The following is a 57671-nucleotide window of genomic DNA, read 5'->3' as shown; positions in this document are numbered from 1 at the left end:
GCTGTCGCTGAGGTAGTGGACCAGCATCTGCACCAGCACGGCCGCCGTGAGGCCAAGACCCACATAGAGGCAGGTCTGTCCGGTCAATGTTCCGGCGGCAAAGCCGCTCAACACCACAAAGGCCAGGAAGATCGGCATTTTAGACAGGATCGACTCCACAAACGCGCAGGCAAAAGCGCCCTGAATACGCCCTTTATATGGACCAGCAAGTTTCAAAATCCTTGAAAACAGTGCAAACATTTAGTTCCCCTCCTTTGCGGTATGTATGTTCCATTCGGCGCTGTCCTGGGCCGCCTTCCACAGCTTTTGATATTCCGGGCAGGACTGGATCAGGTCCTGATGCTTTCCTGCCGCAACCAGTTTGCCGTGGTCTACGACGCAGATTTGGTCGGCGTTCATAATAGCAGGCAGCTTATGGGCGATAACAACCAGAGTCTTGTCCTTCACCAGTTCCGCAATCGCCGCCTCCATCTTCTCCTCGTTCTCGGGGTCAGCGTAGGCGGTGGCCTCATCAAGCACCACAATAGGGGCGTCCTTCAGGATGGCACGGGCCAGAGAAATACGCTGGCGCTGACCGCCGGAGAGCATCTTGCCCGCATCCCCCGCCATGGAGTGGATACCTTGGGGCAGCTTTTCCAGAAACTCCATACACTGGGCTTTTCGCGCTGCCTCCAGGACCTCCTCATCGGTAGCGTTCAACCGTCCCATGCGGATATTCTCCAGCAGAGAGGTGTTGAACAGGTATTGATCCTGCGCTACATAGGAAATACGGCTGTTCAGCGCCTCCAGGCTCATGTCACACAGTTTCTGTCCGCCAATGGAGATGCTGCCTTTCTGCGCGTCATAGTAGTGGATCAACAGCTTTGCCAGAGTGCTCTTGCCCGAGCCGGACTCTCCCACCAGGGCCGTTTTCTGTCCGGCCTTGGCCGTAAAGCTGATGTCGTGGAGCACTTCATCCTCCACCACCATGGGCTTTCCGTCCGGGCCGGGCTGTGTCTTGGTGTAGCCAAAGGAAACATGGTCATAAACGATGGTATCATCCTTGCCGTGGAAGCTGTCCGGCGTCTGCTGAAGCTCCGGCGCATCCAAAACCTGCTCCAGCGCAGAAATCTTGTAGTTGAGCTGGGGCATGGTGGGCAGGAAGCCCAGGGATTTGAGGAGCGGCATCCCGATGCTCAGGGAGAGGCACAGCACCAAAATCAGGTCTGGCAGAGCCGACCAGCCGGCGAAGACAAACCACGCCCCCAGCGGCAGAGTCAAAATCACAGTGCAGGGAAGGAGGCTGCTGTAAATTGCCATCCAGGGCCATGCCGCCTTGTACCAAGCCAAGGTGTAATCCCGGTAATCCGAAACATCCTTGCGAAACCGCTCATAGGAGTCCGCGTCCTTGTTGAATACCTTGACGACCTCCATGCCGTTGATGTACTCAATGATGGTGTTGTTCATCTTCTGGCCGGCCATATAGTAGGGGCCCATTTTCTTCATGCCCACCGAGTACATGGTCATCATGGCGATCAGGCTGATGGGGATGGAGGCCAGAGACAGCAACGCCAGCTTCCAGTCCACGAAAAACATAGCCACATAGACCGCGATGGGGACCATCAGGTTTGCGATTCCCTCTGGCATGGAGTGGGCCAACAGGACCTCCAGACTGTCCACATCATCGACAAACAGCTTTTTGACCGTGCCGGTGCCCTTGTCCTGGATCACGCCCAGAGGCAGTTTCTCAAACCGCTTTTGCAGGGCAGTCCGCAGCCGGAGCAGCGTGTCATAGGCGGCCTTGTGCGAAAGATTGAGCCCCCAGCCATAGAGAACAGCCTGCAAGACCAGGCACACCAGCACCAAAGCCACCCGCAGGATAAGAAACGAAGCGTCAAGTTCCGCTCCCATCACCAGCGGAGCAATTACCTGGTAGGCCAGCACAAAGGGCAGGACGCCCATCAAAACGCTGACCAGCACCACCGCTGTGGCCGCATAGAGGCCCTTTTTATGCGGCCCCGCGTATTCAAATACCTTTTGAAACATGATTTCAACCTCCCATCAATGAAAATACTGTTCCGACAGAGCTTTCAACATCTGCGGCGTGAGCCGGTGGTTTTGAACGGCCCCCTGGTCGTCCAGCTGGACCACCTCCGTACAGGTCCGGACGATAAACTCAAAGTCGTGAGAGACCACAAACACGATCACGCCGGAAGCGGACAACTGCTCAATCAGGCGGCTGACCCGCACCATGGAGTCATAGTCCAGGCCGCTGGTGGGCTCGTCAAAATAGATCACTGGGCTGTCCTTGACGATGGCCGCGCCAATGGTGACCCGCTGTTTCTGCCCGCCGGAGAGGGCCGCCGGGTGCTGTTCCCGGTATTCGGACAGCTCCAGCGCCTCCAGCGCGGCGTCCACCTTCTCTTTGCAGTCCTCCCGAATCCCAAGAGAGAGTTCTTCCTCCACACTGCTGGCAAAGAGCTGGTAATCCGTGTCCTGCATGACCAAATAGGACAGCGCCCGGCGCTGGCGTGGGGTGAGCTTTCTGCCGTCAAAGGTGATCTCGCCGTTCCGCTGCTTCAAGAGGCCGGTCAGGATGGACAAGAGGGTGGTCTTGCCCGCTCCGTTGTGGCCCAGGATGCCGATCACATCCCCGGCGTGGGCTTCAAAGCTGACATTCCGAAAGACCTCCTGCTCTTTCGGATAAGCAAAGGAAAGGCCCTGCACACTCAGCAGGTGTTTCCCCATTGGGCGGCGTTCTTTTTCCTGATAATGCTCCGCATCCCGCTCCGGATATGCAGTCCGCAGCCCATAGGATATGCGCGTTCCCTCCGGTAAGGAGCAAAACTGCTCCCTTGTAAATTCCTGTTCGATTTTTCCGTTTTGTATGAGAAATACCCGGTCGATTAAATCACGCAGATAGTAAAAGCGATGCTCCACCACAAAGATGGTGTATCCGTCCCGCTTCAATTTTCCCATAATCTCCGCAAGCCGTTTGGTGGCCGCATAATCCAGGTTTGCGGAGGGCTCATCGAAGATATAGACCTTCGGTGAAAGCGCGTAGACCGAGCCCACGGCGATCTGCTGCTTCTCTCCGCTGGACAGGGCAAAGATACTCCGGTTTAGGTAGTCCGCCAGTTCCAGATCCTTTGCGGCTTTTGCGATGCGGTCAATGGTTTCCTCACGGGGGAGGCCCATATTTTCGCAGCCAAAGGCCAGTTCCCGCGTAGTGTCCGTCATGAAGAACTGGGAGCGCGGGTCCTGAAATACCGTCCCCACCTGCCCGGCCAGCTGTGCGGGCTTCATTTCCAGCAGGGAGCGCCCATCCATCACAAGGTCGCCCTGTATCTCACCGGGATAAAAGTGCGGGATCAGGCCGTTGAGTGAGCGGATCAGCGTGGTCTTGCCACAGCCGCTTCGCCCGGTCAGGAGGATAAATTCGCCGGTCTGCACCGTCATATCAATGCCACGGAGGGTAAAGTCCTTGCTCTCTTCATAGCGAAAGCTGAAATTCTGAAACGAGATCATGTCACACCCTCCACAAGATGATTTCCCCGATTCGGGTCTGGTCCAGGAACAGCAGCGCCGCCAGAAAGACAACGCCCAGCAGGGACACCAGGACCTCCGGCCAGGAGAAGCGAATGGGGCGCAGGGCGTACCGTTTGCACTCCAGCTCCAGCCCCCGGGTGGTGCCGGAGGCCGCCAGCTCGTCCGTGACCTTCAGGCACCGCATCAGCAGGGGAATTAAAATATACTCAATGGTGGCAAGAGGATGAGATACCCGTTTCCACAAGGTGTCGCTGATCCCCCGGATGTCCATGGTGCTGCGGATCTGCCTGTATTCAATCCGCAGGGTGGGGATATAGCGGAACATGACCACCAGCGGGATCGTCACCGCCTGGGGAAGCCGCATCCGCTGGAGCGCCACCATCAGGTCGTCCATATAGGTGGTCCGCAAAATCCAAAGGCCCATCATCACAATGGGAATCAGCTTCAAAAGCGTCACGCCGAACACGCTCATAATCACGCTCAGTACCGGCACCTGCACATAGCGGAGCAGGGCGTTGAGATAGGCAACGATGATGTAGACCACAATCATCTTCAAGGCCCACTTTCCGCCGTTCCCCACGGCAATAAACAGGCCATACACCAGCATGAGCGCAAGGCTGACCACCTCCCCAGCCAAAAAGTAACTGACAAACCCGATACAGACCAGAAGTAAAATCTTGCAGCGGGGATCTAACAGTGCCGATCCATGAAGGGGCTGCTGTTCAATGATTTGTTTGATTTGTGATTCTTCCATTCCAATGCCTCCCTATCCAAATCAAAGCGCGGGGCCATTTTCAGCCCCGCGCCCTGAGATCAGGCAGCCCGCTTGCCTGCGCTTGTCTGATTGACTGCCGAGGGGCTGTGCCTTGTTATTTGACTGAAACGAGCCCTGCCTTTATAAAGTGCTTCTTCAAAGCCTTCTGCCCAATCACGGCGCCAATCAGTCCACCTACCAAGCCGGCCGCAACGATGACCACCAGCATGGGGACGGAGGTGATATTCAGCATCCCGTCTATGTATTCCTGGGCAATATTGTTCTTCTCCATGGCTCCCACAAAGGCGCTCTGGAGGAACTTGATGGGGCAGATGGCGCTGAAGGCAAAAATGGCGCTGAACAGGGCGTAGGCCACGGTCATGGACTTCATGGTGATTTCTTTCCGGCCCATGACCAGGAAATCGCAGATCACACCGCCAATCACCAAGCCGATGGGGATAAACCAGAAAGCGCCCACCAGCAGGAACAGGATAGCCTGGATTGCGGAGCAGATGGTGAAAACGCCCTTTTTCGGTACCTTTGCCAGTAAGAGCATCATCACGATGCCATTGGGGATCGCGACAACGGATGGATAGAACACATTGGTCACTGGGCCGGCCACACTCATAATGGTGCTGATAATCATGCAGATGATCCACATGAGGGCGGTCAGGACGCCAATCAGGATAAAATCTTTCGCATTCAACTTCTGTTTCATGCTTTGCCTCCTCTAAACAACAATATGCGTTGAGGTTAGCACTTACTAACCTCAACGCATATTGTATCAGTTATGCCTTTCTAATTCGACCCAAAACCTGCCCATTTTCACCCAAAAGCAGTTAAAGGTCACTGCTTTGTGTGGTTGAAGCGTGTCTCCCTGTAATGTTTGGGTGCAACACCGTATTTTTTCTTGAAGGCCGCCGCAAAGTTGCTCGGTTTTCCATACCCTACAATCGCAGCGACCTCCCCCACATTCCAGTCTCCGTCCAACAGCAGTTGCGCCGCCTGTGTCAACCGCTGCTCAATAACATATTGATGGATCGGCATACCGTAGAAGGAAGAAAATCCCCGTGTCAGCTTGGTCAGACTCAGATGTACCTGTTGAGACAGTTCTTCACAAGAGGGGGCAAAGGCGAGCTGGCTGTCGATGATCCGTTTTGCTTCCATGATGGCAGTCCGCTCCGTCCGGGACATGGAAATATTTTTGCCCATCAGAATGTCCAATTCCAAAACTTCTCCCAGATAGATGGACAGCAGCTCCAACAGTTTGCCGTCCAAATAGAGATAGCCCAGCCCCCCGCGGTATTGAGAAAATTTGCTTGTTTCCGACAGTATTTGCTCCATAATTGGTGTGACAGAGACTTTGGCAATACCATTCAGGAGCTTCTTTTCATAGACTGTAATTTCCTGTCCGTCAAAGTAATCAGCAAGGAGTTGTGAAAAGTAGGGAATTGGGATTTTAATGCTTTTGAATGAGAAGTTACTGTCTTTTTTGTAGCAGATATATTCTGTGCCATCATGTCCAGCATAGATACAAGACTCATTTTTCTGTATAGTAATAGAACGATTCTCATTCATTATCCCCCATGAAATTCCATCATTCAGGCAGAAAATGATTTGCATATATTCTCCACTAACAGGACCCTGCACATTCATATCGGATTGATAGCACATTTTCCAGTCTGAGAGGATAACGCCGTGCTTGATTTTTGTTTGAGAAATTTGGCCTTGCCCGACTTCTGAAGGAATGTCCATAGTGATTGTCTGAGGGGTATTGGTTATCAAATCGTTATAAAGATTGGTAAGATATAGACTGCTATGTGACATAACCCACCTCTTTCTAACTCGTTCAAGTTAGCTATCGCTAATCAGATGATACCCGATTTTTCCTCGACAGTCAAGGTGGCTTCGTATTACCAAAACCGCACACCTTTTTAGTTTTTTGGAGAAACAGTAACATATTTTGCCTAATCCGTATGCCTCTCTCTGTAATGATCTACTATGTTTATAATTCCTGTGTCTGGATGAATCAACACTATTGACAAGTTTCTTTTTTCAGCGATCCCTATCGCTGTCTCCACTCCGCTGTAATGTTTCGGATCATTATCATAAACAGCTACAACATAGTCGGCCTGCCCCATCATATATTCCGTGCGTTTTTTATACCCTTCGGCTCCTGGGTGTTCTGATCCCATCAGCACCTTGGCACAGCCCTCTCGGAGTTTTCGCTGCCGTGCCTGGCTCTTTGGGTCCCATCGGACATCATGGCCGGGGAAGGGGCAGACCATCACAACATCCAATTCCCGATATTCTACCTGGCGCTGCATATCCAACAGGATTTCGCCTGCCCACATGTCTACTCCCAGAGCTCCCCCAACGAAAAAGCAGCGCACACCGCTCTGGTAAAGTGACACAAATACATCATGCATCCGCTTTTTTATGCGCTTGCATGAGGTCATATATTCATTGTATTTGAATTTGAAGCGGGTAGGGTGTTGACCAATCACCGCACACGAACATATTTTCACTTGTTTTTCCTCCAAATTTTTCATCTTACGATCATTATATATGCTATGGTTGATTAAACTCAACTATAGTCGCTTAATTTTTCATGCTATAGTGGATAAAATGTAACTATAGTATGGAGGATTGCGAATGAGTGAGCTTTTGAAAGAAATGGGCCAGCGGATTCTGGAGCGAAGAAAACAATTAAATATGACACAGGAGACTTTGGCAAATTTGACGCATCTCACATCGCAAACCATCTCGTATGCGGAAATGGGGCAAAAAGCGATGCGCCCGGAAACCATGCTGAAGATCTGTGAAGCACTTGGCATCAGCGCAGACTATTTACTGCGTGGTAAAATTCTTGAAGCAGACACTTCGTTGCTCCAGCAGAAGATTTCCACATTGACACCCAGCCAATACCGCCACTTGGAACAGATTATCGATCACTTTATTGCTGCCATACAGGAAAAGGAAGAGGTATGAGAGTCGGCACAGCTTCGCTCCCATACCTCTTTTTTAGCCATTTCTACGGAAAGCCGCCATGGTGCTGGCGATCAGATTGCGGGTCATATCATCAACTTCGGATGCTCCCTCTGATGGCTCTGTCGTCTGTTCCTGCGGCGGCAGGGCTATTTTATTTTTCTTTGGAGGAGAGGATTCCCCGGTCGAAACTGCCTTATCCGAAGCCTGCTCATCCTGACGCATAATTTCTCGCACTATCGCTTCAATGGCCGCACGGTCAATGGCTGGCACTTTTAACGGCTGCGGATCGTCAGAAAAATGAGTGTTATAGTACACAAGCGCATTTGCAATATACTGGGCTTTACTGTGGGGCGGTTGTAGTTCCAGCAGTTCAACTGCGGCCCGCTGCACTGGGTCACCGATATTGAACCGCAGGGAGAAGCGCCCCCTTTCTTTTTTGGCCGTCATGATTGTCACCTGCCCACTGTTTCAAGCCGGTACAGGTATTCAAATCCAGCTGCATTGGCGTTGATGTTCGTGACGAACAGAGGCGTTCCCACCTTGCCGGAATCCTCGATCTGCCGGCGCAACAGAATAGCGCCGCCGCCCACAAACACCACTTTGCAATAGCGCAAATCCAACATCCGCTCTCGTAGAGTGCTGAACAAGTCGTTGACAAACTCCTGCGCCAGTCGTTCCACAAGCTGTATAGCCTCGGCCGGATACTGTGTCCGTCTGCCCATGAGGATGGCATCCACATCGCCCTCATCCAACAGCAAATCCAACTCTGCATTTCCTCTGGACCTGATTTTATTGTATAACAGGATAACGCCGTTTTCCAGCGAATCGCAGGAAGCGAGGTCGGCTTTTCCGTTTTTCAACAACAGATAATCCGCTGTAAAGCCTCCAATATCCAATACGACTGCCTTTGGGTCATCCAACAGGGCGTGCAGCATTGTGGCCGCAGCTGCGTATGCCTGGGGATAGCAGGCCACATCCTCAATGCTGATGGTGTAGTGTTTGTCTCCATACATAAACTCAACAAGCCCGCGGCCTTGAAAGTAGGCGGTGAATTTCTCTGCTTGAGAGCCAAAATGTGCCGGGGGCAGACCAACAGCCAACTGGATGTGCTGCTGTTCTTTTTCACCAATTCCCCGGGCGGTTATCTCTTCTGCAATAGCAATCAGTGTAAGGACAAAAAATCGGTCATCCTCCGTCTTATCCTTGTGGAACGGAATACGCTCATTGGACAGTGTGTAATAAGTACCACAGTATTGCAGGCTCTGGCCGAACGGCCGGGTCAGACTCTGCTGCAGTCCAGACACAAAGGGCTCGCCATGAACGGTTTTGATTTGTTTGTTGCCATGATCGACACCAATTAACATAGATAATTGCCTCCTTTTTTGCTTTATACATATCCTTTACGCCTGTATGACGCCTTTCTCAACAAAAAAGCAGGAAAGTTTTTATCTACAACGGTATCATCGAAAAATCAGGGGCGTGGAATAGTCGGCCTGCACCATAAAAAGCAGCATCGTCCTGATACATTCGAGGCGATGCTGCTTTTCTATCAAAACTGTTTAGCTTTCAACTTCCACATGGAGCTGGCTGGCGACTTCCTCTACCGACATACCATTTTTCATTGCCAGCTTCACAATCTCTTGAATTTTCTGCTTTTTCGTCTTACGGGGCTTTCGGGGAGCCTTGGGAGCAAGGATCTCCTGCTTTTTTGCCTCCAGAGATTTGATGCGTTCCTTTGCTGCGGTGATCTTCGCATCGTACTCTTCTACAACAGTTTTCTTTTTCTCCTCCAGCTCATTGATGGACTGATTTATCTTCGTGATTTTTTCATCCAGTTCATTCGCTCTCTCTTGCGGGGTACGGCGCTGACGCTTGCTCTCGGCTTCTGCCATTTTAAGATCACCTTTCTTTTGTGCTTAATTGAGATGTGCTTATGGTAAAAGAGTATCATATTGTATGTCAAAACACAAGAAGATGAAGTCGAAGCATAGTAGAAAATTGGGTTCAAAAGGACATACAGTTATCAGATTATAAAATACTGTAAAATGATTCCGATTGATTTAACACGGGCCATGTCAGCCCCAAAAAGAAGGGCCGGGTAGAGGAATATTCCTCTGCCCGGCCCTGTTATGAATTTACACAGATTCTGCCCTATGCTTTTGATAAGGGCAGACAAAGCACTTTTTCAGTCATCCGTCTTAATCAGGAGATAAAAACTGTCGCCGGCGTCGCGGGCTTCTTCTCTGCGCCAGTCCTCTCTATAGGGAAGACTATAGAAGCCGCATATATAGCGAACATCATCGTTATTCACTCCCGTTTGGCCCAAAGAGCCGAAACAGTGGATCACACAATCTCCATCCTCATTTCGACGCTCCAGAAGCCTGAAGCGGCCAGCGAGTTTCCTGTGGACTTTGCTCCAATCCATTGTTAAACCTCCCATTGGCCGCGGCCGATAAGCACCGCTTTCTTTCCTGCCTTTTCCGGGATCGGAAGTTCAATGCGCATATTTGCGCCGTCACCTTCGACTTTCCCCTTCGGCAGAACATATCGCGCAAAACACTCCCACTGGGGTTGTCTATAACGGCCAGTCAGTCCGCAGAGCCCGCTGGCAGCCGACCACTGGTTGCACTCGCTGCACGGGAAGCAGACTTTCCTCTCGTCCTGGTATGCCTGTGTGGCCTTGTTGTCCGCCACCAGGCGCTCAAAACGCTGGATCAGTTCTTCCTCATCGGTGACGATATAGAAAAAGTTCCCATAATGCAGAAACCGCCCCGAAATTACCGTGCAGCCCTGATAAGCCTGACGCTCTTCTGACCGCTGCCACTCCGGCTTCCGATTTACAAAATTCCCGTACCACTCATAGATCGGGTCCAATGTGTACTGCTCAAACAGCGGATAAAGCCGTTCCAGCGTCTCTATTGGCTCCCATCCCCAGAAGCCGCCATTTATTTTAATGATCGTCATGGTATGTACCTCCCTGCTATAATTAGGTGTGGACGCTGTACTGGGCTTTCTGCAGGTTATCCGCACCATGCAGGATGATGCCGCCGCAGATTCCCGTGCCCCGGGGCGTGACCTCTTCAAAGAAGAAGCTGTACGGCGCACCGTCATCATAAATGAGGATCTTCTCCGCATCCCGCCACTGGAAATGGTGTTCCAGAGTTTTCCCCAGCTTGTGCCGCAGGAGCGGTCGCTGGGCGATTTGATGGAGATTCTGCCTGCTGTGAAATTCAAAGCGGCGGGTCACCTTCTCCGGCACGGAGAGCTGGCTCCAGTTCCATCCGGCCATATCCGTCCCGGCCTCCACACACTCGTGGAAGCGGCGGTAGGGCAGCCGCACCCACTCCTCATAGCCGCGCAGGCTGTCCGCACCGGCGCTTTGCAGCCAGGAAAAGCGGATCACCAGCATCTCGCCGTCCAGTGCCCGTGTGAGCCGAAGGGCGGCATAGCAGCCGCAGTCAGCCACGATAATCTGACGCCCCGGCTCCCGCTCCAACTGCTCCAGCGTATCACGCAGGATTGCAAAGCGGTACGGGGATTTATGCCTCCGGGATATGGTGTGGAGATACAGCAGTTCTTCACTGCAGGATACTTTTACCAAAATACTGTCAAACATCATAAAGAAACCTCCTGTCATGCCGCATGGGCTCGGTCCAGTGCGGCCCGTTCTACAAAAAACGATTCTTGCTTATACTGTTCCTCTGCCAAAGTCACTGCAGCGCCTCCCAGAGAATCAAGATACTGGCGCCCATTTTTGGACTTTGAGATGTAGATATAGATTGGGGCGCTGACATACCGCCCACTGGGATAGCATCCGCGATACTGATTTGACAGCACCGCAACTGCGTCGAGTTCTTCCGCTTTCTGCGTTGCCAGTGCCACTACCATTTCTTTTGCCGCCGTCTCTTCACTTTTCTTCAATCCAGAGGTATAAATGTGTTCCAGAAACAGCACCAGCTTCTCACTGTATGCGTGACTGCCTGTGGGAACATCTTCTTTGGACAGATCAGCAAATTCAAAATTGAGCGTTGATGGCTGCTGGAAAGAGCCTTTCGTCAGCCGGAGACACGCCCGTGCTACTACGCTCTCGTCTTTGTAAACCAGAATGATTTTTTTGTTGCTATCGAATGCGGCCAAAAGGCAGTCCCTCTGGCTGCCCTGATAGCAGGATAAGCAGGTAAAGTGCGGAAGCTCGCCCATGCGGATTGTGTGGTAAAAATCATCCACCTCTTTCGCCATAAGGCCCAGTCTGGTCAAAGAGAGATTCTGTTTCCAGACATCTTCCCGCGCCTCTTGAATTGGGTAATGGATTTCCTGCTTCAAATCACCAGCAAAGTATTTCAGTTTATAGAACTGGCCCATCAGCTCTGCCTGTACAATACGCCGGAGCGCCTCGCAGTTTTTTTCACTTTCGTTCCTATACTGCAATTCGTTATACAGCGGGCGGACCATCGAGCTGCCGCCCCGGAGCAGGAAATTCACAATCCCCGGCTGATACTCGCGGACGAACTCCTCGGAAAAGCCCATGTTTTCTTTCAGATAGGCCCAATTCTGATCGGTAACCAGTATTGAGCCGCACACCTGACTCCAGTTTGAAAAGCCTGTGATCTTGGAAGCGTTGCTGACCGCGAAAACCGCATCCGCCTCTGCCCGAAATTCCGGGATAAATGCCTGAATCTCCGGATAGTGCTGCAGCATAAGCATTGCAGTCTGCCGCGTCAGTCCCCGGATGTGTCCGAAATCTTTCTCATACCAAGCTCCAAACGGCTTTTCCAGCAAGCATTGAGTTACCTGTTCCAGCGCCTCGTCTCCGATATTCTGGCTGACAAGATCCCGCTTTATCAGCTGCCGGATCGTGAGCATCCTCTGGTCCACGGAGAGCGGGGAGAGTTTGGCGTACAGTCTTACATATACTTCCTCTTGGTGCCACAACAGGCGCAGCTCCTCAAAGGTATATTGCTGGCCCTCTTCCAAAAGTTCAAAGTAGCTGGTTGTCCGTTCAATAGAATCACTGTCCTTTAAGTTCTTAACCGTCAGTGAATTGAGATTACAGCGTTCGCAGAAGCCACTCACAAATAAAAGCGAATACCGCCCCAGCGAGAAAAATAGTTCGCTGTTCTGATTCACCAGATTCAAAAAATGCTTTTTCTTGTGCTCCACCGCATAGATAAGGAGCTGGACTTGAAAATACTCTACTTGTTCAAAATTGATGTGAAGGCAGCCAGCGTAAAGGGCATTGAGATAACTCAGCCTGCTTTGCAGGATTTTCTGCCGCCGCTCTTTGCTGATGGGCAACAGCTGACTCAGCCACCATTCGACATCATATTGTCCGGCCCGGTTTTCCAGCCAGAGCGTCCAGAATTCCGATAAATCTTCCGCATCATACTCGAAGGCTTCCATCAGCCGGCGGAATTTTTCTACATCCGGCATTTGTAGCCATTTGAGATTTTTCAGACTGTCCGCATCCAGAAACAACTCCACTCCCCACACATAGTTCATCATCAGGATTTTCTGGAGGGGCAGATTCTGCTCCAACAGCTCTACAGCCTTCCGCTCATGGTCGTGCCAGTTGAATAGATAAGTGCCAAGAAACGGCAGACGCATCATTGAACGCTGATGTTCCGTCAGCGGAGAGATTTCCTGCCACTCCAGAACAGGGAAGGTATCCAGGTTGTCTGCGACGGCCTGCTCCTCTTCTTCATACCGCACCAGCGGCTGGTAGTGTTTCATGTACTCAAATTTCAGGGAAGGCTTGAGATCCAGCACCGCCGCCTCCAGCACCTGCTCCTTCGGATATTGGGACAAGTGCTCCTGATAGCTGCTTGCCGCATGGAGCATCGTCTGAATAACAGATACCGCTATTCCATGTGCGCACAGAGCCTGATATAATTCCGCAAATTCTGGAACTTGAATCAATTCCCTCTGGATTTGCGTGGCTTCTTCCTTGCGAATCTGCTCTTGCAGACCCATATCTTCGATTTTTTTACAGGTCTGATCCAGTATTTCTTCTGGAAATTCTCCAGTGAAACGCAGCTGCAGCCCATCGCGCCCCATTCGGGACAACAAAGATAAATGCTTTTCCGCATAGATCATGCCGCAAGACCTCCCATCATTGTTCTTGCCATATTCAAAATTTTCTGTTCGTCTCCTGGATTGTATCGTGCCAAATCACCGCACAACTTGAAAAATTGTTCTAATTCGTCCGCTGCAAATGCCGCCGCGCAGCCCGCAGGCTGTTCCCGCAGCTTTTCGTACACCATATCCAGGGCTTCTTTCACATCCCTATCGTAATAGAAACTTTTTGTAAACTCTTTTAGAGAAGACATCGTACCGTCATAGGTCTGCTCCAACCGTTCGCATTTCTTCTGGTGCTCCTGCTCCCGGCGAAGGCGTTCCTCCCGTTCCGCTTTTTCAGCGTCGGCTTTTTGATCGGCTTCCAGCTCTTCCTTACTGTAGAATTTTTCCTTTAGATGGTCCGCACGGCCACCTGTGTACTTCCCGCTGGATAAAAGGCTTCGCAAAACGGACGCAAGCAGCCGCCTGTCGTATAGCCGCTGCACATCCGAATCTTGTAAAGCGCACCAGATAAACTCTTGATAGCATTTCGGCTCCATTTGGAAAAAAGAAGCCTCGATCCATTCAAAGAGCTGCCGATGCTGCTCTTCTGTCAGGAAAGAGCGTTTGATAAAAAACTCATAGTCTCTGCTGCTGTACCGATTACCCCTTACAAAAAGTTCATGAAAGAAAAACCGCTCCCCAAAAAACTTCTGGAGCTGCACTGGAGTGTATTTCTGCAGCAGACGCCGGACAAAACGGAAGCCCTGCCAGCTGGAGATATTCATGGCATATCCCAAGAGCAGTTTCATCGACTGCGCAGAGGGTCCGTCTTCCTGATGCTGTTCAAAAAACTGCCACAGCCGGATTTCTTTTCTCTCTACCAGCAGAGCAAAAGCTCTATCGGAGGAACGGTGCCATTCCTGGAAGCCATCACAGTAATCAGCGCCCGTTAATTCCCGGTATCTTGCCAGCCATTGAATAATTGGCGTTTTTCCACAAGAGCAGAGCATCTGATCTGTAAACAGTTCCCAGTAATCGCCTTGCGGCACTTCTTTTGCCAGAATATCGTACTGGGGGTCAAAGGCGTCAAAGCGATACGGGAATTCCTTTTTGACGGTTTTCAGCATCCAGATCATTGTCTGTGGTGCGGATGGTATGAGTTCTTTTTTAATCGCCTCCCAGAGATTTGGATACCCATTGTACTGGACAGCAAACCTTTCATAGCGGCCAAACAACCATCCAACATAGGCATAGAGCCCTTCCGACAGTCCATCCGGTTGGTTTAAGAGCATTTGGCAGCACGCCGATGCGATTTTTTCTGCGGTGGTCCCGTTCCAGGAGATCCTGTCCGGGATTCTGTCTGCCCACACACAAAGGGAATTGGTCAGTATAATTTCCTCACCGCTGTAGCCGGCATCTGTCAGGATTGAAAACTCCCGGCTGTCCGGTTTCATGTTCATTCTGAAAAACTTCGTCAGTGTTCGCAAAACAAGATCTGACTTTCCGCGATACGACTTGATATACGGAGCATAATGCTGGACCAGCCATTCCAGCACGCCGCAGTTTTCAGGCAGGGAAAGCGTGCGTTCTTTCCCCAGCAATCGGAGAAGCTGGCTGTGCATAGTGCGGTACCCTTCCTCCTGGTCATCGAACAGAGACAGGACAAACAAGGCATCCTCGGTCTTGGCATATTCTGTGGCAGCCAGTTCATCCAGCAGGGCGTGTCGGCGGGGCATATCTGTTTCCAACAGATAAAGAGCCCCTTGCAGGTACACATCTCCATTGGAAGTCCGCCGGATCATCTGGAGAAAACTGCCGCGCTGATTTCCAACAAACATATTGTCTAACTGAAGCGCACGGGTTTTCCCCAGTGCCAGCGCCAACGCACGAATAATGCGGACATCTTTTCCCAGCTTCTCTTCAAACCGTTCCAGGACCTCGCCGGGGTAACGGAGGTTATAGGCTTCAAAATAATTCTGTCCTTCTGCCTTTTGTTGCCAGATTTGCGTGTCCACAATATTTCGATAGATCTCCCAGGCTTTTTCTTCTTGAGAGGTGTGTACGACAAGATCTACAAACGCATAGTACAGTTCAAGATCAATGACCTGTTGATATACCTTGTAGGCTGGCAGAAATTCGTTATTCATCTTCGCTCCCTCCTCACTTTGATTCGCTCCATCTGCCTCCAGTAGAGTAATTCCACTCAATCGTTCCATCTTCATAACGGATAAGACCATGAGCCGTCAGAGTCCATCCATCAGAAGTTCGCCGCATCTGTGCGGTGGTATCGTTTAATAGGGGCCTTTTTTCCACAGACAGGCATAGATAACTCCTGTCATTTCGGTTTTGATAAACCTGCCCCACCTGCGGAACAAAGTAACTGCCTTTCATGCTGAAACATCTCCTTTGCCGATAAAGAAGGGGAGGACCGCACCCGCAGCCCTCTCCCTTGTTATTTTTTGACCTGTTTTCTTTTAAGCCACACCAGCCATATTGAAAAACTCATTCGGCGTCAGCACCCGAATGCCCAACTCCTGTGCCTTGGACAGTTTGCTGCCGGCCTTCTCACCGCAGACCAGATAATCGGTCTTGCGGCTCACCGAACTGCCGGCCACAGCGCCCAGAGAGGCGATCAGGCTGTTCATCTCATCGCGGGTATAGGGCTCTACTTTGCCTGTCACCACAATGTTCTTCCCGGCAAATGGAGTGTCCTGGCCGACTGCCTGATTGTTGGCCGCGGCCGGCTTCTGGATGTTCATCATCATCTGTAATTCCTCCCAAATACAAAAATTTTCTTCATTGCAGAACCATTCATGGATATTGTTGTGCAGCGTCTCTCCAAAATCCGGGAGCTGGCGGAAGTCATAGCCCGTATAAACCGCGTCCCGAAATTCTTCAAGACTGCCATGGAACTCCCGGCAGAGAACACCGCTGGCTGTGTTGCCGATCATGGGAATGTCCATGGCAATCACATACCGTTCAAAGGTGGTGTTGCGGCTCTGCTGGACAGCATCCCACAGGCGCTGCCAGGACTTTACGCCAAAGCCCTCCATGCGGATAATTTCATCCCGGTGCTGATCCAGCCGGTATAGATCCAGATAGCTGTGAATCCATCCACGGCCAATCAGTTTTTCCAGCGTCGCCTCGGACAGCCCCTCAATGTTCATCGCCTTCTTGCTGACAAAATGGACAAACTTTTTGAGTTTCCGTGTCTCGCAGGTGGCATTGTCGCAGAACAGAGTCTTGATGATCCGCTCCTTGCCGTTTTCATCCCGCCCTTTGGTTTCATGAACGCGGGTAGGCTGACCGCAGCAGGGGCACTGGTGCGGGAACGCCGCTTCCAGATTGAAACCGCCCCTGTCCATGTTTTCCTCCACATGCGGAATGATCATATTCCGCTTGCTGACCAGTATGCGGTTGCCCGGCATCAGCTCCAGGTCCTCAATGAAGGACAGATTGTGCAGGCTGGCCCGTGTCACTTCGCATCCTTCGATTTCTACTGGAGCAAAGATGGCTACAGGCGCAATCTCACCAGTCCGTCCCGGCGTCCACTCGATGGAACGAAGTGTTGTCTTAAACAGCTCGTCCTCAAATTTGAACGCCAGACCGTCCTTATAGTGATGTCCTGTGCGCCCGCATCTTTTGGAAAAGGCAATATCATTGTAGGTTACAACGATGCCATCGATGGGAATATCGCTGTCTTTTGCATACTGCTGCAGCTGCTTGATGCCGTCCTCGGTCTCCGCCTGCGTCAATGGCCGCTTCGTCACCAGATACTTGCACGGAGTAAAGCCCAGCGGCCGAATTTCTTTGAGGCGTTCCGACTTGCGGGGCAGGTCATCAAAACCCTCCAGAACATTGAAGGGCATGAAGGTCACACACCGTTCCATGCACTCGCCGGCATCCCGCAGGCGCACCGAGCCAGCCGCCAGATTACGGCCATTCTTGTAGGTTTCACCATTCTCATCCACTATCGAAGTGTTCAGACGCTCGAAATCACGGGGACGGATAAACGCCTCACCGGTGACTACCAGACGCCCCGGGTACTGAATATGGGCTGGAATCCCACTGATTGCTCTGGCGTTGTGAGTGACGATCTCACCCTCATCACCATCGCCCCGTGTGGCCGCTTCCACCAGTTCGCCGTTCTCATAGGTCAGTTTGATGGTAAGGCCGTCCAACTTGAGCATGATCATCACCTGATGCTCGCCCATAAACCGACACAAATCCACGCTGCTTTTTACTTTATCCAGAGAAAGAAGCGGGATTTTATGGGCGGTTTTCTCTAACTTGCCTACCACGGGATAGCCCACGGTGACAGTGGGAGAGTTCGACATCTGGATGCCCGTCTCCTGTTCCAGTTTGTGAAGTTCGTCAAAGAGCCGGTCATAGACCTCATCGCTGACGCTGGGATTGTTGTAGTTATAGTATTCGTTGCGGTAGCGGTTGAGCCGGTCGGTCAGCTCCCGCTGCTTTCTCAAAGTATTCTGTTCCATCAGGCCGCCTCCTCATCCAAAACGCGGAACGCCATAATCAGCGTTTCCGCCGTCTTTGTTTGATTCATATATGAACTGCACACACCGTCCTCAAATGACCAGGTGCTGGCTGCACCCCACCACATTATGGAGCCCCGCCCATCGTTTGCCGCATTGATGCGCGGATCGGGCGGATTGAGGATTTTGGTGTAAACACCCTGGGTATTGACCCATGTGACCTCCCGCAGTTGGCCGATGCATCCGGGCCGGCAGTGGCCGGTGACCTCCAGGCGTGTGCCCGGCCGCAGCCTGCGTTTGAGCTGATTCAAATTTTTAATCATGCTGCACCTTCTTCCTTCTTCCGTGGATGGGCGGCATAGCGTCCAAAGTTTAATTCCCTGATCATGTCCTGAATGGCGTCGTCATCCTCCCACGCAGTGGAGAGGGTGGCCCGCTCCGGCCCTTCGCCCGCATGGATGCTCACGGTCCCACCGTAAATCTGCATCAACACATCAGGCCGCTGGGCGCAGACGATTGCTAAATTTCCAATCTGTTTCATTTTCTTCTCCTTCTATCTGATATTCAGCCAGACCACAATGGGCCGGTCAAAGTCCGCAGTCACATAATTCTTTCGCATATGGATAGGGCGGTAACGCCCATCCAGTTCGCACTCCACGCTCTGCTCAATACGGCCTTCGCTCTGGGCCAGATGCTCCCGGAATGCGCGCAGGGTCTGCAGGCGCACCGCCGGCGGGTCGTTCTCCCTGCATCGCAGGTCCGCACAGTACACATAACTGCGCGGATTTTCTTTGAGCATAAAGCCGTAGGTCATATACAGGCGGCACTTGCGTTCCCGCTCCCGCTCGATATGCTTCACATAGTCTACGGCGCTCTTGATGCCCTGTGTCAGATAAAGATACCCCATCTGATAACGCTGCTCATCCGACAGGGGGAGTTCCGTCTTTTCCTGCCCCGGCAGTCCTTTATAGATGTGGAAGCTCTCCGGTGCATAGCGGTAACCGTGGATGTGGTACTCAAAAGATGTTTTTCTCATAAAGCCTCCTTGCAACAGTTGGCCGGACGCCCTCAAAGGACGCCCGGCCATTGCACCTGTATCATGCAGCCGCAGGGAGCTCCTGCTGCTGCACGATTTCTTTGTTTTCCATCAAGTCAGCCAAAAGCACATCTGCCAGCAAATGGCCGGCAAGGTGCCCGGTATGGATGACCACCCGATCTTTCTTCATCTGGATAAACTCCTCGTTGCGCAGGACGCGGCTCTGCGCGGCCAGCTTCAAATCTTGGCCTGTAAGCCGTGCCGCAATGACTTTTTGCCACTTCTGCAGAAATTCCGTCGCCTGCTCGATGTCCTCGTGCTGGCGGTCAAACAGCGTGCGTTTTTGACGCACAGTGCCGTCCGGCTCGATCTCCAGTGTGTAATAGGGATCTTCTGGTTCCTCCGCTCGGCGCAGAAACATGATGAAGCTCTCCCGGCGCTCGATGCGGTCATAGTACCGTTCGCCGGCGCCGTCATTTCCGACACAATGGTGAAGCATCCGTCCCTCTTTGATAATATCAAAAGTATTTTGAGGGGCAATGACCAGATAATCTTCATCTGCATAGGCATACTTTTTCTGCAATTCCTCGCAGATGGAGCGAACATGGGGGTACTTCTTGTCCATGTTCTCTGCTTGAAGCTCCAGGCTTCCAGCCTCACACTGGATAACCAGTTCATCATGCCGCTGACGCAATTTACGCGCACGATAGATAATTTCATCGCTGGTGTCGATATGCAGACGCTCTGCCATAGCAAGGTAGTCCTGCCATGTGGTCAACGCCTGCCGACAACTTCCGTCAAAATACGGCTTCTGTTTTTGCAGATAGTTTCGGATCTGAATCGGACTCATGCGGTCCGCGATGAACAGAATATCTTTGGCGCTGATCCGTTCTTTTTTAAACCAGCGAAACAGTTCATCCGGTATGCGTTGATTGGTCCGCTTTTCAAGCTGCAACCATGCCAGGTCTTCCGTATCGCCATTTATCTGCCGCAGACGGCGGAATTTGGGGCCGTCTAATCCCAATGCTCGAATCAGTCGCGTCTCATTTGGATAGAGTATCCGTTCCCGCACAGAATCACAATGTTCAAAGCATTCTTTTGTCAGCCTCGGCAAGTCTGCCTTCCAAATCTGCTCCATCTTCGGCATCCGCTTCCAAACAGCCAAATACTTTTCCGGATCAGTCACCGGATGGGTGCGTATCCACTGCACAAGGCCAGTGCCGAACAGCTCCTTCTGTTCCATGCAGGGAAGGCTCTTGCCATAGACCCTGCCTGTCTGATTGCCACAGTAACTATAGTAGCAGGGATTACCGGAAATCCAGCGTGTTTCCCGCTGGCAATACACGCCCCAATAGTAAGAGCGTATTTCTCCACTGCGGTCATAAATCGAACGGCGAAACTCATGCCAGTAAGGCTTTCCAGAGGGCAGACTGTCTTTCCAGTAAGTCCTCTCTGCCCAGAATTCACGGAGAACAAAGCCATCCTTGCACCGCTGAATCAGATAAGCATAGTCCTTTTCTGTCCGAATATACCCGGCGCGCCCCAGGGCTTTGAATACAATGGGATGCCGGCAGCAGGCACAGCGTCCTTTCTTATTGTGATATGGATGCCCGGATATAGGGACCTCTTTCCCACAAAAGGTACAATAACCGTTTTGGGCTCCGCCGCGTTTATAGCGATAGAAGATGAAATTTTCCCGCACAGCCACCTTATCAATCCAGCGCATCCAATCCTTGGGCAGTTCAGGCACCTGAGCCAGATCCTGATCCCACGCGCCGGTAATTCGTTTATGCCTCTGCTCCAACTGTTCGTCCCGTACATTTCTCTGAAAATCAAGGATACCGAGATCACCGCCGCGTTCCCCACAAAGATAGTCCTGTACTACGGCAGCATCTTTCTCACTGGCCCAGCAGGTGGCATAATAGTTTCTCCCCGGCCAATTCAGCCTGTCCAGTTTGGCGTCCCGCCATTTTTTCTCTAAATGGTCGTAAGTCAGAAACTGGTGCGCTTTCTTGTCAAGGAACACTTCATAAGCAGGATTGTTGCCATCCAGCCGCAGATGTTCCGGCAGATAAAAAGCCGCTTTGAGGATGCCATCCTGAACGACGCAGTTCATATATGGATAGTAGGTCCGTTCAACATAGCGATAGCCATAGGGGCCTTCATGCTGTTTCGGCTCATCCGCTATTGCTGCCTGTTTCATCTCCGGCGTTGCCGTCAATTTCGGCATTGCCAGAAGTGCAGATTTCTTCAATTTAGTTCACCATCCTTTTTTCAAGCTCCACTCCATACCAAATTCCTGGTTGGAGCGTTTTCCCGTCAATCTCCGCCACCACGATCTGCTGGATGCCGCCGGTAGTGCCGTCCTCTTTTGCAAAAGCAAGTACATCGCCGTTCCGAGTCCCTTTTGCAATAGGGTCGGCGCCGCGCACCGCTGCATAGCCATTCCACGCTTCAGCTTTGTCCACCTTTATATTGCTGTTCCACTTCCGCTTCGGGTGGTCTGCCATAAAAGCAAGGCCATGGAGGAAGAGTTCTTTTTTTGTCAGCCGTTTCAAAATTGTCAACTCTGTACAGGAAATTTTGGAATCGACACCATCTTCGTCAATGTCTCCGCCAGCATCGACAATATAGTATTCTGCGTGGTTTATATCTCCGTAATAGCGCAAGCAATCCAGCGGGTCCTCAGCACAATGAAAGCCATTATGAGCGCAGTTGGCCTTTTCCGTTACATTGAGTCCCATCCTGAACTGGTAACCTCTGCAAATCAGGCCGGGAAGAAATCCTTTATATGCAATCATGCTGCACCCCCCTTAACCTGCCTTTGTCATGCCGAGATCCAGCAGCGATAGTTGACCATCGTTGGCAGGCTTTTCCTTCTGCACAGGCTTCGGTTTGGCTTCTGCCTTTTTCTTTTCCTTCTGCTTCTTTTTGGTGGTTCTGGCGAAATCTTTTCCATAGTAGGGGTTCGGTACAAACTTTTCTTCTTCCTTATGATCCTCTTTGGCGTCTGGGTCGCGGAAATAATCCTCTGCCCACTGGTAGCACAAATCGTCCGGAACATCACAGCCATACCCTTGGCTGCCCGGACCTGGCTGAATGCCGCTTGCTTTGAGTTCATCCTGAATGTAGTCCCACGCCTTGCGGCTGATGTACTGGAAACAGTGGATCATTGACTTGCGCGGGTGCATGGTGAGGCGTGCGAAAGCAATATCCTCCAGGCACTTGGTCTGGATAAATTCTGCCACACACTCTTTCATGTTGCGCCGGGTCAGTTTTTCTGTATCTGCGTTGACCCGCTGCATGGAGGCGTTCACCACCTCGTCGTCGCTCATCGCGGCCAGACGCTCCAGCTGCTCCTGCTCGGCCTTTTTCTTTTCAGCCTGCCGGGCTTCCCATTCTGCTTTACGCTTGGCTTCAGCCGCCTCATGCTCGGCACGGCGTTTTTCCTCGTCCGCATCGGTGGTTGCATCGGCCTTGGCGGGTGCCTCCTGCTCTTTACCGGCATCCTCCCCATCCGTGTCCGCTGCCTCGGAAGCATCGTCTCCGTTCATTTCCGCCAATTCCTCGGCCCCATCGTCTGCATCAAATGCGGGCGATGACGGCGTTTCCACGGTAGGGGAAGCCGCTGAATGGCTGGCCGACGGCACCGGCAGCTCGTCAAAAGTTTCCTCATCCTCAAAGGCGTTTCCTGCCGATACCTGTTCTGCGGGAAGTCCGAGCTCCTCCTGCTTGTTCAGCGCCATTTCTGAAAAATATCCCATAGTGATCTCCTTTCCGTCGTTTCATAAAAAGGCACGGAACAGGCCAATGCCCATCCCATGCCTTTGCCACATTGTTTTACAGCACATAAACCAATGTACTGTAACCGTCAAAGCAGTAACACACCACATTCGGATATTGCTTTGACCATTCCTTGATTTGATCCTGTATTGCTTGAGCCGCCCTGCGCGCTGAACCGTTCCACGGCGGCGGAACCGTCACCGTGAAAAAGCCTTTTTCTGTACGGGGCCGCACATCAGCGTCCAGATGGACGCATTGCTCCAGGAGTGCCAAAAGCTGGCTCTCCTTTGTCTCACTCACGACAACCATCAAAACCTCTCTTGTGTCTTTTCTGGAATTTCCTTCTTTGCGAGCATAGGGGAAAACTTTACTTGTCTAAACTGGTCTTGTCCGCTTACATAATAATACGCCCGCTTGGCACCGTGATTCAGTTCCACTACATCGGAAACCGCCATTGGCCGCCCGCGGCAGCCTTCAGGCAGCCGCTCCCGGCAGTCGGCAAACAGGCGCTTCAAAAGTGTGTCATCCGATTCCTCCGCTGGGCAGTAGATTTCTCCACTTCCTGCCACATAGTACATCGCCGCAGGCGGCTGTTCATAACCAGCCGCTTTTAACGCTGTAATATCCTTGAAAGCAAATGGGATCGCGTTCTCTTCGTCCAGTTGAAGTTGATAAAGTACAAACCTTTGTTTTCGCCGCTGTGGCTCCAACAGGGCGGCAAGAGCGTCCCGGCCGCCGCACAGGAAGGTTTTATGTTCCTCCCCTGTCAGCCCCAGATACTCTGTCAGTCCGATGTCTTGCTCGGCCCGGTGCTGCCACTGTTCCACGCAGTCCTCAATGTGGGCCAGCTTGCACAGCCCGCGCAGATACTGCTCTTTGAAACTCAACTTTTCAATTTCCTTTTGCCGCTGACTGCCCTGGCGCAAAGCCAGCTGCCAGTCATCAAACCCTTTATAATTGGGATTCCAAGTCAACCGCCGGCAATTCATGCCGTGCTTTTGCGCCATTAAGTAAATTTTGGATGCCCCGGCCATGGTCATTTTGTTGTTGTACTTGTCCATGTCATGGGCTTCGATAATCTCCTCTGTACCACTCTGCGCCAGCAACGCGAACATAGCGTCCAACGGACTGGTGTTATTGGCGCCGGCAATCGCGGCGAAAGTGCGCCCGGTCAGGCAATGGGAGATGTCTGCTTTCAAAAGACCTTCAATCACATAAACGACACGGGCAGATGGATTTCCTGCCAGATGTACCGGGCTGCCCGATCCTGTCCCGCCCTTTTTTGAGGAAGACGAAAACCAGATATATTTTGCTCCCGGCTTTTCCGGCGGATCATCCTTGTTTTTCAGCGGTATATCCAGTTTGATCTGGAATCCCTGCAACATGCCGTCAAAGCCGATGGCAGGGATCAGGATGCCGGCTGTCTTTTGATAAAAAGCCATAGTCCAATGTCCACCGTTATCCTGGTAAAAGCCCGGCACTCCCTGCACCTTGCAGCCCTGCTTGATCAGCCGTTCTGTAATAGACCGGCATAGAAAAGGCGGTGGGGTGCTCTTAAATCCCAGTGCGTCAATCTGTTCATCAGACAGCCCGCGTTTAGGGGAGCGCAGATGTTCCCGATGTGCCGGCCGCAGCGTAAGTTGAGCAAGCAGCAGGGATAGCGTCTGGTGGATCTCCGCTGGACTGGCCTTATTCGACTGTGGTACTGTTTTTCGCTCGGAAGAAGAATGGCCGGCAGGGGCAGCCCAGGCCCCTGAAGTTGAAGGGCTTGGACTGGCCGGCCGCTGTTGGGCTTCATTCCCGGAGCGTGCGTGTTCCTCTTGGATATTGTCACACAGAGCTTCTGCAATCTCCCAGTAGGCATCGGATGTAGTCGTATGGTTAAGTTCAGCATACAGCGCCAGCATTCCGCCATGTGCATCGCAGTAGTTGCACCGCCAGACATTCTTGACGAAATTGACATTCATCCGTCCCCGGCGGTCACCGCAGAACGGGCAGTCCACATAGACGCTGTTCGCCTGTTGACGCCTGATGCGTAGGTTTAATAGATTGACAACTTCCATGATGCCGAAAGGAAATTCATCCGGGTATGAGCCCATTTGTCATTCCTCCCTTCATACCCGAGCCAGGGCTTCGCATCAACCAGCCTTTTGAAGTGAATTGAGGACCAGTTGGGCAGCAGCCCGAACGATGTTGTCCTTGCTTTTGTTGCCCGGAGTCAAATAGAAACGCAGATTGACAGGCCGCTTCTTCGCCACCTCTGCGATAGTCAGCCCCCGGCATACGCCGCTGTCCACAACGACCTCCTGTGCCTGTTCCAGCGTCATCACCTTCAGAATATCCTCTACTGGCATATCCGGGGTGTATGCAGGGGCCTCTTGTACGACTTTGGCTTCGGGGACCTCCTGTGCCTCCTTGGCGACTGTCAGATCCTCCGCAGGGCGCTGAACTGGCAGTTCTTCCGCAGGGAGATGAATTGGCAATTCCTCCGCTGTCTTGCTGTTTTCCGGCTGCTCTGTCGTTGGCGCGGAATCCGCTGGCAGCGTATCCGTGTTTGTAGTAGGGCTTACCGGCAAACTCTGCTCATGGGCCGGAGTTGCTGCAGGCTGAATCTTCGTTCTTGCTGTTTCTGCGTTTTCAGATGCCCTCTGTGGCGTTTGTGTGCCCCCGGAAACGGAATTACCCTCGGAAAGAACAGCGGCCTTCTGCGAGGCGCTGGAGGGCTCCTGCGGCAACACAGTGCTCACAGGCGGAGTAATGGCAGAGGGCTGCGTTTTACTCACAGGCGCCGCTTTCTGTACGGAAGCGGCATGAGTGTCGGCGCTCACAAGCTGGATGCCAAATCCAGCGTCCGAAAGGGCCTGGCTCAACGCCTCATTTTGAGCTGCCTTCACAAAGTCCCTGCTATCCTGCATGGTCTGCTGGGCAACGCTCACGCTGAACGGCTCCGCGTCACTGCGGTCCAGAAATACCTTGGCCTCGAAAATCGCCATCTGCTCTGTGATCCTCATGGCCGTCAGACGCATACGCCCGTTGGGGTGTGCCATTCGGAACCAGAGTTTCTGATAGGGTAAGTCCAATTTCATGGAGTCCCCGGCACGCCGGAGGAACTTCAGCGGATCAAACCCCGGTACCTTGTTCAGTTCCGCAGCGGCAGGAACGGCCTCGTACATCGTTTTTGCATTATTGTTGTTGTCACTCATCTTCATAAACTCCTTCCTGTATAATAAATAGGGGACGCCGGGCATTTTTCTGCACCTTGCGTCACATTTTTAGCCTGCGTGCTTCAATTCTTTTTCCAAGTCCGCCGGAACGGGAATACCGGCCCGCCGGGCGTACGCCTTATAGTACAGGTGGATGCGCTCACCCAGAAGCGTGTTGCGTTTGCCGATCTCGTTGCGATGGATTGCCATGAACAGTACCTGCTTTTGACCGATGAGCACCACACGCTTTTTTGCGCGGGTAATGCCAGTGTAGAGCAGATTTCGATAGAGCATGACAGTATGTGCCTTTAAGAGCGGCATAATGACCGTATCGTACTCGCTGCCCATTGCTTTATGAATCGTGGTGGCATAGGCGAGGTCCAGATTGACCATATCCTCTATGCCGTACTCCAACTCACGGCCCACACCGAAGTCAAGTCCAACGCGAGTTCCATCTTCATCATTTTTGATATAGCGGATGAATCCCAGGTCGCCATTGGATACCTTGGCAGTGTTTTTGGTCTGCATGATCCGGTCATTGACCCTGAATACCTTGACACCGATTTTGATTTCTTCCTCGGCGGAACGGAACGGGTTAACCACTTCGCGGATCGCTTCGTTGAGCTGTTCCGCAGAGGCCGCGCCATCCGAGCGGAAAGGCGACAGGATCTGCACCCGGTCAATCCCACTTTCCTCGATCTCCCGGCAGTAGCGGGCAACAATTCGTTCAGCGGCTTCCGCCTGATTGTTGCTTGCCATGAAAACGAAATCCTGGCCGTAGTACAGCTTGGTGTTGCCTTCGTTAATGAATTTGGCGTTGTAGGCGATCAGGCTGTCCTTGGACTGACGGAAAATCTGATCCAGCACCGTCACGGTGATAAGGCCGCAGTCAATCAGTTCGCGGAACACATTCCCGGCGCCTACACTGGGAAGCTGATCCGGGTCTCCGACAAGAATGACCCGTGCTCCACCTTTGATGCGTGAGAAAAATTTATTTGCCAGCCACATGTCCACCATGGAAAACTCGTCCACAATGATCAAATCGGCCGAAAGCGGCTCTTGGGTGTTGTTGCGTTTTATTTCATCTTCCTCGCTGGCGAGCCCCAAAATGCTGTGCAGCGTTTTGGCCTTATCAACCCCGGTGCTTTCCGCCATACGCCGGCTGGCTCGGCCTGTCGGCGCCATCAAGGCGATCTCTCCCTGGGGATGCAGGCGGCGGTAGACCTCCAAAATTGTTTTCAGCACGGTTGTCTTGCCGGTGCCCGGGGAGCCTGTGATGATGGAAAGATTGTGGCGATAGGTTGCATACACAGCCGCTTCCTGTTTTGAGGACAGCGCCAATCCAATTTCTCGTTTGACCTGCTCCAAAATTTGTTCGATCTTCTCCGGAGCAGGAGGCTCCACCACACGCATCGCAATCCGGCGGGCGGTTTCATCCTCTTGTGCAAACACACGGGGAAGATAAATGTCTCCTTTGACGGATACGACCTCTCCATGCAGGATCATATCTTCGAGGACATCGCTGACCTCTTGTGCATGGAGCCGAAGCGAAGGAATAGGGATTTTAGCGTTGAGTAATTGGAGCGCCTCTTTTTGCAAAGCCTCACTGGTCAAAAACAAATGTCCGTTTTTCCCCTTGCTATCCTCCAACGCCCAGAACAAGGCGCCTTTGATTCGCATAGGGGCGCGCAGGTCGCCTCCGTTTTTCTGAACGATGGCATCCACCCTTAAAAAGCCAAAACCGGATATTTGGCAAAGCTCAAACGGACTCTTTTTCAAAATGTCCACGCTGGCCGGGCCGAAAAACTGATAAATCTTCTGCGCTGTTTTCGGTGTAATCTTGAACGGGGAGAGCAGCGTCATCAGGTCTTGCAACATCCGGCTCTCTGCATATGAGGTCTTGATGGCCTCCAGCTTGTTCTCCGTGATGCCCTTGATCTCCAGCAGCCGCTCCGGGCGATTTTGCAGAATGTCCAGTGTCTCCACGCCGAAGCGTGATACGATCTGTTTGGCGAGCGCCGGCCCAATGCCTTTGATAAGGCCAGAGGCCAGATAGCCTTCCACTCCACTCTTGGTTTGAGGGACAATTTCATGCCACTGCTCCACCTGAAGCTGCATCCCATACTTTCCTTTTTTCCATTCGCCATCCAGTTCCAGTTCTACCGCATCTGTGCGGGGCAGTTCGTAGCCGGTTGCCACAAACCGAATCAGATGATCCTTGCGTCGGCGGATAGACCTGGCTTCTTCGGGTACATCCTTCTCCGCGGTTTTTACACTGATGATGCAGAACTTATTTGCAGGATTATAGTAAATTGTCCCATCATAAGTTCCTCTATGGATCAAATCATTTTCCTCCTTTCTCATGCCGTCTTGGTATCAATTTTCACACTGAACCTTCGGGATTCTGAAACGGTTACATACTGCTCGTAAATATCAGGGTGGTCCAGCTTCAGCCGTATCAGATTGTCTTTGTCAATGCCGGGCGTTCTCACTGGATTGTAGGTGACAATATAGTTCACCCCATCCTGTTGGCAAACGGCCTTGCAGCTCTTGCCCATTTCCGCAACCAGCGCCGCCTTCAGCCGCTTCATATCCGCCTCGATCTCTTTGCTGCCTGCTTCCGTGAGTTTCTTCTGCTCTTGGAGCTGGAGATAGCGCATCAATTTGGCTGTCAGGCTCAAATCAAGCGTTACAACGGGGGCATCCTGATCCGCGGAGCCCGTATGCCGGCGCACGCTTTCAAGCACCAGATCACCATCTTCGGTATAAGGCGGCGGCGTCCTGGTAAGAACATGGTTTTCCCAGAAATACTGCTCCAGGAAAATCATCTCCTCCTCATAGGACTCATCCCGCCGGATTTCACGAATAATGGTTTCTTCCTCGTTGTTGCCATACAGGCAGCAGAAGAAGCAGCGATCCACATTCATGACAGCCATATAGTGCCGCCCTTGGGTTTCATAATAGACGGGAACAGTTTCTTCACCGTTTAGCCACCAGTTATCCCTTGCGTTATAATTTGTCGTTTTAATCTCCAGAATTGCGGTACTGCCATCCGGCAATTCCACAAAATAGTCCACATCGGCCAGCATCCACGAATACTGTGGGTGCTGGAACATTTTTTTGATCTGATAGACCTTGTACCCTGTGCGGTGTTGGAATATCTTCGCCACCAACGGCTCCAACAGGTGCCCCATTTCCAGAGCAACCCAGTTGTCCTCATTATCTTCGACCGCTACAATATTCAACTTGTCAAAGTAGAGGTCTCTTGCCGTCCGCCAGGGTGAAATTCCCAGCAGAGCCGCCACATCACTGCCGCCAATCCCTTTCCGGCGGTATGCAAGCCATTCCTCTTCGGACAGGCCCGCCGTTTCCACCAAAATTTGGGGTTGACTTCGCTTTTCGGCGGCTACATTGCTCGCCGGCATCTTTAGCACCCCCTCCGTGTTCGGCGGGGAATAGCGTGTACTCGAATCATTGGACTATGGACTTGGCTGGATTTGGGCACCTTCTGATGCTGCCAGTTCTCCAAAGGCCATTTCCTTTTTGCCATAGGCTCCTGCCTTCGCTTTTTTACATTCATGCGTGTTACCTGCCTTTCTGTAGTTTGATATATCCTCAAAGCCGTTTCCGGCATTTGGGCGACAAAAAAGCGAGCATGACAAAGGGCAAAACGCCTGTTGTCCATAGTTGCCTATGAACCAATGTCATCCTCGCTGATGGGGAAACCCCGAAAAATAAAAAAAGCCAGTAATATACTGGCCCGAATGGGCGCAGCAATACTACTGGCACAAATACAATCTTAACTGCGTGTGCAATGCAGGGCTTTGAGCCTTGCCGTACAGATACAAGATCTGTATCCCACATGGGGAACGCACAAAAATCAATTACAAGTACAGGGTAGCACAATATATTGATTTAGTCAAGAATGAATATCTATATTTGGTGTTTCGGGCGCGTGCTTTTACTTTCTCAAAAGTTTTTGAGAAAGCATGTAATGTGTGCAGAAATTCCTGCACCATTTTCCTATTTATAGGGCGTACAGATATAGCAGGATGTTCCATGCTGATCTGTACGCCTTTGTACTTTGAAAAAAGAATAACTCTGTTTCAGGGGTTATACAGGGAGCGCGGATAGTGTGCGGAGACTTTGTGTGCTCACCCACGGTTGAAATACTGCATAGCAGGCCCTGGCAATACGCGGCGGAAAGCCCCGGCGCAGGAAGTGACCTGGGACAGCTTACTTAAATATTTGGAATCGAACGCCTTGTTTTTTACTTTTTTGTTGATGTGGCGGCAGAGAAAGCGTATATGATATATGTAGGGAATCGTAGGCTTCTTTGTCGGCCACACAGAAAGGAGGCTATTCGTGGCTGATAAACAATTTCTTGAAAACACAGATCGGAATAATGCAGAAAAACGGAGCTATTCCGTTTCAGAGGCTGCTGAGATCCTGGGCGTCAGCAAACGCTCCATTTATAACCTGTGCGCCAGCGGAGCATTCAAATCTGTACGCATAGGGACTAAATTGAGGATTTCCAGAAAGTCCTTTGACGAATGGCTTGATGGTTCCGATTGATTTGGAAGGGAGCCTACAACTATGGCATCAATACAGAAACGCGGTAAGAAATATGCTGTTGTCTACACCTATGATGACTCAAAAGGTGAGAAGAAACAGAAGTGGGAAACTTTTATAACCAAAAAAGAGGCGTTGAAGCGGAAAGCCGCGGTGGAAAATGAGATCAATAACGGCACTTTTATTCCGCCCAGTGAACTGACCGTAAAAGATTTTCTGCGAGACTTTGTAGAACTATATGGAACCAAAAGATGGGGACTGTCTGTTTATGCTTCTAATAATGGCTTAATCAGCAATTACATTAACCCGTTGATTGGGGACGAAATTGTGCAGGACATCAATCGCAGGTCAGTGGACCAATTCATCCAGAAGCTGCAGAAAACGCCTCCAATCGAAACTCCATACAGACATGCACGGACAGACTTTGTTACGCCATGCACCATTGAAAAGATTATTAAGCTGATGCGCTGTGCATTTCATCAGGCTGTCCGCTGGGACATTATTGGTAAAAATCCGTTCGAGGATGCAATCTTGCCCAAGCGGGAGAAAAAGGTCAGAGCCATCTGGACTGCCGATATTATTCGAGATGCTCTCAACCACTGCTCGGATGGAAAGCTGTATGTCGCAATCAACCTGGCCTTTGCCTGCTCCATGCGGATGGGCGAAATCACCGGCCTTACATGGGACTGTGTTCATATATCAGATGAAGAAATCGCTCGGGATGATGCCTTCGTCTGGATTGAAAAAGAGCTGGCCCGTGTTGACCAGAAGGCTATCAACGCAGTTGGCGAAAAGGACATCCTCTTTGTATTCCCGCGCTTGATGGGCGGGAAGTCTTCTACGCGGCTCGTTTTGAAAAAGCCTAAAACAGAAAGCAGCATTCGTAAGGTTTGGATTCCGCGAACTCTTGCCTTTATCTTGCGGGAATGGAAAGAGAAGCAGGACAAGCTCAAGGAGTTTATGGGCGATGACTATATCGACTACAATCTGGTTTTGGCGCAGGAAACGGGCCGCCCCTGTGAAGATCGGATTATTGGAAATCAGTTTGAACGATTGAAAAAATCCGCTGGTCTTCCAAATGTTGTTTTTCATTCTCTCCGTCACTCCAGCACAACTTATAAGCTGAAAATCAATAAGGGAGATGTTAAGGCAACGCAGGGTGATACCGGTCATGCACAAAGCGACATGGTTACCCAAGTTTACGCACACATCTTGGATGAGGATCGGAAGGTCAACGCCCAGAAATTCGAAATGGCCTTTTATGCGAACGCGGATTTGCGTGGCGTTGAGCAAAGGCTTCGCGCAGAAAGCGCCGTTGCTGAACCTGACTCTGAAATTCTGCTGAAGCAGTTGGAGGCTAAACCCGAACTCATGGATGCCTTCACGAAAAAGTTTGTTGAGCAGTATGGAGAACAGATTATGAATCAGTTAGCAAAAAAACTGATTGGTGCATAAATACACAGGAAAGCATGAGACGACATAAAACGCTGCGGCAGTGCTCATTAGCAAAATGAGCAGTTTTTTCAAGTTTGGCATAAAAATCGTTCGAGTCCTGTGATGGAAATTTGAGCAGATGGGAGTAAGAAGTCTCCACTCTAACCAATGATAAAAAGGAAATCTGTTCTAATCCTCGTAGCGAAAAAAGATAAGGAAAATGCCGCAACCTCTTGCGGTTACGGCATTTATGGCGTCCCCGGGCAGATTTGAACTGCCGGCCCCACGCTTAGGAGGCGTGTGCTCTATCCAACTGAGCTACGGAGACATATTCGATTTTTCATGGTCAAGGATGGAGCGATCCGCCTCCCAGGACTTTGATGACCTGATTATTAGGAGGCGAACGCTCTATCCTGCTGAGCTACAGAGACTTATATTAAATTGAGACTGGCAACGATCACTTTTCCCCGTAAGGCAGCTGGTAGAGCACAACCTTAGGAGGGGGCTGTTATATCCATTTAACTAAGGAAACACAACTAATATAATACAATATTTTTATGAAAATGTCTACCTGTTTTATATTATAAATTATCGCATTTTAATAGTTGTTATAGTAATCATCGATAGCTGTTGAAAATAACCAGCTATCGATGACAGATCCAACTAATCCTGTTCAGGGTAATTCACTGCTCCCTGAAGCCATACCACACCCTTGAACCGTCTTCCCACTTTAGGTTCACCGAACAGATCCTTCACATTGATACATACATCAAAAGATAATTCATTACAGTTGAGCGTCATTACGCATATCTCTTCTTCTGTCAGCCTGTTTTTTACAATGTGGCATTCTGTTATTTCACCAAGGACAGAATACTGGTCACATTCCACTCCATAAGGCATAAAATAAGTATCCACCAGGCTGAATACATCTTCCTTCTGAATTCTGCGGGATATCGTGGTATAAGTATCCATATCCTCCAGCGTCAGGCTTTCAATGGCATCCTCATCTCCGCGCCTTGCCGCTTCGATCAGCTGATTCCTTGTCAAGGTAGACTGCTGTATTTTTTTCTTCTGATTTTCACTCTTGATAATGGGCATCATAATGGAACCCTGGATTCCCAAAGCGGACAGCGTCAGACTTGTGCCCCGCACGGGAAGCTTATCCGTATTACGGTATTTAATGTAGGATATCATATTCTGCAGGTAAAAAATCAAAGTAACGCCAACCTTAATATCATCACATACACCGGCATAGGATTCCTTGGCCGCATGACGTTCCACGCTCACATCTTCCATGGAGCTGACACCGGTACCGCGAAGATACGGATAAAAATAATAAAAAGTAAAATTATCATTTTCATCAAATTCTCCGCAAACCGCAATACCCATATTTTCTGCGAAATTCTTGCAAAACTCTACCAGGACGGTATCCTCATTTCCATTAAGAGTAGTATAATTTCTGCTCTCAGGGTTCATTATTACATCTTTAACCAATTCCTGGATTTTCCTGGTAGTAGTATATTCACTGAATCCTATAGACTTTAAAAATTTATGCAGGAATCTCACCTCGCTTTTCATATCTGTACGGTTCCATTTTATCTTATCTCAGTCATACCGCCCATATAAGGCTGAAGCACTGTGGGGATCTTTACGGAACCGTCTGCCTGAAGGTTATTCTCCAGGAATGCAATGAGCATTCTCGGAGGAGCAACTACCGTATTATTTAGTGTATGCGCGAAGTATTTCCCATTTTCCCCATTTACACGGATTTTTAATCTTCTTGCCTGTGCATCGCCTAAATTGGAGCAGCTTCCCACTTCGAAATATTTTTTCTGTCTGGGAGACCAGGCTTCCACATCGTAAGATTTCACTTTAAGATCCGCCAGGTCACCGGAACAGCATTCAATGGTCCTTACCGGAATATCCATGGAACGGAAAAGATCAACCGTATTCTGCCAGAGCTTGTCAAACCACATGGGAGATTCTTCAGGCTTACATACAACTATCATCTCCTGCTTTTCAAACTGATGAATTCTGTATACCCCTCTCTCTTCCAGGCCATGTGCGCCTTTTTCCTTACGGAAACAGGGTGAATAGCTGGTAAGGGTTTTCGGAAGTTCTTCTTCCGGAACAATCGTATCAATAAATTTACCTATCATGGAATGCTCGCTGGTACCGATGAGATATAAATCCTCACCTTCGATTTTGTACATCATGGCATCCATTTCTGCAAAGCTCATAACGCCGGTAACTACATTGCTGCGGATCATAAACGGAGGAACACAATAGGTAAACCCTCTGTTGATCATGAAGTCCCTAGCATAAGAAATCACCGCGGAATGAAGTCTTGCAATGTCTCCCATTAAATAGTAGAAACCATTACCTGCAACCTTTCTTGCGCTGTCCAGATCAATCCCATTAAATCTTTCCATAATTTCCGTATGATAAGGAATTTCAAAATCAGGCACTACAGGTTCGCCGTATTTGGTAATCTCCACATTTTCCGTATCATCTTTACCTATCGGAACCGAAGGATCAATAATATTGGGAATGAGCATCATTATTTTTGTTATCTTTTCCTGCAGTTCCGTTTCTTTTTCTTCTAATTCTGCAAGACGTTTTGCGCCGGCAGCCACTTCTGCTTTTTTGGCTTCTGCCTCTTCCTTCTTTCCGTCTTTCATCAAACCGCCGATTTCCTTGGAAATCTTATTTCTGCTTGCACGCAGATCATCTGCTTCCTGCTGGGTTTGTCTGCTTTCCTTGTCCAATTCTATTACTTCATCCACCAGGGATAATTTTGAATCCTGGAATTTCTTTTTAATATTTTCCTTTACTGCTTCGGGATTCTCTCTTAAAAATTTAATGTCGATCATGATAAGGCTCCTCTCCTCATATAAAATTAATATCCTATTGCTTTATCCAATGCTTCTTTTTCTTCTGCTCCCAGGGTAATTGCACATTCCCCTTTTTTAACTTCTTTTGTATATGTATAACAGCCATCACTGCTCTGAACAGAATTTAATATAAAGCCATCATCCTTTTCATTCAGAAGAGCGATGCAGAAGCTCAGCTGGCCTCCCATTTGGCTAAAGGCGTCATACTTTACAATGCCCACTTTTTGATAACAATACTCAAGTCTTTTCTGAATATCACGAATATCTTTTCTGTTCTTGTCTGATTCTTTCTTTATAAAATCATTATCTTTATATAAACCTTCTATTTCTTCTTCAAGACTCTTTGCTTCCTTGCCTTTCATAAATTTGGCCAGCTTTTTCTGAAGCTTGCTTACTTTGCTGAACTGTATAATTATAAGAACAAGAAGCACTAAAATAAATACCAACATGCCTATAAGCACGTATGCTATATCCAGTCCCCCTAATCCCATACTCTCCATTAAACCGCTTGACATTATAATCTCCTTTTTCTTTTGTAAAAATAGATCAGTTCTTTATGATGTATTCCATAAGCCTGTCCAAATCATCATGGTCATAAAATTCTATCTGAATTTTACCGGCTCCGTTATCCTTAGAGGATATGGATACCTTGGTTCCCAGTGATTCCTTCAGCTTTTCTTCTATATTCTGATAGATAACTTCTAATGATTTATTTTCTGCTTTTTTCGGTTTTTCAGGTTTGTGGAGATTCTTCACTAACTTTTCGACTTCACGGACACTCATTTTCTCATCAAAAACCTTTTGGGCTATCATATACTGCTCTTCCGGATCTTCTATAGACAAAAGAGCCCTGGCATGTCCGGTGGTTATCATTTCATTGACTACCATCTGCTGTACTTCATCACATAACTTCAGCAGTCTCATGGAATTTGTCACGGCTGTCCTGCTTTTGGAAACCCTTTCCGCAACTTCATCCTGCTTTAAATGGAATTCATTCAGCAGCCTTTTATATGCCTGCGCTTCTTCAATCGGATTCAGATCTTCTCTCTGAATATTTTCAATCAAAGATATCTCTACTATTTCCTGATCAGTAAGATTTTTTATAATTACCGGTACTTCCTTTAAACCGGCTATTTTTGCGGCACGCCATCTGCGTTCCCCTGCAATGATTTCATAATAGCCGTCTCTTTCCTGTACCAGAATTGGCTGCAGTAATCCAAATTGCTTTATGGATTCTGCAAGCTCCAACAAAGCATCTTCATCAAAATTCTTTCTGGGCTGATCTCTGTTTGGTTCCACCGCAGTTAATTTAACCATTGTTTCCGGATTCTTATTTTCTGTTCCGGTCCCTTTATCAGCTTTTCCCTTTGATTCCCCAATCGTATTAGGAATTAAAGAATCCAGGCCTTTCCCCAATCCTCTAGCCGCCATTTATTAAATATCCTTTCTCTTTATCACTTCGTTTGCCAATGCCATATAGCTTTCCGCACCGGCTGATTTTGGATCGTACATTGTAATTGGAAGCCCATAGCTTGGAGCCTCTGCCAATCTTATATTTCTGGGTATCACTGTCTTGTATATTTTCTGATTCAGATTTTTCTTAACATTATCTACTACCTGCATGGACAGATTTGTTCTGGAATCATACATGGTAAACAGAATTCCCTCAATCTGCAGCTGAGGATTCAACCTTTCTCTTACCAGATTTACAGTATGAATTAATTGGCTTAAACCTTCCAGTGCATAATATTCACATTGTATGGGAACTAATACGGTATTCGCAGTTGTCATAGCGTTAACGGTTAACATATTCAATGAAGGAGGACAATCGATAATAATAAAGTCATACTGATCCTTTATCCAGTCTACTTCATTCTTCAATATGTACTCTTTCTTATCCACTCCTATTAATTCAATTTCAGCCGCCGCTAAATTTACATTTGAAGGCAATACGGTTACGTTAGGTACTACTTCTTTAATAAGACAATCCTGTACACTGCACTCTCCCAGCATTAACTCATAAATTGTATTGTCCAGGTTATTCTTATCAATATTGAACCCACTTGTGGTATTTCCCTGGGGATCCGTATCAATAACCAGAACTTTTTTCCCTTTTGCAGCCAATGCAGCTGAAAGATTAATTGCAGTGGTTGTTTTGCCAACACCGCCCTTCTGATTTGCAATTGCGATAATTCTTCCCATTAAATTTTTCCTTTCGTTTGCACTTCCACAAACATGATAAAGTCATTCCTCAACGACGCTAAATTTCACCCGTTCAAGTACTTTACGATTATATCACTTTTTCAAGTTATATTCTATAAGGAAATATTAGAATTTACCTATTCTTTTTCCATAATTCTTGTATGACATGACTTTAAATGTTTCACGTGAAACATCAGCTCACTATATTCTTAAAAATATTTCATGTAAAATATCAATCTTCTATGTTATTTGCTTTTATGTTATTTTCTTTTATGTTACTAACTTCTATGTTAGTAGATATTTTACATAGAACATAAATCTTCTATATTATTTAAATAACTTCATGACTCATCCATTTTTTATATTATCAAAATAATTCGCAAGAACCATTTATCATCTTACTAGCAAAAAATATTTTATATATAAGTTTATCACAAATATTGTTAATTCTTTACAAAATTTATTTATCACTTTTATAATCAAAATATTAAACATATAACTTGCATTCTTAATACTATCAAATAATTTACATAAAATATTTATCTTTTATGTCAACAAATAATTTACATATAACATTTATCCTTTATATCAACAAATAATTTACATATAGCATTCATTTATCCTTAATACAATCAAGAAGTTATCTATCAAAATATAGAAGAAAAGCTGAATGTTTCACGTGAAACATCTATCATTCATATTCTAAAAACACTCATCTCAAAATAATACCCACCATAAGCCTACAAATTTTAACTTAAAACACCACCTTACTACATTTAAATATACACTAAAATAAATCTCACACATATCTAAATCCATTTCACATATAAATCATATGCAGCATCTTAAATAAGATTTTACATTATTATCACACTTAAACACTACCTCTAAAAAATATACTTTGCAGCCCGGCATATGTTGGTTCTGGCCCGCCTGGACTTTCTCTCCCTTCCCCTGCCCTCTGTGTACTGTTGTTTTGCCAGGGCTGCTGTTCAGCAAGGATTCCTGTAAGGACCGTATAAATACGCCGGTCCTTAGGTTGCGTATTTTGCAACCTTAGTACCGCTGCGTATTTATCCGAGCGAAAGCGTGTCCACACAGGAACCTTGCTGAACAGCAGCCCTGGCAAAACAACAGTACACAGAGGGCAGGGGAAGGGAAAGAAAATCCAGGCAGGCCAGAACCAACATATGCCGGGCTGCAAAGTATATTTTTGCCCCACACCCCCAACATCCAAGAAGGATTTTCTTGTAAGAAGCAGGCGAATGGTTTATAATACTTAAATACAGGAGGTATTAATATGAACAAAAAACTAGGCACAGCTATACTATTAACCGGCATAACAACGTTCACAATTCATATGATAAATAAAGTACAGTTTTCATTCAGTACTGTTAAAAATATTCTAAGTTGTCCAAATAACAAATATTATGAGTGGAGATTCGGTAAAATCAGATATATAAAAAAGGGATCCGGATCACCCGTGCTGCTGCTTCATGATTTAACACCCGGAAGCTCCAGCTATGAATTTTCCGCAATCATCGATGAACTGGCAGAAAAGCACGAAGTTTATGCAATCGATTTTCTCGGATATGGTTTATCGGATAAGCCTAATATAACTTATACCAATTATCTGTATGTTCAGTCAGTTATTGATTTTATCAAAGTAATCATCGGAAGAAAGACAAGCATAATTGCGACAGGGGATGCTGCTCCCATTGGAATTATGGCATGTCATAATGACGGTGAAGTAATTGATAAAATTCTACTGCTGAATCCTCAGAGTATTAATAAGTTAAATCAAATACCCAATAAGCAGACAAGACTTTTGAAGTTTTTAATTGATACTCCTATTCTGGGAACATTGCTGTATAATATACAGACTACAAAAGAATCTTTCAAAAAAGTATTCCTGGAAGAATACTTTGAGGAATCTGTTAATGTGAAAGAAGAAATGTTAATGAGTTATGTTGAGGCTTCTCATCTTCCGGATTTCAATGCTAAGTTTTCTTTTGCCAGCTTTACCGGAAGGTATATGAATGCCAATATCATTCATGCATTAAAAGAAATAGATCACAGTATTTACATTTTATATGGTAAGTCTAAGAAGGATATAGAAACGGTAGTAGATAATTATATATACTTTAATCAATCCATAGAAGCCTTCGGGATAGAAAACACGAAACATTTATGTCACTTAGAAGCACCCTCTAAAGTAATGGAACAGATTAACATTCTATTATAAAATAAAGCATAAAAATGATCCCTGATTATCCGGGGATCATTTTTATTATCCGATGTTTCACGTGAAACATTATTAAACTATTTACTTTTCATAAGTCATTTAACAATCGGTTCCTTAGCAGGAAGGCCAGCTTTTCTGGGATACTTCTTAGGAGTTACAGATTTCTTCTCAATCACATATAAAATTCTATGAATGTCACTATCCGGAAGATAAAAATCTTTCTTATCCTTAACATCACCGCCAAGTATATGTATCGCCTTTTCTGCTGCTGCAGCTTCTTCTTCTATCTTTTCTGATTTATAGGAAATAAACTGTCCGCCCACTCTTACAAAGGGCAAACAATACTCTAATAACGTAGAAAGATTAGCAACCGCTCTCGAAACACAAATATCATATTTTTCACGAAATAGAGAAGGCTTCGCATAATCCTCAGCTCTTCCATGGACTGCTTCTATATCCTCAAGTCCAAGCTTATCAATCACTTCATTCAAAAACTTAATTCTCTTATTTAAAGAATCCAATAAGGTAACCTTTAAACCGGGATAAGCAATTTTCAAAGGTATGCCAGGAAAACCGGCTCCTGTTCCTACATCAATTAAAGATAACTTTTTTTCTTCCAATTCAGGTACAGCCCTGATAAGAGACAGACTGTCAATAAAATGCTTCTTTAAAACTTCATTAAACTCAGTGATAGCAGTCAAGTTCATGACTTCATTCCACTGTACCAGCAGCTCATAATATAAAATAAACTTTTCTTCCTGCTCCTGATTTAATATAACCGGAAGCTGCTCCAAATCTTTTCTGAACTGCACTAAATTATAATCACTCATTCTGACTCCTGTTTTGCCTGATGTTCCAAATAAACTAAAAGGACAGAAATATCTGCCGGCGATACACCGGATATACGGGAGGCCTGTCCGACGGATACCGGCTTATAAGCTATCAGCTTCTGTCTCGCTTCCAAACGCAGGCTGGATATATCCTCATAATCTATCCATGACGGAATTTTTTTCTTTTCCATTTTCTTAAACTGTTCAACCTGACGCATCTGCCTGGTAATATAACCTTCATACTTTAATTCTATTTCAACCTGCTCTATTACAGCAGAAGATAACTGCGGTCTTCCGGGATCAATTTCGGCTAAAGCAGAATAGCTCAGTTCCGGCCTGCACATTAACTCCGAAAGGCTGGCAGCTGTTTTCAGAGGGGAACTTTCATGCTCCTGCAAGAACCTCTGTATCTCGGGTGCCGCCCCAACCACCGTTTTCTTCAAACGCTCCATTTCCTCCTGAATCAGCATCTGCTTTTCCAGAGTAGACTTATAATCCTCTTCACTGACAAGACCTGCCTGATATCCTATTTCCCGCAGCCTGATATCCGCGTTATCCTGTCTGAGAAGCAGCCGGTATTCAGCCCGGGAAGTCATCATCCTGTAAGGTTCAAAATTATCTTTGGTAACCAGATCATCAATAAGAACACCGATATAAGCCTGGGAACGATCCAGAATAATCTGTTCTTTTCCCTGAATAGACAAACCGGCATTCATACCCGCGATCAATCCCTGAGCCGCTGCTTCTTCATAACCACTGCTTCCGTTAAACTGTCCTCCGCTGAACAATCCTCTGATATTCTTAAATTCCAGCGTCGGATTCAGCTGCCTGGCATTTATACAATCGTATTCAATCGCATAAGCATTCCTTACAATCTTACAGTGTTCCAATCCAGGAACACTTCTGTACATTGCAAGCTGTACGTCTTCAGGGAGGGAAGATGACATTCCTCCCACATACATCTCATTTGTATGAATTCCTTCCGGTTCCAAAAAAACCTGATGTCTCTTTTTATCCGCAAACTTTACCACTTTATCTTCAATGGAGGGACAATATCTTGGTCCCGTCCCTTCAATAATTCCCGCATAAATAGGAGAACGATCCAGATTTGCGCGGATAATATCATGTGTTTCTTCATTCGTATAGGTAAGCCAGCAGGATACCTGATCCTTCTGGATACTGTCCGGATCCGTGGAAAAAGAAAATGGGATTATCCTGTCATCTCCCAGCTGTTCTTCCATTTTGGTAAAATCAATCGTTCTTTTATCCATACGCGCAGGTGTTCCGGTTTTAAACCGTCTCATCTCGACTCCCAGATTCTTTAAAGAGTCTGTAAGATGATTGGCAGGCTGCAGCCCGTTAGGCCCGGTATAGGTAATCGCCTCTCCGCATAAGCATCTGGAATTCAGATATGTTCCCGTACATAAAACAACGGCTTTGCACTCATAAACCGCGCCGGTAAATATTTTCACACCGGTAATCCGTCTGCTTACGGATTTTCCTTTTTTCTCATCCTCTTCCGTCATATTTTCCGCCAGCAGTTCGCATACCTCAGCCTGCTTTATGGTGAGATGCTCCTGATTTTCAAGAACCCTTCTCATCTGCCAGGTATATTCTGCCTTATCCGCCTGGGCCCGCAGCGAATGTACCGCAGGGCCTTTGGATGTATTCAGCATTTTCGACTGAATAAAGGTCTTATCTATATTTTTACCCATTTCGCCGCCCAGGGCATCCACTTCCCTCACCAGATGTCCCTTGGAAGATCCTCCTATATTAGGATTACAGGGCATCAGCGCAATACTGTCCACGCTGACTGTAAAGATTATGGTTTCCAATCCCATCCTGGCACAGGCCAGGGCCGCCTCACATCCGGCATGTCCCGCGCCTACCACACAAACATCATAAACTTCCCTGATTTGCGGCATAATAAACTGCTCCTTTATTTCTTCTTTTTCTTATTTTTTTTCTTTTTCTTTTTTTCCTGTACCGCCTGGGGCACAGAAACGACGGTGGGTACTGTTTCCCTCTCCACATAGATACGCTGATTGGATTCCGGTACAATAATCGCCGTTTCCATTTCTTCCTCAGAAAGAACGACGCCGGAAGAATCCTCCGCAGCAGCAGAACCTTCATTTATGGGGTTGCTTCTGTTATCCTTCCGGGTTTCCTGAACCTTCCCCCAGGCCTGATCCCACAAAATCTTCACCGGTTCCCAAACCAGTTCCAGCGCCCGCAGCAATGCAATAATAAGAATCACCCAGCAGATTAAATGATACAGCTGGATTTCCCCGCTCCCATAATCATCGGTAGCTCCATAAAACAAGCCAAGTCCCACAATACCTACAGCCATCAGAAAAAAAAGTCCCTTGCCTGATTCTTTCCTCATATCCGTCTGCTCCTGTCCCTTATTTTGCATTTCCTTCAAATGGGCTTTATCATCTGCAGAAATACATACTCATGGATTCATCATACCACAAAAAAAAATAATAGAAAACACGTAAAGTTAATGATAATATAAAATAGTACGTACTGCTGCAAATTGCTTTCAACCTAAACTATATACACAATAAAAGTACATACCTGAGCACACGGATAAAAGTAAACCTAAAGACTATCTTATTATGAAAGGATTCTATTACTATGAAAGGGCTATATTATAACGGAACCGCTGCAGAATACAGGGAAGATCTTCCCATGCCTGTTCCTGAACCAGGTGAAAGCCTGATAAAAATTCATTACAGTGCCGTATGCAATACGGATAAGGAAATCCGGAAAGGATACCGTCCGTCATTCCGCGGAGTCATGGGACATGAATTTGTAGGAGAAGTCGTCTCTTCTCCGGATCCCGTCTTTCATGGAAAAAGAGTTGTTGGAGAACTGAATGCCGCCTGCGGTACCTGTATCTACTGCAGAACAGGAAGGCCTACACACTGTTCTAACAGGAAAGTGCTGGGCATGGATTCCAAAGACGGATGCTTCGCGGAATACATGACCATAGATACTTCCCTGCTTCATATTGTTCCGGATGACCTCCCCGATACACAGGCCATATTTACAGAACCTCTTGCCGCAGCCATGGAAATCCTTACACAGATTCATATATCCCCGGACAAAAATGCCGCTGTCCTCGGAGACGGCAGGCTGGCCCTTCTCACAGCCCAGGTATTGGCTCTCACCGGTATCGATCTTACCGTTATCGGAAGACATCCGGAAAAGCTGGAGCTTTTCCGTCCCTTTGCCAAAACAGCCATCTGCGGAGAAAAAGAAGGCTATGAATATGTCGCTGAATGTACCGGTTCGGAAAGCGGCCTTCCACAGGCGATGGAACTTGTACGAAAAAAAGGAACCATAATACTCAAAAGTACCTATGCAGGTAAAGTAAGTCTGGACATGAGTATGGCTGCCGTAAATGAACTCACTATTGTGGGAAGCAGGTGCGGCCCGTTTGAACCTGCACTCCGGCTTCTGAAGGATAAAAAAATCCATCTTCCCGAAATAGAACTCTATGATCTGAAGGATTTTGAAAAGGCCTTCGCATCACCCGCCTTTAAAGCGGGCTTTGCCTTTATCGACTGATATATGTTAAAAGGAACACGTCATGTATCGTGTTCCTTTTTCCATGCAAGGATACGATCCAGCTTTTCCTTTACCTCCGCTTCCTTCCCTTCTCCTGCAGGCACATAATATCTCTTATCCTGAAGGGAATCAGGCAGGCAGCGCATGGCCGTAACCTTTTCCTCCGTATTATGGGCATATACATATCCTTCCCCGTAATGCAGTTCTTCCATCAGACGGGTAGGCGCATTCCTTATCTGCAGAGGCACCGGCTCCGCAAGCATTTTCACCGCATCCTCCTTACAATCCTCATATGCCTTATAAAGGGCATTGGATTTGGGAGCCATGGACAGATAAACTACCGCGTGGGCAAGATTAACATTACATTCCGGCATTCCGTTAAAATGACAGGCCTGATATGCGGCTACCGCAACCAAAAGAGCATTACTGTCCGCCAGACCCACATCCTCGCTGGCAAACCGGATCAATCTTCTTGCCACATATAAGGGATCTTCACCTGCCTCCAGCATCCTGGAAAGCCAGTATACGGCAGCGTCCGGATCCGTATTCCGCATGGATTTATGAAGAGCGGAGATCAGGTTGTAATGCTCCTCTCCCTTCTTATCATAAAGAAGGGATTTTTTGCTGGTGCACTGTTCCAGTATTTCCCTGGTTATTACAGTGGTTCCGTCCGGTTTGATCTCTCCGTTCAGGATCACCATTTCCAGTGTATTCAGAGCCGTCCGCCCATCGCCATTAGCAAACCTGGCTATCATCTCTATCATGTCTTCTTCTATTTCAATCTTCTGGTTACCGAATCCGTTTCCGGCTTTCAGGGCATGATGCAGCATCTGCACGACCTCTTCCACGGAAAGAGCCTGCAGCACAAAAACCTTGCAGCGGGAAAGAAGAGCGGCATTAATTTCAAAGGATGGATTTTCCGTAGTTGCTCCGATGAGGATAATACTTCCTTTTTCCACAAAGGGCAGAAACGCATCCTGCTGGGCCTTATTAAAACGATGGATTTCATCTACAAATACAATCGTCTTTTTTCCCATATGCCTGGCGCTCTCGGCCTGGTTCATCACTTCCTTAATTTCACGGATCCCACTGGTAACCGCACTGAAATCAATGAATTCAGCCTTTGTGCTCCTGGCTATTATCCTGGCAAGAGTAGTCTTTCCCACACCGGGAGGTCCCCAGAAGATCATGGAAGAAACCATATCCTGATCAATCAGGCGGCGGAGAACCTTCCCTTCCCCCACCAGATTTTTTTGTCCCACGAATTCCTCCAGTCCTGAAGGACGCAGCCTGCTGGCGAGAGGATCATACATAACTCTGTTATCATCAAATAATGACATTTGTTCCATTTTATTTTCCCATGCAGAACTTACTGAAAATTTCGTTTACCAGATCTTCTCCTACCTCTTCTCCGATGATATATCCCAGGGAGGCATAAGCACTCATCAAATCTATGGAATAAAAATCTTCGGGCATCTCATCTTCCAGGCTTTTCTTTACCATGAGCAGACTGTCCCGGGCTTCTTCCAGCGCCTGCTTATGGCGCATATTGGTTATAATAACCTCTTCATTCATGGAAAGGGCGCCGGAGAAAAACATTTCTTTTATGGTATTTTCAAATTCCTCAATTCCCGTATTATCCCGGGTGGAGGTACGTATCACCGAGATCTCCGCATCCCGGAGCTTCTTTCTGAGTTCCTCTTCCTCAACAACGGGAACCAGATCCGTTTTATTCAGAAGCACGATGCATTTTTTTCCTCTGATCAAATCCAGGATCTCCTCGTCACTCTCATCTAATGCGATGGAGGAATCCACCACATACAGAATCAGATCCGCATCAGAGGCTATTTTCAGCGCCCGTTCCACCCCTATCTTTTCAACAACATCCTCTGTGGAACGGATTCCGGCGGTATCGATGATATTCAGACCAATCCCGTGAAGCCTGATGGATTCTTCCAGTACATCCCTGGTAGTCCCGGCCACATCCGTGACAATAGCCTTTTCTTCCCCAACCAGCAGATTCATAAGAGAAGATTTTCCCGCGTTGGGCTTTCCTACAATAACGGTATTGATCCCTTCCTTTAACACTTTTCCGTCGTCAGCGGAATCAATCAGCTTATTACACCGTAATAATAGATCCCCGATCTTTGGAAGCAGCTTTTCCGGATAGCCCTCCGTGCTTATATGTTCGGGATCATCAAGCGCTGATTCAATAAACGCTATCTCATATAAAATCTCTTCCCTCATCTGCCTGATACAGTCGGAAATGGAACCCTTTAACTGCTTCATGGAAGATTTCAGGGCAAATTCATTCCGGGAATGGATAATATCCATAACCGCCTCCGCCTTCGCTAAATCGATCCTTCCATTTAAAAAGGCCCGCTTGGTGAATTCACCGGGCTCTGCCAGCCTGGCCCCATTCCTCAGTACGGTTTCCAGAACTTTCTGCACGATTAAGACACCGCCATGACAATTGATCTCAACGGTGTCTTCTTTTGTATAGCTATTCGGCGCTTTCATAACAGCGGCCATCACTTCATCCAGGATTTCTTCCCCATCCATAATAAACCCATAATGAATGGTATGGCTGCCATAATCCTTAAGACTATGGCAGCCATTCTTTGATCTATAAACCCTGCTTCCAATTTCGATTGCATCGTCTCCGCTGATACGGACAATTCCTATTCCTGAATCAGACAGTGCCGTAGCAATTGCAGCAATTGTTTCAGTCTGTTTCATAAATCTTTTAACCTCTGCCCCTTTGTCAGACAGTTATCTGTCTGTTATCTTTTCAGGGTAACAACAACATGGCGGAAAGGCTCTTCCCCTTCGCTGTGGGTTGTAACATATTTGTCATTCTGCAGGGCGGAATGAATAATTCTTCTTTCATAAGGATTCATAGGCTCCAGGGAAACACTGCGTTTGGTCCTCTTTACCTTATATGCTATGTTCTTTGCCAGATTTTCCAGGGTTTCTTTTCTTCTCTTACGGTAGTTCTCGGTATCTACCTTAACGCGGATATATTCTTCGGCTTCCTTATTTACCACAAGGGAAACAAGATACTGCAGGGAATCCAGAGTCTGTCCTCTCTTACCGATGAGAACACCCATGTCATCGCCTCTTAAGTCAACATCGAGAAAACCTTCCAGCTCGTCATATTTCACATCAATTACTACAGTCATTTTCATTGCGGCAAAAACATCTTCCAGGAAGTTTTTAGCCTTATCTTCAATGCTTTCTTTTACTTTTGCCTTAATTTTTGCAGGCTTAGAATTAAATCCCAGGAAACCGGTAGAACCTTCTTCTATTACCTCATATTCCAGCTTATCACTGGTTACAAGAAATTTCTGGCATGCTGCGGTAATGGCATCATCCACTGTCTTGGCAGTAAATTCAACGAATTCCATAATTTCCTCCATTCTGCCGCCGGGTGCGGCAATCCATTCAAGCGTATCTTTCGCTTATTTCTTATCGGAATTACTTTTTTCCGTTTTATTGTTGTTCTCGTTGTAAATCTTTACCATATTTGCCTTTGCAGCTATACTTCCCGGCTTCGGAGCCTTCTGATTATACATTTCCGTTGCCTTCTTCACTGCTTCCTCCTTCTCCTCCTGCGTCATGGATGCTTTCGCCGAAGAAGCTTTTGTGGAGATACTGTTTGATTTTGGAGTCGTGCTCTGCACGTTCCGCGTATTCATGCTGGCATATTGGTTAATTGTCTTTGGATCAATACCGGCCTTTTCCATCCTCTTAATCCGTTTATCCTGCTTTTTCTTAGCCTTGTCCTTGTTTTTCTCAATAAGCTGATCGAAATCGGTCTTATCAATATGCTTGTTTACCAGGACCTGCTGTATACTCCTTACCACCGCACTGGCAACCCAGTATAAACCGACACCGGCAGGAAGAGAGAAACAGAATACAGCCGACATAATAGGCATAATGTTATTCATCATTTTCATGGAAGACATCATGCTGTTCTGATCCCCGTTAGACTCAGGCTGAGGCATCAGCTTAACATTCAGCCACTGTGTTACCGCCGCCAATACAGGGATGGCAAGAGCTGCTATAATAAGAAGCACATTCTTGGACTGCATGGCATTGGACAGATAATAAGAAGGGGAATCCCCTATGTTCATTCCAAACAGATTATTATAAGATCCCAGCTTTTCCGATGTAGCCATGATATCATTCGCCAGAGAAGGGAATTTATCAGCCAGGCTGTGCCATTCCGGAGTGGACGCTTTATTCAGGACATCGATAAATGTATTCTTTACATAAGTGGGATCCCCTGCAACAAACAGTTCATTAGAGAACTGCTTCATATACATAGCCGAATTTTTGAATCCCTGAATGAATTCCGCACTGCCGGGCTGGGCAATCAGATTCTCAACCAAAGGTGAAAAAACCGCCTTAACCTGTCCGATATAAGCAGGAATCGCATAAATTACCTTATACAAAGCATAGATTATAGGAAGCTGTATCAGCATCTGAACACAGCTGCCCATAGGTGAAACACCATATTTGGCATAAACGGCCTGCGTTTCATTCTGCATAGCCATCATGGAATCATTGTCTTTCTTACCATTATACTTCTTCTGAATAGCCTGAAGCTCAGGATTCATCTTATTGCTCAGTTTGGAAAACTTCTGCTGTTTAATAGTCAGGGGAAGCATGAGCATATAAATTACAATGGTAAATACGATAATAGCAAGAGCTATATAGGGAAGTCCGATCAGATTCAGCAGATAGAAAATTCCCTCCATAATATAACCGAGCAATGTAGCAACCCAGCCTATAACGGGAGTCGCACTTTTGGTCAAAATAATTCCTGGCAAATCTTATTTCCTCCTTAAACCGGCGCCGGACTAAGGTACCGGATCATAACCTCCCTTGGAAAAGGGATTACATCTTAAAATTCTCCAAAAAGCAAGCAAACCGCCCTTAATTACTCCGTACTTCTCCACAGCCTGTAAACCATACTCGCTGCAGGTAGGAAAATAAGGGCATTTTGTACTTTTCATCGGTGATATATACTTTCTATATCCTTTAATTAAAGCAATTACTATCTTCTTCATTTTCGAATCAGCTCATTATTTTATGAAGCTTACCTAAATGCAATAGCGCACTCTCGATTTCCCTGAAGGAAGCCGAAGCAGCATTCGCTCTGGCCACGACTACTATATCTAAACCACTATTAAATATATTTTCCTGCAGCCTGTAGCTTTCACGCACCAGCCTTGTGACATGATGGCGCACAACACTGTTACCAACCTTTTTGCTCACGGAAATTCCAAGTCTGTTTTTATCCAAATTATTTTCCAACACATACATTACCAATAAACGATTGGCATACGATTTGCCATTCCGGTAAACAGACTGAAAATCCTGGTTTTTCTTCAAACTTTCCGAAAAATTCATTACATGTCCAATCTTTCCTGGAAAGAGAAAAAAAGGCCACAAAACTGCGGCCTATGCTGATAATCTCTTTCTTCCTTTTGCTCTTCTTGCTGCCAGTACCTTTCTTCCTCCCGGAGTACTCATTCTGGCTCTGAAGCCGTGAACTTTATTTCTCTGCCTGTTCTTAGGCTGAAATGTCATTTTCATTAAAGATGCACCTCCTTCACTCAGGTTTCTGATAATGTGTCAGAAAATATCATTACCGATTATATAGGAAGAAACCCCGCAAGTCAAGCAAAACCGCGTATTTTACGAAATAAAAAAACGCTGAAAAAAGCCTGTAAAAATCGTGTTTTTCACTAATACAAGATATAGTTATCCCCAATTATTTTTTTCCACAACATCTAGCACTCCGATTTTCATCCACATCCTGCCAACCGATCAATCCACTTAACATAACATTATCCACAAATTGTGTATAACTTGTGGATAAACTCCTCTTAATTTTCATTTTCAAATTAAAAATAAATATCAAAGCCCCATATTTTCTGAATGTTTATATGTTGATGACACTTTTCCACTTATCCACATTTACACATAGCAAACCCGTAATATGTTAACTACTCCCCCCTTGCATTCACAGCATGTGGAAAAATATTATCCCCAGAATTAACATTTGATATTTGCTTTTTTTTAGAGTAAGATAATATAAATGTATTTTCAGTAAGTTTATGGAGGTTTAGCAATGCAGGCAATCGAAGCCAGATGGGATGAGATTAAGGAAACAATCAGAAAGGAATATGATCTTTCTGACGTTTCTTATCACACGTGGATAGAGCCACTGAAGTTTTATGACGTCCAGGATGATGTGGTAATAATCCTTATCACATCCAACCAGTCACATGCCCTTAACTATATTTCTTCCAAATATAAGGATTTCTTCCGTGTTACCCTCACAGAAATGATGGATCATTACTATGAGGTCTCCTTTATATTGGAAAAAGACGCTAAGAAGGACAAGTCTTCCACTGAAGATCTCAAATCTCCGTACAGCAGCACCTTTAACATTAATTATGAAAATGCAAATCTGAACCCTAAATATAAATTCGATACCTTCGTAGTGGGAAGCAATAACAAATTCGCCCATTCTGCCTGTCTTGCCGTTGCAGAATCCCCGGGCGACGCATACAATCCCCTCTATATATATGGTGGGGCCGGATTGGGCAAAACCCACCTTATGCATTCCATCGGTCATTTCGTGCTGGAACAAAACCCGGATATGAAGGTTATCTACGTCACCTCCGAATCCTTTACTAATGAAGTAATCGAATCCATCCGAAGCGGTAATGCGGCGGCCATGACCAAGCTGCGGGACAAGTACCGTACGGTGGATGTCCTCATGATCGATGATATCCAGTTTATAATAGGAAAGGAAAGTACACAGGAAGAATTTTTCCATACCTTTAATGTGCTTCATGCAGCCGGCAAACAAATCGTACTGTCCTCCGATAAACCGCCTAAAGAAATGGAAACCCTGGATGAAAGATTCCGTTCCCGTTTTGAATGGGGCCTTATCGCAGACATCCAGCCGCCTGATTATGAAACCCGTATGGCTATCCTCCGTAAAAACGCGGAGAACTATGATAAAAAAATCGACGACTCCATTTTCCAGTATATCGCTACCAACATCAAATCCAACATCAGGGAACTGGAAGGGGCTTTCAATCGTATCATCGCCAAATCAAAGATCGAAAACCAGCCTGAAATAACCATGGAACTGGCTGAGGACGCTCTGAAAGACATCATCAATCCCGACAAACCGGACAAAATAACCCCGGAACTCATCATTCGTGTGGTGGCAGAGCATTACGGTGTCAATCCGGAGGACATCACCTCCAAAAAGAGGAATTCCGAATTCGTTCTTCCCCGTCAGGTAGTTATGTATCTGTGCAGGGATCTCACGGAAACCTCTCTTGCTAATATAGGAAAGCTCCTCGGCAAAAAAGATCATACCACAGTAATCCATGGTGCCAATAAAATAACGGATGAACTTAATACCAATGAAGAACTGAAGAATAACATTGAAATTATCAAAAAGAAAATATGTGTATAACTTTGTTAAAGAAAAGTTGACAAGCTGTGGGTACATTGGGGACAGGCTGTGAATCCTTATTTTTTCAAAGCCAAACCTAAATCAGGAGGTTCAGGTCCATTGTGAATACATTGAGAATTAACCTCAGCTTATCCGGCACTTTTGAACAAGTTATTATTTTCAAATTTCCTTGCAAACTGTATAATAAAAAGGGTTATCCACATATCTACATCCACTACTAATTAATATTACTAAATAAATTAATTTATAAAAGGATCGCGCGCGGTGCGCCAGGCGCTGCATCATTGTGAATTCGCAGAAGGGAGTTTATGCACATATGAAATTAGTTTGTTCCAAAAGCAATCTGTTAACAGGACTTCAGGTCGTATCGAAAGCGGTACCGAATAAAACCACCATGTCCATCCTTGAATGTATTCTGATTGATTCCACCTCAGGGGAGATCAAACTGACGGCCAATGATATGGAGCTCGGTATCGAAACCATTATAGAAGGGGAGATCCTGGAAAAAGGGATCATTGCCCTGGACGCCAAGATCTTTTTGGAGATCGTAAGAAAACTGCCTGATAATGATATCACCATCACAACGGACAGTAACTTTAAGACTGCCATTACCTGTGAAAAGGCAAAGTTTAATATCATCGGTAAATCAGGTGAAGATTTTTCCTATTTACCCATGATTGAAAGAAACGAATCCATCATTATTTCCCAGTATACCCTGAAGGAAGTGATCCGTCAGACGATCTTTTCCATCTCTGACAATGACAACAATAAATTGATGAGCGGTGAGCTTTTCGAGATCAACGGAGAGGAAATGAGAGTCATTTCCCTTGACGGACATCGTATTTCCATCCGTAAAATCCATCTGAAAAACTCCTATCCTGCCAAGAAGGTTGTGGTTCCCGGCAAAACCCTGAACGAGATCAGCAAGATCTTAAGCGGTGATGCGGATAAGGATGTCACCATTTTCTTCACGGATAAACATATCGTATTTGAATTCGAGAATACCACGGTGGTATCCAGACTGATCGAAGGGGAGTACTTCAAGATCGATCAGATGCTTTCCAGCGATTATGAAACCAAAGTGATCATTCATAAAAAAGAACTCCTTGACTGTATTGACAGGGCTACCCTGCTCATCAAGGAAGGGGATAAAAAACCCATCATCATCAATATCACGGATGGTTCCATGGAGCTTAAGATCAATTCCACGGTCGGAAGCATGGATGAAGAAATAGACATTGAGAAAATGGGAAAAGATCTCATGATCGGCTTCAATCCCAAGTTCCTGATCGATGCCCTTCGTGTAATAGACGACGAGACAATTACCATTTATCTGGTAAATCCCAAGGCTCCCTGCTTTATCAGGGATGAAGAAAACAATTATATTTATCTGATCCTGCCTGTAAACTTTACGACAGTTTCATAAGCGGAAGGAAAACAATGGAAAGTTTTAAAATAAAAGATGAGTATATCAAGCTGGGACAGGCCCTTAAGGCTTCCGGGCTTGCAGAATCCGGTGTGGACGCAAAGTATGCGGTCCAGGATGGCTTTGTTAAGGTGAACGGCCAGGTGGAAACCCAGAGAGGGAAAAAACTGGTGCCCGGAGATCTTGTGGAATATAACGGGAAGACTCTTAAAATCGAGTAAAATTTAAAGGATCAAAAAAGGCTGGTTTTATGTAAACCAGCCTTTTGAAAGGCAATATCGGGTAATTTTCATGGTTATAAAATCGCTTGAGCTGTCCAATTTCAGGAACTATGCGTTTCTGGATATGAATTTTGACAAAGGCACCAATATTCTTTACGGCGATAACGCACAGGGAAAGACGAACATCCTTGAGGCGATTTATTTGTGTGCCACGACAAAATCACACAGAGGCACGAAGGATCGTGATATTGTTAATTTTGATGAGGAAGAAGCGCATATCCGCACCTGGCTGGAAAAAGACGGGGATGAAATCAAAATAGATATGCATCTTCGGAAAAATAAAACCAAAGGCATAGCTATTGACGGCACTAAAATAAAAAGGGCCTCAGAGCTTCTGGGGCTTATGAATGTTGTATTCTTCTCTCCGGAGGATCTCAGCATCATTAAGAACGGGCCTTCGGAAAGGCGCAGGTTCGTGGATATGGAATTATGCCAGCTTGATCCTATGTACCTGCATCATTTAAACAACTATAACAAGATAATAAACCAGAGAAACAAGCTGCTGAAGGATATGTATATGAATCCTTCTTTGAAGGGGACTCTGGATGTATGGGATATCCAGCTTGTGGAGTTCGGAAAAAAGATCATTGAAAGACGTACGGCTTTTGTGGATCAGATGAATACTATTATAGGCGGGATCCATGACAGCCTTTCCGGAGGGAAGGAAAAGCTTCTGCTCTCCTATGAACCGGATATTTCCCCGGAGGATTTCGAAGGAAAACTGCGGGGCAGCCAGGAAAGGGATATCCGTCTGAAACAGACTACGGTGGGGCCTCACAGAGATGATTTTGCTTTTATCGCCAATGAAATCGATATCCGTAAATTCGGATCCCAGGGACAGCAGAGGACTGCGGCCCTTTCCCTGAAGCTGTCGGAAATTGAACTGGTTAAAACGATGACAAAGGATACGCCTATTCTTCTTCTTGATGATGTCTTATCCGAGCTGGACAGCAACAGGCAGAATTATCTGCTGAACAGCATAGGAGATATACAGACAATAATTACCTGTACAGGCCTGGATGAATTTATTAACAACCGGTTTGAGATAAACCGGGTATTCAAAATTACCAATGGTTCTATCGATATTATGTCTATTGTGGATAAATAAAATTCATGCTATAATAAAACAGAATAGGCAAACAGGTAGAAAAACTTATAGGCCTGAGGGATCTATAAGCTTTTCTATCTATTTGTGTCCTTTTTGTTGAATTTTGGTCTTTTAAAGCAGTGAAATGGAGGAATATATGGATACTGAAAACACAGAAAGCCACAGTGAGTATGGAGCGGATCAAATACAGATTCTTGAGGGTCTGGAAGCGGTTCGTAAAAGACCTGGTATGTATATTGGTTCTACATCAGCCAGAGGCCTTCACCATCTGGTTTATGAGATTGTAGACAATGCAGTGGATGAAGCTTTGGCGGGTTATTGTGATACCATTGATGTTACAATTAATCAGGATAATTCCATTACGGTTATTGATAATGGACGTGGTATTCCTGTGGGGATCAACCATAAAGCCGGCATCCCTGCGGTGGAAGTGGTATTTACCATTCTGCATGCGGGCGGTAAATTCGGCGGCGGGGGATACAAGGTATCCGGAGGACTTCATGGAGTAGGCGCATCTGTAGTAAATGCCCTGTCTGACTGGCTTGAAGTGGAGATCTGTCAGGAGGGAAAGGTATACAGACAGCGTTACGAAAAGGGAAAGACTATCTATACCCTGAAAGTGGTGGGAGAATGTGATCCGGAAAAGACGGGAACCAAGGTAACCTTCAAGCCGGATGCCACTATTTTCCAGGAAACTACCGTTTATGAATTTGATATTTTAAAACAGCGTCTGCGTGAGATGGCATTTCTTACCAGAGGCTTAAGAATTGTACTCAGAGATGTGAGGGAAGAAAATCCGCAGGAAAAAGTGTTCCACTACGAGGGCGGAATCAAGGAATTCGTCACCTATCTGAATAAGAGCAAATCTCCTCTTTACGAAAATGTCATGTATTTTGAGGGCAGCAAAAATAATGTTTATGTGGAAGTGGCAATGCAGCATAACGATTCCTACACGGAAAGCGTTTACAGCTTTGTCAACAATATAAATACACCGGAAGGCGGCACCCATCTGGTGGGCTTCCGGAATGCCATTACCAAGACCTTTAATGATTATGCAAGAAACAATAAGCTGCTCAGGGACAATGAAGCGAATCTTACCGGTGAGGATATCAGGGAAGGCCTGACTGCCATTGTCAGTGTGAAGATTGAGGATCCCCAGTTTGAGGGACAGACCAAGCAGAAGCTGGGAAATTCCGAAGCGAGAGGTGCTGTGGACAGCGTTATCAGCGAACAGCTTACCTATTATCTGGAACAGAACCCTTCCATTGCGAAAACCATCTGTGAAAAATCAATCCTTGCCCAGCGTGCAAGGGAAGCAGCCCGGAAAGCGAGGGAGCTTACCAGAAGAAAGACGGCTCTGGAAGGAATGGCGCTGCCCGGAAAGCTGGCTGATTGCTCCGATAAGGATCCGAAAAACTGTGAAATTTATATCGTTGAGGGAGATTCCGCCGGCGGATCTGCCAAGAAAGCGAGAAGCCGTGCCACACAGGCTATCCTTCCTCTGAGAGGAAAGATCCTGAATGTAGAAAAGGCAAGGCTTGATAAAGTGTACGCCAATGCGGAAATCAAAGCCATGATCACCGCTTTCGGCACAGGGATCCATGATGATTTCGACGTAACCAAATTAAGATATCATAAAATTATTATTATGACCGATGCCGATGTTGACGGTTCTCATATCGCGACTCTTCTGCTTACCTTCATCTACCGTTTCATGCCGGAGCTGATTAAGCAGGGACATGTTTATCTGGCGCAGCCGCCTCTTTATAAGCTGGAGAAGAATAAAAAGGAATGGTATGCCTACAGTGATGAGGAACTGAATCAGATTCTTACGGAAGTGGGAAGGGATCAAAATAATAAAATCCAGCGTTATAAGGGTCTGGGAGAAATGGACGCGGAACAGCTTTGGGAAACTACGATGGATCCGGAAAAGCGTATTTTGCTGCGCGTTAATATGGATGAGGAGGCAGAATCGGAAGTGGATCTCACCTTTACCACATTGATGGGTGATAAGGTGGAGCCGAGGCGGGAGTTCATTGAAGATAATGCCAAATATGTCAAGAACCTGGATATCTGATGACAGATACTGTAGAAACGGAGAGTCAATAAACAATGGAAGATAATATTTTTGATAAAATTCATGAAGTCGATCTGAAAGAAACCATGGAGAAATCCTATATCGACTATGCCATGAGCGTTATTGCATCCCGTGCGCTTCCGGATGTCCGAGATGGCCTGAAGCCGGTTCAGAGGCGTGTTCTCTATTCCATGATAGAGCTGAATAACGGTCCTGATAAGCCCCATAGAAAATGTGCCCGTATCGTGGGTGATACCATGGGTAAGTACCATCCCCATGGAGACAGCTCCATTTACGGCTCCCTTGTTAATATGGCCCAGGAATGGTCCACCAGATATCCTCTGGTAGACGGTCATGGGAATTTTGGTTCCGAAGACGGCGACGGCGCCGCAGCCATGCGTTATACAGAAGCCAGGCTTTCTAAAATTTCCATGGAAATGCTGGCGGATATCAATAAAGACACCGTTGATTTTGTTCCCAACTTTGACGAGACGGAAAAAGAACCTACCGTCCTTCCCAGCCGTTATCCCAATCTGCTGGTAAACGGAACCTCCGGTATCGCCGTTGGTATGGCGACCAATATCCCTCCCCACAACCTTCGTGAGGTAGTGGACGCGGTGGTTAAGCTCATTGACAACCGGGTGAATGAGGACAGGGATACGGATATGGAAGAGGTTCTGCAGATCATTACTGCCCCTGACTTTCCTACGGGCGGTATTATTCTGGGGACCAGAGGAAGTGAGGAAGCCTACCGGACAGGACGCGGCAAGGTAAGGGTACGTGCGGTAACCGATATCGAGACGCTTCCCAACGGAAAAAGCCAGATCATCGTAACAGAACTTCCTTACATGGTTAATAAAGCCCGTTTGATCGAAAAGATCGCAGAGCTTCACAAAGAGAAAAAAATAGACGGTATTACGGATCTGAGGGATGAATCCAACAGGGAAGGAACCCGTATAGTTATTGAACTGCGCAGGGACGCCAATGCCAACGTGATCCTGAATCTGCTGTACAAGCACACCCAGATGCAGGATACCTTCGGTATTATCATGCTGGCTCTGGTGAATAATGAGCCGAAGGTGCTTAACCTTCTGGAAATGCTGAAGCTTTATCTGAAGCATCAGGAGGATGTTGTCACCAGAAGGACAAAATATGATTTGAATAAAGCGGAAGAACGGGATCATATCTTACAGGGCTTGCTGATCGCCCTGGATCATATTGACGAAGTGATCCGTATTATACGTTCCAGCAGGAATACCCAGGCTGCCAAAGAAAACCTGATGGAACGGTTTGAGCTTTCTGATCCCCAGGCGCAGGCTATCGTCGACATGAGACTGCGCGCTCTTACCGGTTTGGAAAGAGAAAAGCTGGAAAATGAGCATAAAGAGCTCATGGCAAAAATTGCCGAACTGAAGGCGATTCTGGCAGATGAGAAGCTTTTGCTTGGCGTAATCAGGGAAGAGATCCTGATTACCTCCCTGAAATACGGGGATGACAGAAGAAGCCGTATCGGTTTTGACGAGTATGATATTTCCATGGAGGATATGATCCCCAGGGATAATACGGTAATTGCCATGACCAATCTGGGTTATATCAAGCGTATGACAATTGATAATTTCAAATCCCAGAACCGCGGAGGCAAGGGGATCAAGGGGATGCAGACCATTGAAG

General features: G+C 47.2%; 54 protein-coding genes and 1 tRNA gene (2 of these 55 cut by a window edge). 11 read left to right on the top strand and 44 right to left on the bottom strand.

From position 1 onward, the window contains the following. From BLA28_RS06925 to BLA28_RS06895, 7 genes are all read right to left on the bottom strand, one after another. On the bottom strand, positions 1–240 hold the 5' end (the start) of the coding sequence (locus tag BLA28_RS06925) for an ABC transporter ATP-binding protein (RefSeq protein ID WP_071698928.1). The gene continues 1509 nt to the left of window position 1, outside the view; the window shows 240 of its 1749 coding nt (coding positions 1–240); its start codon is at positions 238–240; the stop codon falls past the left edge of the window. Continuing rightward, on the bottom strand, positions 241–2025 hold the full coding sequence (locus BLA28_RS06920; RefSeq protein WP_071698927.1) for an ABC transporter ATP-binding protein: 1785 nt from the start codon (positions 2023–2025) through the stop codon (positions 241–243). Positions 2026–2040: 15 nt separating this feature from the next. After that, a complete protein-coding gene (locus BLA28_RS06915; protein WP_071698926.1) occupies positions 2041–3507 on the bottom strand; it encodes an ABC transporter ATP-binding protein in 1467 nt (488 codons plus the stop codon). A 1-nt stretch (position 3508) separates the two neighbouring features. Further along, positions 3509–4282, bottom strand: coding sequence for an energy-coupling factor transporter transmembrane component T family protein (locus tag BLA28_RS06910; RefSeq protein WP_071698925.1), 774 nt, complete (start codon positions 4280–4282; stop codon positions 3509–3511). Positions 4283–4397: 115 nt separating this feature from the next. Then, the gene (locus tag BLA28_RS06905) at positions 4398–5000 is read right to left on the bottom strand and encodes an MptD family putative ECF transporter S component (RefSeq protein WP_044940852.1); all 603 of its coding nucleotides are present in this window, start codon (positions 4998–5000) and stop codon (positions 4398–4400) included. Positions 5001–5128: 128 nt separating this feature from the next. Further along, positions 5129–6109: a helix-turn-helix transcriptional regulator gene (locus BLA28_RS06900; RefSeq protein ID WP_044940849.1), complete on the bottom strand. Its 981-nt coding sequence runs from the start codon at positions 6107–6109 to the stop codon at positions 5129–5131. Positions 6110–6249: 140 nt separating this feature from the next. Beyond that, positions 6250–6834 carry an SLOG family protein gene (locus BLA28_RS06895; protein ID WP_071698999.1) on the bottom strand — a complete coding sequence of 195 codons (585 nt, stop codon included), beginning with the start codon at positions 6832–6834 and terminating at the stop codon, positions 6250–6252. Positions 6835–6937: 103 nt separating this feature from the next. Between BLA28_RS06895 and BLA28_RS06890 the strand changes: the two genes are divergently transcribed. Continuing rightward, a complete protein-coding gene (locus BLA28_RS06890; protein WP_009257986.1) occupies positions 6938–7273 on the top strand; it encodes a helix-turn-helix domain-containing protein in 336 nt (111 codons plus the stop codon). Between the two features lie 33 nt (positions 7274–7306). On the opposite strand, the gene BLA28_RS06885 is transcribed toward BLA28_RS06890, so the two are convergent. The 21 genes from BLA28_RS06885 to BLA28_RS06790 all read right to left on the bottom strand — a co-directional run bounded on the left by BLA28_RS06885 (position 7307) and on the right by BLA28_RS06790 (position 29270). Beyond that, on the bottom strand, positions 7307–7720 hold the full coding sequence (locus BLA28_RS06885; protein ID WP_009257985.1) for a hypothetical protein: 414 nt from the start codon (positions 7718–7720) through the stop codon (positions 7307–7309). A gap of 5 nt (positions 7721–7725) precedes the next feature. Beyond that, positions 7726–8637, bottom strand: coding sequence for a ParM/StbA family protein (locus tag BLA28_RS06880; RefSeq protein WP_071698924.1), 912 nt, complete (start codon positions 8635–8637; stop codon positions 7726–7728). Between the two features lie 195 nt (positions 8638–8832). Beyond that, positions 8833–9165, bottom strand: coding sequence for a pantoate--beta-alanine ligase (locus BLA28_RS06875; protein WP_071698923.1), 333 nt, complete (start codon positions 9163–9165; stop codon positions 8833–8835). Between the two features lie 293 nt (positions 9166–9458). Next, positions 9459–9698 carry a hypothetical protein gene (locus tag BLA28_RS06870; RefSeq protein ID WP_009257982.1) on the bottom strand — a complete coding sequence of 80 codons (240 nt, stop codon included), beginning with the start codon at positions 9696–9698 and terminating at the stop codon, positions 9459–9461. 2 nt (positions 9699–9700) lie between these two features. After that, positions 9701–10237, bottom strand: coding sequence for a hypothetical protein (locus tag BLA28_RS06865; RefSeq protein WP_009257981.1), 537 nt, complete (start codon positions 10235–10237; stop codon positions 9701–9703). Positions 10238–10259: 22 nt separating this feature from the next. Beyond that, a complete protein-coding gene (locus BLA28_RS06860) occupies positions 10260–10892 on the bottom strand; it encodes a hypothetical protein (RefSeq protein ID WP_009257980.1) in 633 nt (210 codons plus the stop codon). Positions 10893–10906: 14 nt separating this feature from the next. Continuing rightward, positions 10907–13366, bottom strand: a complete 2460-nt coding sequence (locus BLA28_RS06855; protein WP_009257979.1) for a hypothetical protein — start codon at positions 13364–13366, stop codon at positions 10907–10909. Next, complete coding sequence (locus tag BLA28_RS06850) at positions 13363–15477, bottom strand: hypothetical protein (protein WP_009257978.1); 2115 nt, start codon at positions 15475–15477, stop codon at positions 13363–13365. Before BLA28_RS06850 ends, BLA28_RS06855 begins: the two co-directional genes overlap by 4 nt. A 13-nt stretch (positions 15478–15490) precedes the next feature. Beyond that, on the bottom strand, positions 15491–15721 hold the full coding sequence (locus BLA28_RS33335) for a hypothetical protein (RefSeq protein ID WP_118438871.1): 231 nt from the start codon (positions 15719–15721) through the stop codon (positions 15491–15493). An 83-nt stretch (positions 15722–15804) separates the two neighbouring features. Next, entirely contained in the window at positions 15805–17826 is a 2022-nt protein-coding gene (ligA, locus tag BLA28_RS06845) for an NAD-dependent DNA ligase LigA (RefSeq protein WP_009257977.1), read from the bottom strand. Continuing rightward, the gene (locus BLA28_RS06840; RefSeq protein ID WP_009257976.1) at positions 17826–18146 is read right to left on the bottom strand and encodes a hypothetical protein; all 321 of its coding nucleotides are present in this window, start codon (positions 18144–18146) and stop codon (positions 17826–17828) included. Before BLA28_RS06840 ends, ligA begins: the two co-directional genes overlap by 1 nt. Beyond that, positions 18143–18364, bottom strand: coding sequence for a hypothetical protein (locus BLA28_RS06835; RefSeq protein WP_009257975.1), 222 nt, complete (start codon positions 18362–18364; stop codon positions 18143–18145). The genes BLA28_RS06840 and BLA28_RS06835 overlap by 4 nt, the downstream gene beginning before the upstream one ends. Positions 18365–18376: 12 nt before the next feature. Further along, positions 18377–18859 carry a hypothetical protein gene (locus BLA28_RS06830; protein ID WP_071698922.1) on the bottom strand — a complete coding sequence of 161 codons (483 nt, stop codon included), beginning with the start codon at positions 18857–18859 and terminating at the stop codon, positions 18377–18379. A 61-nt stretch (positions 18860–18920) separates the two neighbouring features. Further along, positions 18921–21113, bottom strand: a complete 2193-nt coding sequence (locus BLA28_RS06825; RefSeq protein ID WP_009257973.1) for a PcfJ domain-containing protein — start codon at positions 21111–21113, stop codon at positions 18921–18923. 1 nt (position 21114) lies between these two features. After that, positions 21115–21660 carry a DUF7666 domain-containing protein gene (locus tag BLA28_RS06820; protein WP_009257972.1) on the bottom strand — a complete coding sequence of 182 codons (546 nt, stop codon included), beginning with the start codon at positions 21658–21660 and terminating at the stop codon, positions 21115–21117. Between the two features lie 12 nt (positions 21661–21672). After that, positions 21673–22623, bottom strand: a complete 951-nt coding sequence (locus BLA28_RS06815) for a Cas9 inhibitor AcrIIA9 family protein (protein ID WP_009257971.1) — start codon at positions 22621–22623, stop codon at positions 21673–21675. 76 nt (positions 22624–22699) lie between these two features. Next, positions 22700–22951: a hypothetical protein gene (locus BLA28_RS06810; RefSeq protein WP_009257970.1), complete on the bottom strand. Its 252-nt coding sequence runs from the start codon at positions 22949–22951 to the stop codon at positions 22700–22702. Further along, the gene (locus tag BLA28_RS06805) at positions 22951–24741 is read right to left on the bottom strand and encodes a YodL domain-containing protein (RefSeq protein WP_071698921.1); all 1791 of its coding nucleotides are present in this window, start codon (positions 24739–24741) and stop codon (positions 22951–22953) included. The genes BLA28_RS06810 and BLA28_RS06805 overlap by 1 nt, the downstream gene beginning before the upstream one ends. 39 nt (positions 24742–24780) lie before the next feature. After that, positions 24781–25845 carry a hypothetical protein gene (locus BLA28_RS06800; RefSeq protein WP_009257968.1) on the bottom strand — a complete coding sequence of 355 codons (1065 nt, stop codon included), beginning with the start codon at positions 25843–25845 and terminating at the stop codon, positions 24781–24783. A 69-nt stretch (positions 25846–25914) separates the two neighbouring features. Beyond that, positions 25915–28188 (bottom strand): SF1B family DNA helicase RecD2, encoded by a 2274-nt coding sequence (recD2, locus tag BLA28_RS06795; protein WP_009257967.1) that lies wholly within the window; start codon positions 28186–28188, stop codon positions 25915–25917. A gap of 17 nt (positions 28189–28205) precedes the next feature. Next, the gene (locus BLA28_RS06790) at positions 28206–29270 is read right to left on the bottom strand and encodes a YqaJ viral recombinase family nuclease (protein ID WP_071698920.1); all 1065 of its coding nucleotides are present in this window, start codon (positions 29268–29270) and stop codon (positions 28206–28208) included. 940 nt (positions 29271–30210) lie between these two features. On the opposite strand from BLA28_RS06790, the gene BLA28_RS06785 reads away from it, so the two are divergent. Both BLA28_RS06785 and BLA28_RS06780 read left to right on the top strand, forming a co-directional pair. Then, positions 30211–30420 carry a helix-turn-helix domain-containing protein gene (locus BLA28_RS06785; protein ID WP_009257965.1) on the top strand — a complete coding sequence of 70 codons (210 nt, stop codon included), beginning with the start codon at positions 30211–30213 and terminating at the stop codon, positions 30418–30420. Positions 30421–30441: 21 nt separating this feature from the next. Beyond that, positions 30442–31872, top strand: coding sequence for a site-specific integrase (locus tag BLA28_RS06780; RefSeq protein ID WP_009257964.1), 1431 nt, complete (start codon positions 30442–30444; stop codon positions 31870–31872). Between the two features lie 230 nt (positions 31873–32102). Here the strand turns inward: BLA28_RS06780 and BLA28_RS06775 are convergent. The 6 genes from BLA28_RS06775 to BLA28_RS06750 form a co-directional block, all read right to left on the bottom strand. Further along, positions 32103–32179: transfer RNA gene (locus tag BLA28_RS06775), tRNA-Arg, on the bottom strand. A 335-nt stretch (positions 32180–32514) separates the two neighbouring features. Continuing rightward, positions 32515–33429: a DUF3881 family protein gene (locus BLA28_RS06770; protein WP_081365581.1), complete on the bottom strand. Its 915-nt coding sequence runs from the start codon at positions 33427–33429 to the stop codon at positions 32515–32517. 17 nt (positions 33430–33446) lie between these two features. Beyond that, entirely contained in the window at positions 33447–34724 is a 1278-nt protein-coding gene (gene serS, locus BLA28_RS06765; protein WP_071698919.1) for a serine--tRNA ligase, read from the bottom strand. A gap of 26 nt (positions 34725–34750) precedes the next feature. Further along, positions 34751–35260 (bottom strand): DUF4446 family protein, encoded by a 510-nt coding sequence (locus tag BLA28_RS06760; protein ID WP_009255058.1) that lies wholly within the window; start codon positions 35258–35260, stop codon positions 34751–34753. A 31-nt stretch (positions 35261–35291) separates the two neighbouring features. Then, positions 35292–36176: a ParB/RepB/Spo0J family partition protein gene (locus BLA28_RS06755; protein WP_009255057.1), complete on the bottom strand. Its 885-nt coding sequence runs from the start codon at positions 36174–36176 to the stop codon at positions 35292–35294. Positions 36177–36179: 3 nt separating this feature from the next. Next, on the bottom strand, positions 36180–36947 hold the full coding sequence (locus BLA28_RS06750) for a ParA family protein (RefSeq protein WP_009255056.1): 768 nt from the start codon (positions 36945–36947) through the stop codon (positions 36180–36182). Between the two features lie 1300 nt (positions 36948–38247). Here BLA28_RS06750 and BLA28_RS06745 point away from each other — a divergent pair. Continuing rightward, positions 38248–39192: an alpha/beta fold hydrolase gene (locus BLA28_RS06745; protein ID WP_009255055.1), complete on the top strand. Its 945-nt coding sequence runs from the start codon at positions 38248–38250 to the stop codon at positions 39190–39192. A 95-nt stretch (positions 39193–39287) separates the two neighbouring features. Here the strand turns inward: BLA28_RS06745 and rsmG are convergent, their stop codons facing one another. Genes rsmG through BLA28_RS06730 form a run of 3 tightly spaced genes read right to left on the bottom strand, consistent with a single transcriptional unit; the run spans position 39288 to position 42408 of the window. After that, the gene (gene rsmG / locus BLA28_RS06740) at positions 39288–40022 is read right to left on the bottom strand and encodes a 16S rRNA (guanine(527)-N(7))-methyltransferase RsmG (protein WP_071698918.1); all 735 of its coding nucleotides are present in this window, start codon (positions 40020–40022) and stop codon (positions 39288–39290) included. Further along, positions 40019–41947: a tRNA uridine-5-carboxymethylaminomethyl(34) synthesis enzyme MnmG gene (mnmG, locus tag BLA28_RS06735; protein ID WP_071698917.1), complete on the bottom strand. Its 1929-nt coding sequence runs from the start codon at positions 41945–41947 to the stop codon at positions 40019–40021. Before mnmG ends, rsmG begins: the two co-directional genes overlap by 4 nt. 14 nt (positions 41948–41961) lie before the next feature. Further along, complete coding sequence (locus BLA28_RS06730; protein ID WP_143131484.1) at positions 41962–42408, bottom strand: hypothetical protein; 447 nt, start codon at positions 42406–42408, stop codon at positions 41962–41964. A gap of 254 nt (positions 42409–42662) precedes the next feature. Between BLA28_RS06730 and BLA28_RS06725 the strand changes: the two genes are divergently transcribed. Next, entirely contained in the window at positions 42663–43598 is a 936-nt protein-coding gene (locus BLA28_RS06725; protein WP_069430197.1) for an MDR/zinc-dependent alcohol dehydrogenase-like family protein, read from the top strand. A gap of 20 nt (positions 43599–43618) precedes the next feature. Here the strand turns inward: BLA28_RS06725 and BLA28_RS06720 are convergent, their stop codons facing one another. Genes BLA28_RS06720 through rpmH form a run of 7 tightly spaced genes read right to left on the bottom strand, consistent with a single transcriptional unit; the run spans position 43619 to position 49202 of the window. Next, on the bottom strand, positions 43619–44947 hold the full coding sequence (locus BLA28_RS06720) for a replication-associated recombination protein A (RefSeq protein ID WP_071698915.1): 1329 nt from the start codon (positions 44945–44947) through the stop codon (positions 43619–43621). A 1-nt stretch (position 44948) separates the two neighbouring features. Then, positions 44949–46337, bottom strand: a complete 1389-nt coding sequence (gene mnmE, locus BLA28_RS06715; protein WP_071698914.1) for a tRNA uridine-5-carboxymethylaminomethyl(34) synthesis GTPase MnmE — start codon at positions 46335–46337, stop codon at positions 44949–44951. 44 nt (positions 46338–46381) lie between these two features. After that, on the bottom strand, positions 46382–47005 hold the full coding sequence (jag, locus tag BLA28_RS06710; protein WP_009255048.1) for an RNA-binding cell elongation regulator Jag/EloR: 624 nt from the start codon (positions 47003–47005) through the stop codon (positions 46382–46384). A gap of 54 nt (positions 47006–47059) precedes the next feature. Further along, positions 47060–48433: a YidC/Oxa1 family membrane protein insertase gene (locus tag BLA28_RS06705; RefSeq protein ID WP_009255047.1), complete on the bottom strand. Its 1374-nt coding sequence runs from the start codon at positions 48431–48433 to the stop codon at positions 47060–47062. 30 nt (positions 48434–48463) lie between these two features. Then, the gene (gene yidD, locus BLA28_RS06700; RefSeq protein ID WP_021634518.1) at positions 48464–48673 is read right to left on the bottom strand and encodes a membrane protein insertion efficiency factor YidD; all 210 of its coding nucleotides are present in this window, start codon (positions 48671–48673) and stop codon (positions 48464–48466) included. A 7-nt stretch (positions 48674–48680) separates the two neighbouring features. Continuing rightward, positions 48681–49016 carry a ribonuclease P protein component gene (rnpA, locus tag BLA28_RS06695; protein WP_009255046.1) on the bottom strand — a complete coding sequence of 112 codons (336 nt, stop codon included), beginning with the start codon at positions 49014–49016 and terminating at the stop codon, positions 48681–48683. Between the two features lie 51 nt (positions 49017–49067). Then, positions 49068–49202 carry a 50S ribosomal protein L34 gene (gene rpmH / locus BLA28_RS06690; RefSeq protein ID WP_009255045.1) on the bottom strand — a complete coding sequence of 45 codons (135 nt, stop codon included), beginning with the start codon at positions 49200–49202 and terminating at the stop codon, positions 49068–49070. Positions 49203–49740: 538 nt separating this feature from the next. Here rpmH and dnaA point away from each other — a divergent pair. The 6 genes from dnaA to gyrA all read left to right on the top strand — a co-directional run. Beyond that, positions 49741–51108 (top strand): chromosomal replication initiator protein DnaA, encoded by a 1368-nt coding sequence (dnaA, locus tag BLA28_RS06685; RefSeq protein ID WP_009255044.1) that lies wholly within the window; start codon positions 49741–49743, stop codon positions 51106–51108. 316 nt (positions 51109–51424) lie between these two features. Then, positions 51425–52534 carry a DNA polymerase III subunit beta gene (gene dnaN, locus BLA28_RS06680; RefSeq protein ID WP_009255043.1) on the top strand — a complete coding sequence of 370 codons (1110 nt, stop codon included), beginning with the start codon at positions 51425–51427 and terminating at the stop codon, positions 52532–52534. Between the two features lie 14 nt (positions 52535–52548). Beyond that, positions 52549–52755, top strand: coding sequence for an RNA-binding S4 domain-containing protein (locus tag BLA28_RS06675; protein ID WP_069151410.1), 207 nt, complete (start codon positions 52549–52551; stop codon positions 52753–52755). A gap of 70 nt (positions 52756–52825) precedes the next feature. Continuing rightward, positions 52826–53923 (top strand): DNA replication/repair protein RecF, encoded by a 1098-nt coding sequence (recF, locus tag BLA28_RS06670; RefSeq protein WP_071698913.1) that lies wholly within the window; start codon positions 52826–52828, stop codon positions 53921–53923. 136 nt (positions 53924–54059) lie between these two features. Then, a complete protein-coding gene (gyrB, locus tag BLA28_RS06665; RefSeq protein ID WP_071698912.1) occupies positions 54060–56000 on the top strand; it encodes a DNA topoisomerase (ATP-hydrolyzing) subunit B in 1941 nt (646 codons plus the stop codon). 35 nt (positions 56001–56035) lie between these two features. Next, positions 56036–57671, top strand: partial view of a DNA gyrase subunit A gene (gyrA, locus tag BLA28_RS06660; RefSeq protein WP_009255039.1) — the 5' portion only. Its footprint extends 932 nt past the window's final position; the window shows 1636 of its 2568 coding nt (coding positions 1–1636); the start codon lies at positions 56036–56038; its stop codon lies beyond the right edge, outside the window.

Origin of the sequence: Eisenbergiella tayi (assembly GCF_001881565.1) — a bacterium.
GTDB lineage: Bacteria > Bacillota > Clostridia > Lachnospirales > Lachnospiraceae > Eisenbergiella > Eisenbergiella tayi.
This window is presented reverse-complemented; position numbering and strand designations above follow the sequence as displayed.

What these genes read in the sequence shown, in the direction of transcription:
- BLA28_RS06920 (WP_071698927.1), bottom strand. Translation starts at nt 2,025, where the DNA reads ATGTTTCAAAAGGTATTTGAATACGCGGGGCCGCATAAAAAGGGCCTC.
- BLA28_RS06915 (WP_071698926.1), bottom strand. Translation starts at nt 3,507, where the DNA reads ATGATCTCGTTTCAGAATTTCAGCTTTCGCTATGAAGAGAGCAAGGAC.
- BLA28_RS06910 (WP_071698925.1), bottom strand. Translation starts at nt 4,282, where the DNA reads ATGGAAGAATCACAAATCAAACAAATCATTGAACAGCAGCCCCTTCAT.
- BLA28_RS06905 (WP_044940852.1), bottom strand. Translation starts at nt 5,000, where the DNA reads ATGAAACAGAAGTTGAATGCGAAAGATTTTATCCTGATTGGCGTCCTG.
- BLA28_RS06900 (WP_044940849.1), bottom strand. Translation starts at nt 6,109, where the DNA reads ATGTCACATAGCAGTCTATATCTTACCAATCTTTATAACGATTTGATA.
- BLA28_RS06895 (WP_071698999.1), bottom strand. Translation starts at nt 6,834, where the DNA reads ATGAAAAATTTGGAGGAAAAACAAGTGAAAATATGTTCGTGTGCGGTG.
- BLA28_RS06890 (WP_009257986.1), top strand. Translation starts at nt 6,938, where the DNA reads ATGAGTGAGCTTTTGAAAGAAATGGGCCAGCGGATTCTGGAGCGAAGA.
- BLA28_RS06885 (WP_009257985.1), bottom strand. Translation starts at nt 7,720, where the DNA reads ATGACGGCCAAAAAAGAAAGGGGGCGCTTCTCCCTGCGGTTCAATATC.
- BLA28_RS06880 (WP_071698924.1), bottom strand. Translation starts at nt 8,637, where the DNA reads ATGTTAATTGGTGTCGATCATGGCAACAAACAAATCAAAACCGTTCAT.
- BLA28_RS06875 (WP_071698923.1), bottom strand. Translation starts at nt 9,165, where the DNA reads ATGGCAGAAGCCGAGAGCAAGCGTCAGCGCCGTACCCCGCAAGAGAGA.
- BLA28_RS06870 (WP_009257982.1), bottom strand. Translation starts at nt 9,698, where the DNA reads ATGGATTGGAGCAAAGTCCACAGGAAACTCGCTGGCCGCTTCAGGCTT.
- BLA28_RS06865 (WP_009257981.1), bottom strand. Translation starts at nt 10,237, where the DNA reads ATGACGATCATTAAAATAAATGGCGGCTTCTGGGGATGGGAGCCAATA.
- BLA28_RS06860 (WP_009257980.1), bottom strand. Translation starts at nt 10,892, where the DNA reads ATGATGTTTGACAGTATTTTGGTAAAAGTATCCTGCAGTGAAGAACTG.
- BLA28_RS06855 (WP_009257979.1), bottom strand. Translation starts at nt 13,366, where the DNA reads ATGATCTATGCGGAAAAGCATTTATCTTTGTTGTCCCGAATGGGGCGC.
- BLA28_RS06850 (WP_009257978.1), bottom strand. Translation starts at nt 15,477, where the DNA reads ATGAATAACGAATTTCTGCCAGCCTACAAGGTATATCAACAGGTCATT.
- BLA28_RS33335 (WP_118438871.1), bottom strand. Translation starts at nt 15,721, where the DNA reads ATGAAAGGCAGTTACTTTGTTCCGCAGGTGGGGCAGGTTTATCAAAAC.
- ligA (WP_009257977.1), bottom strand. Translation starts at nt 17,826, where the DNA reads ATGGAACAGAATACTTTGAGAAAGCAGCGGGAGCTGACCGACCGGCTC.
- BLA28_RS06840 (WP_009257976.1), bottom strand. Translation starts at nt 18,146, where the DNA reads ATGATTAAAAATTTGAATCAGCTCAAACGCAGGCTGCGGCCGGGCACA.
- BLA28_RS06835 (WP_009257975.1), bottom strand. Translation starts at nt 18,364, where the DNA reads ATGAAACAGATTGGAAATTTAGCAATCGTCTGCGCCCAGCGGCCTGAT.
- BLA28_RS06830 (WP_071698922.1), bottom strand. Translation starts at nt 18,859, where the DNA reads ATGAGAAAAACATCTTTTGAGTACCACATCCACGGTTACCGCTATGCA.
- BLA28_RS06820 (WP_009257972.1), bottom strand. Translation starts at nt 21,660, where the DNA reads ATGATTGCATATAAAGGATTTCTTCCCGGCCTGATTTGCAGAGGTTAC.
- BLA28_RS06815 (WP_009257971.1), bottom strand. Translation starts at nt 22,623, where the DNA reads ATGGGATATTTTTCAGAAATGGCGCTGAACAAGCAGGAGGAGCTCGGA.
- BLA28_RS06810 (WP_009257970.1), bottom strand. Translation starts at nt 22,951, where the DNA reads ATGGTTGTCGTGAGTGAGACAAAGGAGAGCCAGCTTTTGGCACTCCTG.
- BLA28_RS06805 (WP_071698921.1), bottom strand. Translation starts at nt 24,741, where the DNA reads ATGGGCTCATACCCGGATGAATTTCCTTTCGGCATCATGGAAGTTGTC.
- BLA28_RS06800 (WP_009257968.1), bottom strand. Translation starts at nt 25,845, where the DNA reads ATGAGTGACAACAACAATAATGCAAAAACGATGTACGAGGCCGTTCCT.
- BLA28_RS06790 (WP_071698920.1), bottom strand. Translation starts at nt 29,270, where the DNA reads ATGCCGGCGAGCAATGTAGCCGCCGAAAAGCGAAGTCAACCCCAAATT.
- BLA28_RS06780 (WP_009257964.1), top strand. Translation starts at nt 30,442, where the DNA reads ATGGCATCAATACAGAAACGCGGTAAGAAATATGCTGTTGTCTACACC.
- BLA28_RS06770 (WP_081365581.1), bottom strand. Translation starts at nt 33,429, where the DNA reads ATGAAAAGCGAGGTGAGATTCCTGCATAAATTTTTAAAGTCTATAGGA.
- serS (WP_071698919.1), bottom strand. Translation starts at nt 34,724, where the DNA reads ATGATCGACATTAAATTTTTAAGAGAGAATCCCGAAGCAGTAAAGGAA.
- BLA28_RS06760 (WP_009255058.1), bottom strand. Translation starts at nt 35,260, where the DNA reads ATGTCAAGCGGTTTAATGGAGAGTATGGGATTAGGGGGACTGGATATA.
- BLA28_RS06755 (WP_009255057.1), bottom strand. Translation starts at nt 36,176, where the DNA reads ATGGCGGCTAGAGGATTGGGGAAAGGCCTGGATTCTTTAATTCCTAAT.
- BLA28_RS06750 (WP_009255056.1), bottom strand. Translation starts at nt 36,947, where the DNA reads ATGGGAAGAATTATCGCAATTGCAAATCAGAAGGGCGGTGTTGGCAAA.
- BLA28_RS06745 (WP_009255055.1), top strand. Translation starts at nt 38,248, where the DNA reads ATGAACAAAAAACTAGGCACAGCTATACTATTAACCGGCATAACAACG.
- rsmG (WP_071698918.1), bottom strand. Translation starts at nt 40,022, where the DNA reads ATGAGTGATTATAATTTAGTGCAGTTCAGAAAAGATTTGGAGCAGCTT.
- mnmG (WP_071698917.1), bottom strand. Translation starts at nt 41,947, where the DNA reads ATGCCGCAAATCAGGGAAGTTTATGATGTTTGTGTGGTAGGCGCGGGA.
- BLA28_RS06730 (WP_143131484.1), bottom strand. Translation starts at nt 42,408, where the DNA reads ATGAGGAAAGAATCAGGCAAGGGACTTTTTTTTCTGATGGCTGTAGGT.
- BLA28_RS06725 (WP_069430197.1), top strand. Translation starts at nt 42,663, where the DNA reads ATGAAAGGGCTATATTATAACGGAACCGCTGCAGAATACAGGGAAGAT.
- BLA28_RS06720 (WP_071698915.1), bottom strand. Translation starts at nt 44,947, where the DNA reads ATGGAACAAATGTCATTATTTGATGATAACAGAGTTATGTATGATCCT.
- mnmE (WP_071698914.1), bottom strand. Translation starts at nt 46,337, where the DNA reads ATGAAACAGACTGAAACAATTGCTGCAATTGCTACGGCACTGTCTGAT.
- jag (WP_009255048.1), bottom strand. Translation starts at nt 47,005, where the DNA reads ATGGAATTCGTTGAATTTACTGCCAAGACAGTGGATGATGCCATTACC.
- yidD (WP_021634518.1), bottom strand. Translation starts at nt 48,673, where the DNA reads ATGAAGAAGATAGTAATTGCTTTAATTAAAGGATATAGAAAGTATATA.
- rnpA (WP_009255046.1), bottom strand. Translation starts at nt 49,016, where the DNA reads ATGAATTTTTCGGAAAGTTTGAAGAAAAACCAGGATTTTCAGTCTGTT.
- rpmH (WP_009255045.1), bottom strand. Translation starts at nt 49,202, where the DNA reads ATGAAAATGACATTTCAGCCTAAGAACAGGCAGAGAAATAAAGTTCAC.
- dnaA (WP_009255044.1), top strand. Translation starts at nt 49,741, where the DNA reads ATGCAGGCAATCGAAGCCAGATGGGATGAGATTAAGGAAACAATCAGA.
- dnaN (WP_009255043.1), top strand. Translation starts at nt 51,425, where the DNA reads ATGAAATTAGTTTGTTCCAAAAGCAATCTGTTAACAGGACTTCAGGTC.
- BLA28_RS06675 (WP_069151410.1), top strand. Translation starts at nt 52,549, where the DNA reads ATGGAAAGTTTTAAAATAAAAGATGAGTATATCAAGCTGGGACAGGCC.
- recF (WP_071698913.1), top strand. Translation starts at nt 52,826, where the DNA reads ATGGTTATAAAATCGCTTGAGCTGTCCAATTTCAGGAACTATGCGTTT.
- gyrB (WP_071698912.1), top strand. Translation starts at nt 54,060, where the DNA reads ATGGATACTGAAAACACAGAAAGCCACAGTGAGTATGGAGCGGATCAA.